Source organism: Streptococcus cristatus, from assembly GCF_001588905.1.
GTDB classification, from domain to species: Bacteria; Bacillota; Bacilli; order Lactobacillales; family Streptococcaceae; genus Streptococcus; species Streptococcus cristatus_N.
In genome coordinates this window covers 115343-173013 of sequence record NZ_LAWH01000036.1, presented here as the reverse complement: position 1 = coordinate 173013, position 57671 = coordinate 115343, and the positions used below count along the sequence as shown (strand labels likewise).

General features: G+C 42.7%; 60 protein-coding genes, 1 tRNA gene, 1 other RNA gene, 1 riboswitch and 1 other annotated feature (2 of these 64 running past the window's edge). Of the genes, 10 read left to right on the top strand and 52 right to left on the bottom strand.

The genetic code is table 11. The features are described 5' to 3' along the window. The 4 genes from A0765_RS10325 to A0765_RS08245 form a co-directional block, all read right to left on the bottom strand. A protein-coding gene (locus A0765_RS10325; RefSeq protein WP_062005933.1) for a sensor histidine kinase crosses the window boundary here: on the bottom strand, positions 1–298 show its beginning. It extends 1049 nt beyond the left edge of the window; 298 of the gene's 1347 nt are visible here — the first part of the coding sequence; the start codon lies at positions 296–298; its stop codon lies off the left edge, out of view. 31 nt (positions 299–329) lie between these two features. After that, on the bottom strand, positions 330–1061 hold the full coding sequence (locus A0765_RS08255) for a response regulator transcription factor (RefSeq protein WP_061422713.1): 732 nt from the start codon (positions 1059–1061) through the stop codon (positions 330–332). A 1-nt stretch (position 1062) separates the two neighbouring features. Further along, positions 1063–1404 carry a LytTR family DNA-binding domain-containing protein gene (locus tag A0765_RS08250; protein ID WP_062005931.1) on the bottom strand — a complete coding sequence of 114 codons (342 nt, stop codon included), beginning with the start codon at positions 1402–1404 and terminating at the stop codon, positions 1063–1065. A gap of 183 nt (positions 1405–1587) precedes the next feature. Further along, positions 1588–2160: a TetR/AcrR family transcriptional regulator gene (locus tag A0765_RS08245; protein ID WP_015605159.1), complete on the bottom strand. Its 573-nt coding sequence runs from the start codon at positions 2158–2160 to the stop codon at positions 1588–1590. Positions 2161–2286: 126 nt separating this feature from the next. Between A0765_RS08245 and A0765_RS08240 the strand changes: the two genes are divergently transcribed. After that, entirely contained in the window at positions 2287–3129 is an 843-nt protein-coding gene (locus A0765_RS08240) for a DegV family protein (protein WP_062005929.1), read from the top strand. 90 nt (positions 3130–3219) lie between these two features. Continuing rightward, complete coding sequence (locus A0765_RS08235) at positions 3220–3996, top strand: XRE family transcriptional regulator (protein ID WP_062005927.1); 777 nt, start codon at positions 3220–3222, stop codon at positions 3994–3996. A gap of 17 nt (positions 3997–4013) precedes the next feature. Here A0765_RS08235 and A0765_RS08230 read toward each other — a convergent pair whose 3' ends face one another. From A0765_RS08230 to A0765_RS08205, 7 genes are all read right to left on the bottom strand, one after another. After that, positions 4014–4493 (bottom strand): hypothetical protein, encoded by a 480-nt coding sequence (locus A0765_RS08230; RefSeq protein WP_062005925.1) that lies wholly within the window; start codon positions 4491–4493, stop codon positions 4014–4016. 64 nt (positions 4494–4557) lie between these two features. Beyond that, positions 4558–5040 (bottom strand): hypothetical protein, encoded by a 483-nt coding sequence (locus tag A0765_RS08225; RefSeq protein WP_062005923.1) that lies wholly within the window; start codon positions 5038–5040, stop codon positions 4558–4560. Continuing rightward, on the bottom strand, positions 5033–5578 hold the full coding sequence (locus A0765_RS08220) for a DUF1697 domain-containing protein (protein WP_062005921.1): 546 nt from the start codon (positions 5576–5578) through the stop codon (positions 5033–5035). The genes A0765_RS08225 and A0765_RS08220 overlap by 8 nt, the downstream gene beginning before the upstream one ends. 41 nt (positions 5579–5619) lie before the next feature. After that, the gene (locus A0765_RS10685; protein ID WP_257000840.1) at positions 5620–6198 is read right to left on the bottom strand and encodes a hypothetical protein; all 579 of its coding nucleotides are present in this window, start codon (positions 6196–6198) and stop codon (positions 5620–5622) included. Next, entirely contained in the window at positions 6168–7436 is a 1269-nt protein-coding gene (locus tag A0765_RS10680) for a hypothetical protein (protein WP_257000839.1), read from the bottom strand. The genes A0765_RS10685 and A0765_RS10680 overlap by 31 nt, the downstream gene beginning before the upstream one ends. 18 nt (positions 7437–7454) lie before the next feature. Beyond that, positions 7455–9443: an excinuclease ABC subunit UvrB gene (gene uvrB, locus A0765_RS08210; protein WP_062005918.1), complete on the bottom strand. Its 1989-nt coding sequence runs from the start codon at positions 9441–9443 to the stop codon at positions 7455–7457. A 159-nt stretch (positions 9444–9602) separates the two neighbouring features. After that, on the bottom strand, positions 9603–10529 hold the full coding sequence (locus tag A0765_RS08205) for a CPBP family intramembrane glutamic endopeptidase (RefSeq protein ID WP_048765097.1): 927 nt from the start codon (positions 10527–10529) through the stop codon (positions 9603–9605). Between the two features lie 166 nt (positions 10530–10695). Between A0765_RS08205 and A0765_RS08200 the strand changes: the two genes are divergently transcribed. The 3 genes from A0765_RS08200 to A0765_RS08190 all read left to right on the top strand — a co-directional run bounded on the left by A0765_RS08200 (position 10696) and on the right by A0765_RS08190 (position 15508). After that, positions 10696–12870, top strand: coding sequence for an ABC transporter substrate-binding protein/permease (locus A0765_RS08200; protein ID WP_062005917.1), 2175 nt, complete (start codon positions 10696–10698; stop codon positions 12868–12870). Then, the gene (locus A0765_RS08195; protein WP_005590533.1) at positions 12870–13610 is read left to right on the top strand and encodes an amino acid ABC transporter ATP-binding protein; all 741 of its coding nucleotides are present in this window, start codon (positions 12870–12872) and stop codon (positions 13608–13610) included. Before A0765_RS08200 ends, A0765_RS08195 begins: the two co-directional genes overlap by 1 nt. 371 nt (positions 13611–13981) lie before the next feature. Further along, the gene (locus A0765_RS08190; protein WP_062005915.1) at positions 13982–15508 is read left to right on the top strand and encodes an ATP-binding cassette domain-containing protein; all 1527 of its coding nucleotides are present in this window, start codon (positions 13982–13984) and stop codon (positions 15506–15508) included. A 75-nt stretch (positions 15509–15583) separates the two neighbouring features. Here the strand turns inward: A0765_RS08190 and A0765_RS08185 are convergent, their stop codons facing one another. From A0765_RS08185 to A0765_RS08155, 7 genes are all read right to left on the bottom strand, one after another. Then, a complete protein-coding gene (locus tag A0765_RS08185; RefSeq protein WP_062005913.1) occupies positions 15584–17320 on the bottom strand; it encodes an ABC transporter ATP-binding protein in 1737 nt (578 codons plus the stop codon). Beyond that, positions 17310–19052 (bottom strand): ABC transporter ATP-binding protein, encoded by a 1743-nt coding sequence (locus A0765_RS08180; RefSeq protein WP_062005910.1) that lies wholly within the window; start codon positions 19050–19052, stop codon positions 17310–17312. Before A0765_RS08180 ends, A0765_RS08185 begins: the two co-directional genes overlap by 11 nt. Before the next feature lie 96 nt (positions 19053–19148). Next, complete coding sequence (locus tag A0765_RS08175) at positions 19149–20336, bottom strand: MFS transporter (RefSeq protein WP_062005908.1); 1188 nt, start codon at positions 20334–20336, stop codon at positions 19149–19151. A 157-nt stretch (positions 20337–20493) separates the two neighbouring features. After that, entirely contained in the window at positions 20494–21840 is a 1347-nt protein-coding gene (gene asnS / locus A0765_RS08170) for an asparagine--tRNA ligase (protein WP_062005906.1), read from the bottom strand. 20 nt (positions 21841–21860) lie between these two features. Beyond that, on the bottom strand, positions 21861–22226 hold the full coding sequence (locus tag A0765_RS08165; RefSeq protein WP_061909366.1) for a VOC family protein: 366 nt from the start codon (positions 22224–22226) through the stop codon (positions 21861–21863). A gap of 2 nt (positions 22227–22228) precedes the next feature. Beyond that, complete coding sequence (locus tag A0765_RS08160; RefSeq protein WP_062005905.1) at positions 22229–23407, bottom strand: pyridoxal phosphate-dependent aminotransferase; 1179 nt, start codon at positions 23405–23407, stop codon at positions 22229–22231. Beyond that, positions 23404–23892: a cell wall elongation regulator TseB-like domain-containing protein gene (locus A0765_RS08155; RefSeq protein WP_062005903.1), complete on the bottom strand. Its 489-nt coding sequence runs from the start codon at positions 23890–23892 to the stop codon at positions 23404–23406. Before A0765_RS08155 ends, A0765_RS08160 begins: the two co-directional genes overlap by 4 nt. Before the next feature lie 85 nt (positions 23893–23977). On the opposite strand from A0765_RS08155, the gene A0765_RS08150 reads away from it, so the two are divergent. Together A0765_RS08150 and A0765_RS08145 are read left to right on the top strand one after the other, a co-directional pair. Next, positions 23978–24424, top strand: coding sequence for a MarR family winged helix-turn-helix transcriptional regulator (locus A0765_RS08150; protein WP_062005900.1), 447 nt, complete (start codon positions 23978–23980; stop codon positions 24422–24424). An 87-nt stretch (positions 24425–24511) separates the two neighbouring features. Beyond that, positions 24512–25060 carry an NADPH-dependent FMN reductase gene (locus A0765_RS08145; protein WP_062005898.1) on the top strand — a complete coding sequence of 183 codons (549 nt, stop codon included), beginning with the start codon at positions 24512–24514 and terminating at the stop codon, positions 25058–25060. Between the two features lie 53 nt (positions 25061–25113). On the opposite strand, the gene A0765_RS08140 is transcribed toward A0765_RS08145, so the two are convergent. The 13 genes from A0765_RS08140 to A0765_RS08080 form a co-directional block, all read right to left on the bottom strand. Further along, positions 25114–25809: an LrgB family protein gene (locus A0765_RS08140; protein ID WP_061422692.1), complete on the bottom strand. Its 696-nt coding sequence runs from the start codon at positions 25807–25809 to the stop codon at positions 25114–25116. After that, positions 25802–26182, bottom strand: coding sequence for a CidA/LrgA family protein (locus A0765_RS08135; RefSeq protein ID WP_045499562.1), 381 nt, complete (start codon positions 26180–26182; stop codon positions 25802–25804). Before A0765_RS08135 ends, A0765_RS08140 begins: the two co-directional genes overlap by 8 nt. Before the next feature lie 210 nt (positions 26183–26392). Then, positions 26393–26480 (bottom strand) — tRNA-Ser (locus A0765_RS08130). Positions 26481–26518: 38 nt separating this feature from the next. Then, positions 26519–27343 carry a DUF695 domain-containing protein gene (locus A0765_RS08125; protein ID WP_062005896.1) on the bottom strand — a complete coding sequence of 275 codons (825 nt, stop codon included), beginning with the start codon at positions 27341–27343 and terminating at the stop codon, positions 26519–26521. A 27-nt stretch (positions 27344–27370) separates the two neighbouring features. Beyond that, positions 27371–27719: a transfer-messenger RNA gene (gene ssrA / locus A0765_RS08120) on the bottom strand. A gap of 108 nt (positions 27720–27827) precedes the next feature. Continuing rightward, complete coding sequence (locus A0765_RS08115) at positions 27828–28313, bottom strand: acyl-CoA thioesterase (RefSeq protein WP_062005894.1); 486 nt, start codon at positions 28311–28313, stop codon at positions 27828–27830. Between the two features lie 270 nt (positions 28314–28583). Further along, positions 28584–28919 (bottom strand): YlbF/YmcA family competence regulator, encoded by a 336-nt coding sequence (locus tag A0765_RS08110; RefSeq protein WP_048765128.1) that lies wholly within the window; start codon positions 28917–28919, stop codon positions 28584–28586. An 18-nt stretch (positions 28920–28937) separates the two neighbouring features. Continuing rightward, positions 28938–30044: a prephenate dehydrogenase gene (locus A0765_RS08105; RefSeq protein ID WP_062005892.1), complete on the bottom strand. Its 1107-nt coding sequence runs from the start codon at positions 30042–30044 to the stop codon at positions 28938–28940. Between the two features lie 15 nt (positions 30045–30059). Further along, positions 30060–31226, bottom strand: a complete 1167-nt coding sequence (aroC, locus tag A0765_RS08100) for a chorismate synthase (RefSeq protein ID WP_062005890.1) — start codon at positions 31224–31226, stop codon at positions 30060–30062. A gap of 90 nt (positions 31227–31316) precedes the next feature. Beyond that, positions 31317–32384 (bottom strand): 3-dehydroquinate synthase, encoded by a 1068-nt coding sequence (aroB, locus tag A0765_RS08095; protein WP_062005888.1) that lies wholly within the window; start codon positions 32382–32384, stop codon positions 31317–31319. Positions 32385–32437: 53 nt separating this feature from the next. After that, positions 32438–33292, bottom strand: coding sequence for a shikimate dehydrogenase (locus A0765_RS08090; protein WP_062005886.1), 855 nt, complete (start codon positions 33290–33292; stop codon positions 32438–32440). Then, positions 33282–33959, bottom strand: a complete 678-nt coding sequence (gene aroD, locus A0765_RS08085; protein WP_062005885.1) for a type I 3-dehydroquinate dehydratase — start codon at positions 33957–33959, stop codon at positions 33282–33284. The genes A0765_RS08090 and aroD overlap by 11 nt, the downstream gene beginning before the upstream one ends. Beyond that, positions 33956–35119, bottom strand: a complete 1164-nt coding sequence (locus A0765_RS08080; RefSeq protein WP_062005953.1) for a class I SAM-dependent rRNA methyltransferase — start codon at positions 35117–35119, stop codon at positions 33956–33958. Before A0765_RS08080 ends, aroD begins: the two co-directional genes overlap by 4 nt. A 361-nt stretch (positions 35120–35480) precedes the next feature. Here A0765_RS08080 and A0765_RS08075 point away from each other — a divergent pair, with 361 nt between their 5' ends. Then, complete coding sequence (locus A0765_RS08075) at positions 35481–37682, top strand: LTA synthase family protein (protein ID WP_062005883.1); 2202 nt, start codon at positions 35481–35483, stop codon at positions 37680–37682. Positions 37683–37815: 133 nt separating this feature from the next. Here the strand turns inward: A0765_RS08075 and pulA are convergent, their stop codons facing one another. The 4 genes from pulA to A0765_RS08055 all read right to left on the bottom strand — a co-directional run bounded on the left by pulA (position 37816) and on the right by A0765_RS08055 (position 43672). After that, positions 37816–40113 carry a type I pullulanase gene (gene pulA / locus A0765_RS08070; protein WP_062005951.1) on the bottom strand — a complete coding sequence of 766 codons (2298 nt, stop codon included), beginning with the start codon at positions 40111–40113 and terminating at the stop codon, positions 37816–37818. Positions 40114–40127: 14 nt separating this feature from the next. After that, positions 40128–41087 carry a diacylglycerol kinase family lipid kinase gene (locus A0765_RS08065; RefSeq protein WP_048765144.1) on the bottom strand — a complete coding sequence of 320 codons (960 nt, stop codon included), beginning with the start codon at positions 41085–41087 and terminating at the stop codon, positions 40128–40130. Between the two features lie 8 nt (positions 41088–41095). Beyond that, on the bottom strand, positions 41096–43054 hold the full coding sequence (gene ligA / locus A0765_RS08060; RefSeq protein ID WP_062005881.1) for an NAD-dependent DNA ligase LigA: 1959 nt from the start codon (positions 43052–43054) through the stop codon (positions 41096–41098). Positions 43055–43156: 102 nt separating this feature from the next. Then, complete coding sequence (locus tag A0765_RS08055) at positions 43157–43672, bottom strand: QueT transporter family protein (RefSeq protein ID WP_062005880.1); 516 nt, start codon at positions 43670–43672, stop codon at positions 43157–43159. Continuing rightward, positions 43670–43792: riboswitch (PreQ1 riboswitch) on the bottom strand. Its footprint overlaps the gene before it by 3 nt. A gap of 28 nt (positions 43793–43820) precedes the next feature. On the opposite strand from A0765_RS08055, the gene A0765_RS08050 reads away from it, so the two are divergent. Continuing rightward, positions 43821–44261: a GtrA family protein gene (locus A0765_RS08050; RefSeq protein ID WP_062005949.1), complete on the top strand. Its 441-nt coding sequence runs from the start codon at positions 43821–43823 to the stop codon at positions 44259–44261. A gap of 70 nt (positions 44262–44331) precedes the next feature. On the opposite strand, the gene A0765_RS08045 is transcribed toward A0765_RS08050, so the two are convergent. The 15 genes from A0765_RS08045 to A0765_RS07975 all read right to left on the bottom strand — a co-directional run bounded on the left by A0765_RS08045 (position 44332) and on the right by A0765_RS07975 (position 56133). Then, entirely contained in the window at positions 44332–45039 is a 708-nt protein-coding gene (locus A0765_RS08045) for a B3/B4 domain-containing protein (RefSeq protein WP_062005878.1), read from the bottom strand. A gap of 8 nt (positions 45040–45047) precedes the next feature. Next, entirely contained in the window at positions 45048–45497 is a 450-nt protein-coding gene (locus A0765_RS08040; RefSeq protein WP_062005876.1) for a MarR family winged helix-turn-helix transcriptional regulator, read from the bottom strand. A gap of 83 nt (positions 45498–45580) precedes the next feature. Continuing rightward, positions 45581–46429, bottom strand: coding sequence for a hypothetical protein (locus tag A0765_RS08035; protein WP_062005874.1), 849 nt, complete (start codon positions 46427–46429; stop codon positions 45581–45583). A 10-nt stretch (positions 46430–46439) separates the two neighbouring features. Further along, positions 46440–47360 (bottom strand): YihY/virulence factor BrkB family protein, encoded by a 921-nt coding sequence (locus tag A0765_RS08030; RefSeq protein WP_062005872.1) that lies wholly within the window; start codon positions 47358–47360, stop codon positions 46440–46442. A 47-nt stretch (positions 47361–47407) separates the two neighbouring features. Further along, positions 47408–48265, bottom strand: a complete 858-nt coding sequence (locus A0765_RS08025) for a methionyl aminopeptidase (RefSeq protein WP_045499515.1) — start codon at positions 48263–48265, stop codon at positions 47408–47410. 14 nt (positions 48266–48279) lie between these two features. After that, a complete protein-coding gene (spxR, locus tag A0765_RS08020) occupies positions 48280–49557 on the bottom strand; it encodes a CBS-HotDog domain-containing transcription factor SpxR (protein ID WP_062005870.1) in 1278 nt (425 codons plus the stop codon). Further along, entirely contained in the window at positions 49550–50101 is a 552-nt protein-coding gene (locus tag A0765_RS08015; RefSeq protein ID WP_062005868.1) for a GNAT family N-acetyltransferase, read from the bottom strand. Before A0765_RS08015 ends, spxR begins: the two co-directional genes overlap by 8 nt. Positions 50102–50134: 33 nt before the next feature. Then, positions 50135–51394 carry a UDP-N-acetylglucosamine 1-carboxyvinyltransferase gene (gene murA / locus A0765_RS08010; RefSeq protein ID WP_062005866.1) on the bottom strand — a complete coding sequence of 420 codons (1260 nt, stop codon included), beginning with the start codon at positions 51392–51394 and terminating at the stop codon, positions 50135–50137. 103 nt (positions 51395–51497) lie between these two features. Beyond that, positions 51498–52688, bottom strand: a complete 1191-nt coding sequence (gene metK / locus A0765_RS08005) for a methionine adenosyltransferase (protein WP_062005864.1) — start codon at positions 52686–52688, stop codon at positions 51498–51500. A gap of 385 nt (positions 52689–53073) precedes the next feature. Next, complete coding sequence (locus A0765_RS08000) at positions 53074–53541, bottom strand: deoxycytidylate deaminase (RefSeq protein WP_062005947.1); 468 nt, start codon at positions 53539–53541, stop codon at positions 53074–53076. Positions 53542–53643: 102 nt separating this feature from the next. Then, positions 53644–54003, bottom strand: coding sequence for a 50S ribosomal protein L20 (gene rplT, locus A0765_RS07995; protein WP_005590588.1), 360 nt, complete (start codon positions 54001–54003; stop codon positions 53644–53646). A gap of 46 nt (positions 54004–54049) precedes the next feature. Next, the gene (rpmI, locus tag A0765_RS07990; protein WP_015604488.1) at positions 54050–54250 is read right to left on the bottom strand and encodes a 50S ribosomal protein L35; all 201 of its coding nucleotides are present in this window, start codon (positions 54248–54250) and stop codon (positions 54050–54052) included. A 33-nt stretch (positions 54251–54283) separates the two neighbouring features. Next, entirely contained in the window at positions 54284–54814 is a 531-nt protein-coding gene (infC, locus tag A0765_RS07985) for a translation initiation factor IF-3 (RefSeq protein ID WP_015604487.1), read from the bottom strand. A 16-nt stretch (positions 54815–54830) separates the two neighbouring features. Continuing rightward, positions 54831–54961, bottom strand: a sequence feature (ribosomal protein L20 leader region). Between the two features lie 26 nt (positions 54962–54987). Further along, the gene (gene cmk, locus A0765_RS07980) at positions 54988–55665 is read right to left on the bottom strand and encodes a (d)CMP kinase (RefSeq protein ID WP_062005862.1); all 678 of its coding nucleotides are present in this window, start codon (positions 55663–55665) and stop codon (positions 54988–54990) included. A gap of 9 nt (positions 55666–55674) precedes the next feature. After that, the gene (locus A0765_RS07975) at positions 55675–56133 is read right to left on the bottom strand and encodes an SAG1386/EF1546 family surface-associated protein (RefSeq protein ID WP_048765175.1); all 459 of its coding nucleotides are present in this window, start codon (positions 56131–56133) and stop codon (positions 55675–55677) included. Positions 56134–56178: 45 nt separating this feature from the next. Between A0765_RS07975 and A0765_RS07970 the strand changes: the two genes are divergently transcribed. Next, a complete protein-coding gene (locus A0765_RS07970; RefSeq protein WP_306452468.1) occupies positions 56179–56376 on the top strand; it encodes a ferredoxin in 198 nt (65 codons plus the stop codon). Here the strand turns inward: A0765_RS07970 and A0765_RS07965 are convergent. Both A0765_RS07965 and A0765_RS07960 read right to left on the bottom strand, forming a co-directional pair. After that, positions 56373–56861 (bottom strand): EbsA family protein, encoded by a 489-nt coding sequence (locus tag A0765_RS07965; protein ID WP_045499491.1) that lies wholly within the window; start codon positions 56859–56861, stop codon positions 56373–56375. The two genes, A0765_RS07970 and A0765_RS07965, sit on opposite strands and share 4 nt — an antisense overlap. A 71-nt stretch (positions 56862–56932) precedes the next feature. Then, a protein-coding gene (locus tag A0765_RS07960; protein WP_062005861.1) for an LTA synthase family protein crosses the window boundary here: on the bottom strand, positions 56933–57671 show its final stretch. Its footprint extends 1730 nt past the window's final position; 739 of the gene's 2469 nt are visible here — the last part of the coding sequence; its start codon lies off the right edge, out of view; its stop codon occupies positions 56933–56935.

The window sequence follows — 57671 nt, the reverse complement described above, 5'->3', positions numbered from 1 at the left end:
TCCAAAAGATAACTGGAAAAAGACCATAGAATATAGAAAGAACCTTTGGTATATTTTTGTTTATCAATAAGGAAAAAATTGAAAAATATATAGGAAGCGTTAAGAAATTAACATATGAAAAAAATTTATTCTCAATCACTAAGTCTATGATCTCAAACGAAATCCCTATAAAATTCAATCCTAGAGTTGCTAATAGATACTTTTTCCAATTCATTTTTTCGCCACTGATATTTGAAAAAAGAATAAATAAAACTAAAACCTGAAATATTAATGCTACAATTTTCAATCCTATGAACATAAACTCCTCCTACTTCTATCATATTACTTCCCTACTGCCTTAAAGCTGTCCGTAATCCTTTCATCTTGAGGCGTGATACATAGCAACTAGCGCCATTAGGAAAATAGGCTATGTTTTCTATCTTATCCAGCTGAGAGATATTCGCTGGATTGACCACATAAGAGCGATGGCAGCGATAGAGTCGCTTGTCCTGCTTTGTAATCTCAGAAAGCTGTCCGTAAAATTCGATGCGCTCTTTCTTGGTATAGAGAACTAGTCTATGAGGCACTTCTGATGTCTCAAAATAATAGATTTCATTAAATGGCACCTGAAAATCTGATTTGGAATTTTCAAAGAGAAAAGTTTCCTCTGCTTGAAAACTGTCCTTTCTCTCGTAAAGATAGGCCAGATCCTGCTCAATCTGCTTGATAAAATCCTCCTCAGGCAAGCCTTTGTCAATAAAGTCAAAAGCTGATACCTGATAACGAAAAGTCAGGGGCATAAATTCTGAGTGAGTCGTCACGAATACAATCAGAGCATAGGGGTCCAACTTGCGAATCTTTCCTGCCACCTCTAGTCCTTTCTGCGTCTCTTGCTTAATCTCAATATCTAAAAAGAAAATCTGATGACTCCCCCGTTCCCTTACTGCATCAATCAGCATGTCCGGCTTGCCATAGATTTCTAAAAACTGGCATTCCCAGCCGTTCTTTTCCAGAATCCCCTGAATGGTTGACTCCATATAAGCTTGTTGCTTAAGATCGTCTTCTAATACAAAAATTTTCATCTTATTTTCTTCCTTCCTGAGACCAGCGCTTGATGAGACTGGTTAAATGACGCCTTGAGCAGACAATATCTCCTAAATCAGACTGCTCAAAGAACAAGCTTTTACGCTCCCTGTCAAATCCTTGAACCTTGGCTAAATTGACCAGTGTTTGACGATTACAGTGAACCAGCGCATCAGGATAGAGCTTAGCCAGCGCAGTCAGAGAAGCCCTAAGGCTGTAGTTGCCTTGTCCAGTGACGATAAGAACGATGTGCGGCTTTTGAGGATGAGACTGGATATAGTAAATTGTCGAAAGTTCCAGCTTTCGAAGAGTACTGCCATCTTTGATTATAATAGTAGCCATTTGTCTACCTCCTTTGCTCTAGTATAGCACAGGTCGCATCGCAAATGACTCCCAAATCCTAAATGGTAGCTGAGAAGTCTTAAATGGTCTCAGAAGCACTAAGTAAAAACTTACTTGTTAGGTAAGTTTTTACGATCTATTATTTCAGTCTGATGTATTGGTGCCAAACATTTGTACAAACTCTTATTTTTTCTTTTTCTGTGGGAAAAGGGGCATGCCCAACGCAGCAATCTTTTCAGCTGGCACCTTCATGCCTTCTTTGATCCATTTTGAAAGTACGGAGACAACCGCAGAACTCCAGAATGAATTCATATAGGAATTGGCTGTCTTCTTCCCACCTTTGCTACGCTTTTCAAGGAAATCAAAGACCGCCTGCGTCAGCAACTTTTCAAAATTATAGTCAATAGCCAGACTAATGACACGCGCTTCCTTCTTGGCTTCCTTAAAAAGAAAAAGCCAAATCTGGTACATTTCTGTCTTGAAATTAAACTGCTCCAGCTTGTCGACAATTCCCTGAACCGTATTTTTGAAAATCCCCTCTAGAATTTCTTCTTTGGAGCTATAGTTACGATAAAAAGCTGCGCGCGAAACTCCAGCCCGTTCGACTAACTCAGAAATGGTAATCTTTTTCAAATCTTTCTTTTCTAGCAGTTGCATTAGAGAAATTTCCAAGGACTCCTTTGTAATTCGATTAGATTCTTGATTATAAGTTTTTAAATTTGCAAGGGATTTTTCTGATATTTTCTTTTCCGCCATAACAATTTCTTTCTTCCTGTATCAGCTGAGAATTAAGGCTTTATATCAAAGCATCTTCATGTTATAATTGTAAGAAAAGACATGTTTTTTGTCAATGTAGAGAACTGATAGAGCAGGAGAAAATGAATGACTTGGAAAATTGTTGCCGATTCTGGCTGTGACTACCGCGAGATTGCTGATTTGGCTAACCAGACAAGGTTTGAGAGTGTGCCACTGACCATTCAGATTGATAATGAGATTTTTGTAGATAACGCTCATCTCAATATTGATGACATGATGGAAAAAATGTATGCTACTTCAACCGCTTCAAAATCAGCCTGCCCAAGCCCTGATGACTACCTCAGAAGCTTTGAAGGAGCTGAAAATATTTTTGTCGTGACAATTACGGGCTCTCTTTCTGGTAGCCACAATAGCGCCCAGCTAGCTAAAAAACTTTTCTTAGAAGAAAACACAACAGCAAATATCCATGTTATTGACAGTCTTTCGGCTGGTGGCGAAGTTGATTTGATTGTCAGAAAATTGAACGACCTCATCAAAGAAGGGCTTTCTTTCGAGCAAGTCGTGGAAGCCATCACCCACTACCAAAAAAACACAAAGCTTCTCTTTGTGCTGGCTAAGGTAGATAATCTGGTCAAAAATGGGCGTCTCAGTAAGCTAATCGGTGCAGTTGTCGGCCTCCTCAATATTCGTATGGTCGGCGAAGCCAGCGATACTGGTACTCTGGAGCTTCTTCAAAAAGCTAGAGGGGCTAAAAAGGCTCTGACTGCTGCTGTCGATGAAGTTCTGAAAGCTGGATATAAGGGCGGCCGGATTATCATTGCGCATCGCAATAACGAGAAATTTTGCCAGCAATTTTCGGAAGTTATCAAGGAAAAATTCCCAGCTGCCGACATTTCATTCCTACCAACTTCTGGACTTTGCAGCTTTTACGCAGAAGAAGGCGGCCTCTTGATGGGCTACGAAATTTAATCCTCTCCTTTTGAGCTGAATATCTGTATTCAGCTCTTTACTTTTTCGATTTAATTCGTTAAAATAGAAGAAAGAAAAGGAGTGAATATCATGGCCAGAGGACGCGGTGTCGCTAGCCCCCAGGATAAGGAGGCAATGCGGCTCATTTCTAAAAAAATCAAAACTTTATTGAAGCAAAAGCAAATCAAACAAATTGAACTTTCCCGAGGAACAGGAATCCCAGCCAGCACTCTTACTGGCTATATCAAAGGAAATTCCCTGCCTGTCCTCGAGAATATGCAAAAAATTGCGGACTTCTTTGATATGGATGTTCAAGAGCTGGATCCTCGCTATTTATCAGTTCATAGCCCTACACCATTTTCGCTAGAGTTCGCAGATATTTTCCAATCCCTAGACCAGACCCACAAGCATGCTGTAATAGACTTTGCTAAAAAAGAGCTGGAAAATCAAACGACTGAGGAAAGATTAAAAGATGATTATTTTCCTTACAAGGTCTATGAAAGCTTCCAGACTTTCTTGAACAAGCCCGAACAAGCTGACATCGTCTGGTTAGACAAAGAGCTTGACTATGATATTGCCCTCTGGATTCGGACAGATTCACTGGAACCCAAGTATCCGCAAGGTTCTGTGGCACTCATCAAGAATACACACTTTGAATTTGCAGGTGCTATCTATGCCATTGATTACGACGGTCAAACCATTTTGAAAAGAGTTTTCAACGATCCAACTGGCATCCGCCTCATTTCTCTCAATAAAAAATACAGCGATAAATTTATCCCGCATCAAGAAGAACCCAAGGTCATCGGCCGTGTCATGGCCGCCTTTATGCCCTTAGATTTATCAGAACAAGCACAAAAGCCACTTTAGTACATAAAGCGGCTTTTCTATTTTTTCTTACTCCCTTTGCTTGCAATCGTGATGACTGCTGCTGTCAGAAAGAAAATAATATAAGTGGCAATTGGGAACCAGACATAGCGATGGTCCAAAGTAGGCAGTGGTAGCAAAGGTCTATGACGGCGGCTCCTCACTCCAAAGTAATGTAGCAAAAGAACCATAGGATTTATATAAAGGAGAGTATTGACTAAGTCTTTCAAAGAAGTGACCCTCTTTGCACTATTTTCACGTAGAATAGAACCATAGGCATAGTACAGTAAAACAAGAATATTTATAAACAAAGGAAAAACATAGTTACTCTTTAAATATGTGGGGAGGAAGGGGATTTGAAAAACTAGGATGCCCGTAATCATTGCAAAAAGCATAAGGACGGAGAAATCCAATAACCAAGCTAGAAAACCATGGCGCTTGAGCCATGTATTCACTTTATCTAGCCAAGTCCACTCATTCCTATTTTTATTCACATCCATATACCTCCCTCTACTAGCTTGTTTGAACGGGCTTTGGAGCTAGATTCCATTGACAAGACCTGCATCAATCAATATAGCGAACACGATTGACCTTGGTTTTCATGATATAGGGATTGACTAAATCATGGTATTCATCATATTCCCCAAATAAAAAGCCTTTTCGTAAAATAACTTCTCTCCCATCTATCCCATAGTCCATATTGATCGGGACAGAATTTTCTGATTTGGCTATAGAGAAATGAAAGAAAATTGTAAACCATATAAACAATGCAAGAGGTATACTCAGGATCCCCCAGATGAGATGGAACCAGCGAAACTCTCTCTTTTTCAAAAAGAGAAACCATAAGTGACAAAATACGACCACTAACAGAAGAAAAAGCCATGTGTTCCACAGGAGCGGAGTAAAGGCCAAGCCAAACGGACTCAAGCTAGAATGCAGCAAGACAAAGATAAACAACAAGATATAGAGCACTAGCCAAATAACTTTAGAAAACTTCCAGCGCTTCGCTTTTTCTCCCCTTGTATCTTCCACATTTAACTCACTCATCTCCAACCAACTCCACAATCTTCTGGAAAGTCTTACCGTTTCGGATAGTCAGTTGCTTGTAAAAACTAGATTTGAGCAGTTTCTTATGGTAATTGGACTTGAGATAGTCCGCTTGGTCAGCATTACTATAAAAGAAAGCTGTCTGCCCAAAATGTAACTTTTCCTTGTCATTCGCCCAGTCGCCTGCTAGCTCTTGAACGCTTTCCCTGTCTACCTCTGGCAGATAAAAGAGAACATCTCTCCTAAAGGCTGTCTCATCCTGCCACCAAGTAGGCAGATTTGCTGTTTCTTTTTCAAGCATGCCAGAGCTGACAAGGACAAAAGGCAAAGGAAAATCGTAAGACCGACTAAAATAAGCAGTCAAGCTCTCCCGAATCCTCTCCTCCTGCTCCTCGCTATCAAAGAAAAGATTGCCACTGTTGATGTAGGAAACTGGATTTTCAAAGCCCAACCCAGCCAAATCCTTCTTCAAATCGGCCATGACGACCTTGTTTTTCCCGCCGACATTAATGCCGCGGAGTAAAAGTGCATAACGCATGTGTGCTCCTTATTTGTATGTTTTAAAAATACTCATTTTCCTTAACGATAGGGAATTTTTGAACTTTCTATCTCTATATCAGGATTGGCAAGTTTTAGATAAGGAGCAATATAGTCTGCATCTGTAACCTTTGGACCTAGAATGACTTTTGAGTATTTCAAAGGAGCCAGATTGATGTATACAAATAAAGCATATCGCCCATCCTCCCTTGATTCTAAGTGAATATATTTCCTAAAATCTTTATAACCAGATTCCTCATTTTCACTGAGTCCAATACTACCTGATAAAACTTTTAATTCTTCAAGTTCGATTTTATCTTCAGTTTTGAGTTTTGGATTTAGTCGTCCTTCAATTTCTGAATCATCAAAGTTGATTAGAATACGATACTCACTCTCATATTCATAATCAGATACCTTAAAAAGATAGGATATTTTCGCTAAATTTTTAAAAATATTTGACTGTACCTTCCTACTTTCTTCAGTATGTCTAGTCTTTAATTCTTGAATTAACTCTTTTAAGTCATTAAGTTTTTTTATAATATCAGAATCATCTTCCCTTGTACTGTTTAAATAGAATATTCTCACAAACTCTAAGGAGTCATGCTCAATAATTTGTTGCAAATACTTTTTATCGTACTGTAGAAATGCTCCTTTAGATTCTCTGCATATTCTTTCCACATGGGAAGACTATCTGATATAGTTGTCATCGAAGATAGGAAGACATTGGAACTCTGATAGCAGTCCGAGGAATTTTCTATTTCCAAATAGTCATAGATGGCTCTTCCTTCCATAGGATCATTTAATTGTTTAGAATTTGTTAATCTTAAATACGCTGGTTCACTTGGATCACCTGATTTTATCGTTTTAATTAAATGATTCGTTAAAGTTTCAATTTTAGTATAATGACCATATTCTTCACTATTCTCAAGATCTTGAGCATTAATTGTTAAAAGAGAGCGAATTTTATCAATAATTGTATTTGCAAATTCTTCCAATACATCTTCATGAACATCTTGTATGGTTACTACATCTTCATCCTTTATTTCATCTGCTTTCTCCAATAAGTTATAAATTGTACTTTTCCTAATATCTGAGTCAGTATATTTTAGTATAGTTTTAAGTGTTTCTATAGATTCTTTGATAATATCAGAATCTTTTGTCTCTAACCACGATAAATAATATCTTACACTATAATTATCAGGATTATTTTTATAAAACTGATTAATTACATCTAAATGTTCTGATTTAAGAAGCTTTACGATGGTATCAAGACGAAAATATTGAAAAGCTAAATCAGCAAATGAAACATTTAAAAGAATTATCTCAAAAACAGATGCTAAATCTTGTTTTATTTTTTCTTTTACTCTTTCAAAATCTTTACCTTTTTCAAAAATTGTCAGCATTATATTGAGTATGTGATAAGAAATAAATTCATCAATACCATTTAAATTAAGGTTTTTGATACGATTAATAATTACAAAGAAAATGCTATTATCATATAAAAAATCTTGGCAATCTTCAATTCCGGCATTTTTTTCCAAATATTTGTTTAAAGAGCGAAAGTAATTATATAAAATATTCTCATTAAAAATAAACGCTTCATTATTTTCTTTAAATAATGATTCTGCCTCTAATAAAACTTTCTTAAAAATCGTTATATCGACTAGATTACTAAATTCATATAATATATATAAAGTTGTTTCTAATTTTTCCCATTTTCCTTTTGGAGAAAATTGGAAAAAAGCCTCCATTATGTTCTTGATATTCTCTACTTTACTATCTAAATCCTCTAAAGACTGTATAGTATTTTCCAACTCAAGATAGAAAACACCATTTTTATAATCATCCAATATACCCATTTCATTTTTCTCCTTTTATTATCCCATCGCCTTTATTTCCAGAATCATATCGCGAATTTGTGCGGCCAGTTCGAAGTCCAGAAGTCCAGCAGCTTCTTGCATTTGACCTTCTAGTTTCTTGATCATGTCCTTGCGCTCTTGCTTGTTGAGGCTTTCGATTTCGACGGTTTCTTCCTTCTCTGGCAGGGCAGCCTTGGTCACACTGATCAAGTCGCGGATTTCTTTCTTGATGGTCTGCGGTACAATGCCATGTTTTTCATTATAAGCCATCTGGATTGCCCGACGGCGAGCAGTTTCATCAATAGCGCGCTGCATGGACTGGGTCATGGTGTCCGCATACATAATCACATGCCCTTCACTATTACGAGCGGCACGACCAATAGTCTGAATCAGGCCACGTTCGTTGCGAAGGAAACCTTCCTTGTCCGCATCAAGAATGGCTACCAGACTAACCTCAGGTACATCAATTCCCTCGCGTAGCAGGTTAATCCCAACCAAAACATCAAAGACGCCCAAGCGCAAATCACGGATAATCTCAGTCCGCTCCAAGGTCTTGATATCTGAGTGCATGTATTTGACCTTGACACCCATTTCCTTGAAGTAGTCCGTCAAATCTTCCGCCATCTTCTTGGTTAGGGTTGTGATAAAGGTCCGCTCATTCTTTTCGACACGAGCATTGATTTCACCCAAAAGGTCATCAATCTGCCCCATGGTTGGACGAACTTCCACCTCTGGATCCAAAAGTCCTGTCGGACGAATAATCTGCTCAATAACCGTATCCGTCTGCTCTTTCTCATAGTCACCCGGCGTAGCCGATACATAGACAATCTGGTGAACATGGCTTTCAAATTCTTCTCGGCGCAGCGGACGGTTGTCCAAAGCAGACGGCAAGCGGAAACCATAATTAACCAGCATCTCCTTACGCGAGCGGTCGCCATTGTACATACCCCGAATCTGTCCCATGGTCATGTGACTCTCGTCAATCATAATCAAGAAATCATCAGGGAAAAAGTCCAGAAGGGTATAAGGCGGCTCTCCTTCGCTCCGACCATCCATATGACGGGAATAGTTCTCAACGCCATTTGTATAGCCCATTTCGCGCAACATTTCGATATCGTACTCCGTGCGCTGCTTCAAGCGCTGGGCTTCCAAGAGCTTGCCTTCCTTCTCAAAGATAGCAAGCTGCTCCTCCAGCTCGGCCTGAATTTTGGCAATGGCTACTTCCATGTGGTCTTCATTGGTCACGAAGTGAGTGGCTGGGAAGATGGCCAAATGGTCCACCTCACCCAAGACTCGACCTGTCAAGGCTTCAACCTCACGAATCCGGTCAATCTCATCTCCGAAAAATTCCACCCGAAAGGCATGCTCATCCCGAGAAGCTGGGAAAATCTCCACCACATCACCGCGAACTCGGAATTTCCCCCGCTGAAAGTCAATGTCATTGCGCTCAAACTGGATATCTACCAAATCATTGAGCAACTTGTCACGGGAAATCTCTAGTCCAGGACGCAGGCTTAACACGCTGTCAGAGTATTCCTTAGGCGATCCCAGACCATAGATACAAGAGACCGAAGCCACGACAATCACGTCATTGCGCTCCAAGAGAGCTGATGTCGCTGAGTGACGGAGCTTATCAATCTCGTCATTGACCGAGCTATCCTTTTCAATATAAGTATCGCTGGAAGGCACATAGGCCTCAGGCTGGTAGTAGTCATAGTAGGAAACAAAGTATTCCACCGCGTTATTGGGGAAAAACTCCTTGAACTCACCATAAAGCTGGCCTGCCAGGGTTTTATTATGGGCAATAACCAGAGTCGGTTTGTTGACCCGAGCGATAACCTGACTCATGGTATAGGTCTTACCAGTACCCGTCGCCCCCATGAGAATTTGAGCTTTCTCGCCCCCCTCGATATTGTCCACCAGCTGCTCAATGGCTTGAGGCTGATCTCCTGAAGGCTCGTACTTGGAAACCAATTCAAATTTATTATCTGTTATTCTGTTTATCATCTTTTATTCCTCAACTTGTGCTTCTATCATTTTACCACATTTGCCCTATTTTCTCTGGGTTTGGCTCTGGTTTAGTAGCTACATCTCTAAGAACGGCTAGTCTTGCATTCTGATCATTCATTAACATCAAAAATCGCCCAGCTAAACTGAGCGATGTCTTTATTTCTTAAACATCAATGCCTGAGGTAGGCGATTTTCCTTCTTGAGCGACCAGTAAAGATAGACAATACAGCCAATCAGGACGATAGTGGCAAAGATAGATCCTTCAGCACCGAAAGCTCCACCGGACAGCAAATCCACAGAAGATTGCGAGCTATAGTTCAAGATTGAGGTAGATGCTCCTTGGCCACTGACCTGAATACCATAGATATTTCCTTGCACAAAATTCCAAGCGCCGTGCATACCAGCCAGTACCCACATATTGTCATACTTGAGCATAAAGAAACAAGCAAAGATACCGTCTAGTATGATATTGACAATAGAAAGAACGGTCACACCAGGGTTAAAGAGGTGCAGAGCCCCGAATAGAGCACTAGAAATCAAGATACCAATGAAGATATTTGACTTAGCGCTAACTGCTGGAAAGAGCCAACCACGCGTCACTAGCTCTTCTGTCCCACCTTGGAGAATCCAGAAAGGAATGATAGCTAGGACAAAAATCAAAGACTGCAAATTCACCTGACCAAATTTCAGACTGCCTGTCCCCGTTACCAAGAGCAAGACAACAACCAGTGAAAACTGAACGGCTCCAATAAGGAAGCCTCTGCCCAGTTCTTTCAGCCATCCTTCCTTAAAGAAACCTAGGCTGGAGAAAGCTCTCTTTTCTCGAAACTTGACCCACAGAAAAACAAGTAAGGCCATAAAGAAAAAACTACCCAGCTGAAAAAAGATATAATAATGCCCGAACACTTCCATAAGTGTAGCCCTGTCAGCTATCGGATTTACCATGGCAAGCACAGTTCCAATGATGATCCCTGCGAAGATTTCTCCTACGTGGATAAAGACAATGGAGATCAGAATTGCTAACCAAATAGGAGGAATGTAGCGCGACAGCTTCACATTATCTAACATGCGTGATTTAAACATAGAAATCTCCTTTCATCATTTATTTATTATAACATATTTTATCATAATAGTATAATAGGTAATATTCATCGTTATGTCAGAAAATATAACATCAAAACAGAAAATATTTGCCTTTCTTAAATTTTTCTGATATAATCAAAAAATATTCAACTAAAGGAGAGAAAATATGAAGAAAAAAATCATAGCTTTTCTGCTAGCGTTATTCCCTATCCTTGCACTAGGGACAACAACTCACGCAGATACCATCAAAATCGTATCTGACACGGCTTATGCCCCATTTGAATTTAAAGATTCCGATCAAACCTATAAAGGGATTGATGTAGATATTATCAATAAAGTTGCTGAAATCAAAGGCTGGGTATATGAAATGTCCTTCCCTGGCTTTGACGCTGCTGTCAATGCCGTTCAAGCAGGACAGGCCGATGCCATTATGGCAGGTATGACCAAGACTGCTGAACGCGAAAAAGTCTTTACCATGTCTGATACATATTATGACACAAAAGTTGTCATCGCAACGACCAAGGCTAATACAGTAAAATCTTACGATCAGCTCAAAGGAAAGACTGTCGGAGTCAAAAATGGTACAGCCGCACAACGCTTCCTTGAAAAAATCAAAGACAAATACGGCTTTACTATCAAAACATTTGATACAGGCGACCTTATGTATAACAGCCTAGCAGCTGGAGCGGTTGACGCAGCTATGGATGACCAACCTGTTATCGAGTACGCAATCAGTCAAGGACAAGATTTGAAAATCTCAATGAAGGGTGAGGCCGTTGGTAGCTTCGCATTTGGTGTCAAAAAAGGCAGCAAATACGAATATCTAGTGACTGAGTTTAACGAAGCTCTGGCGCAGATGAAAAAAGATGGCACCTTGAAGGACATCATCACCAAGTGGACTGCCGCTTCTGGCACTTCAACCAACTCAGCCGTACCAGAGACGACAACCAAGTCTGGACAAAAAGCCACTCCAGTCAAAGCTAAATATACGATTGCCAGTGACTCGTCCTTTGCTCCTTTCGTTTTCCAAAATGATAGCAACCAATATACTGGTATTGACATGGACTTGATCAAAGCCATTGCCGAAGACCAAGGTTTTACACTGGAAATCTCTAACCCTGGCTTTGACGCTGCCATCAATGCCGTTCAATCTGGACAGGCTGACGGGATGATTGCTGGGATGTCTGTGACAGAGGCCCGCAAAGAAACCTTTAATTTCTCTGAACCATACTACACTGCTAACTCTATCCTTGCGGTGACAGAATCAAGCACTATTAGCTCCTATGAAGACTTGAAAGGAAAGACCGTCGGAGTCAAGAACGGTACAGCCTCTCAAACCTTCCTCGTCGAAAATCAAAGCAAATACGGCTACAAAATCAAAACTTTTTCAGACGGTTCTTCTATGTATGATAGTCTGAATTCTGGCTCAGTCGCTGCTATTATGGACGATGAGCCCGTTGTCAAATATGCCATCAATCAAGGCAAGAAAATGAAAACGCCAATCGAAGGAACCCCTAGTGGTGAAGTTGCTTTTGCAGTAAAAGCAGGCACCAACCCTGAACTCATCGAGATGTTCAATAATGGTTTGGCTAATCTAAAAGCGAATGGTAAATATCAAGAAATTCTTGATAAATATCTCTCAGCTGAGAAGGATAATTCCACAACCGTTGATGAAACAACTATCTGGGGACTTCTCCAAAACAACTACAAACAACTGTTAAGCGGACTTGGAATTACCATTGCTTTAGCATTGATTTCCTTTGCGATTGCCATGGTGATCGGGATTATCTTTGGGATGTTCAGCGTCAGCCCTATCAAAGCGCTTCGCATCATTTCAGAAATTTTTGTTGACGTTATTCGTGGTATTCCACTTATGATTCTGGCTGCCTTCATCTTCTGGGGAATTCCAAACTTCATTGAATCTATGACTGGTCAGCAAAGTCCAATTAACGACTTCGTTGCAGGAACAATTGCTCTGTCACTCAATGCTGGTGCTTATATCGCTGAGATTGTTCGCGGAGGGATTCAAGCCGTTCCAGTCGGACAGATGGAAGCTAGCCGAAGTCTGGGGATCTCGTATGGAAAGACCATGCGCAAGATTATCCTGCCTCAAGCAACCAAGATCATGCTACCAAACTTTGTCAACCAGTTCGTCATCGCTCTCAAGGATACAACTATCGTATCAGCTATCGGACTTGTTGAGCTCTTCCAAACAGGTAAAATCATCATTGCCCGTAACTATCAGAGCTTCAAGATGTATGCTATCCTAGCAGTGCTTTACTTGGTCATCATCACACTCTTAACAAGATTGGCTAAACGCTTAGAAAAGAGGATTCACTAATGGCTAAATTAAAAATTGATGTTAATGATTTACACAAATACTATGGAGAGAATGAAGTCCTGAAAGGGATTAGTGCTAAGTTCTACGAGGGAGATGTTGTCTGTATCATCGGTCCTTCTGGATCAGGTAAATCAACTTTCCTACGCAGCCTGAACCTACTTGAAGAAGTAACTAGTGGGACCATTACTGTCAACGGTTATGACTTGACAGATAAGGCTACCAACGTAGACCATGTTCGTGAAGATATCGGAATGGTCTTCCAGCACTTCAACCTCTTCCCACACATGACCGTCCTGCAAAATATCACCTTCGCTCCTGTCGAGCATAAGCGAATGAGCCAAGCTGATGCAGACAAACTTGGTATGGAGCTCTTGGAAAAGGTTGGGCTGGCAGACAAGGCTGATGCCAAACCAGACAGCCTGTCAGGAGGTCAAAAACAACGGGTGGCCATCGCTCGAGGATTGGCTATGAACCCAGATATCATGCTCTTTGACGAGCCAACTTCTGCTCTCGACCCTGAAATGGTTGGTGACGTTCTCAACGTTATGAAGGATCTGGCTCAGCAGGGCATGACCATGCTGATCGTGACTCACGAAATGGGCTTTGCTCGTCAGGTTGCTAATCGCGTCATCTTCACTGCTGACGGTGAATTCCTAGAAGACGGTAAACCAGACCAAATCTTCGATAACCCTCAGCATCCACGTCTCAAGGACTTCTTGGACAAGGTGCTCAATGTATAAACATGACGAATCCTGAAAGAAATCTTTCAGGATTTTTGTTGACTTATATTGCCCTTTTTGCTAGACTAAGGGTAGAATGATTTCGGAGGTACACGGAGACATGAAAAATTAAGTCTATTTTTTAAAGGAAACTTTATTTAGTAGATTTTGTCATGTTTCTGCATATCCGCGGGACTTTCGTTTTTTTGTGCTTTCAAGCTTCTATGTCTTATCTTTAGATTAATCCTGTCACTCCTATGGCAGTTCCATCTGGAAGCCTACAGACGAATAATCCCACTTTGACACTCCTGTGTCTGCTTTGTGCAACTAAAAAACAGCTCTGCTAAATAAAGCAGGGCTGTATTTTGTGTTATAAAACGAAGGAGACATCTATGCTTCAAATAAGAAATCTAACAATCACCCACCTAAAAGACCTGAAAGAGTTAGTCAAAGATTTATCACTGACTGTCAATCAAGGAGACAAGGTCGCTATTATCGGTGAGGAGGGCAATGGCAAGTCCACCCTGCTCAAGCTCCTGCTAGACGAGCGACTGGTCAGCTCCTATGTCAGCTACAGTGGACAGATTGATAAGTCCTATACTGCTGCTGTCTACTTACCCCAGCAGCTACCTTCAGAGGATGCCCAACTGACGCTCAATGACTATTTCTTTGCTGATTTTGAGACAGAGCTGGACTATGCTAAGCTCTACCGCTATGCTGGGGAGCTCAACTTTGACAGCCAGCGCTTTGCCAGTCAGCAGCAGCTCTCTAGCCTATCTGGAGGAGAAAAACTCAAGGTCCAGCTCATCAAGAAACTAGCCAGTGATTGGGACATTCTCTTTCTTGACGAGCCCTCTAATGACCTTGATCTCGAAACTCTTACTTGGCTGGAGAACTTTATCAGCCACAGCCAGAGAACGGTCCTTTTCGTCTCTCACGACGAGCACTTTCTCGCTCAAGCCGCGACCAAGATTATTCATCTGGAGCGAATCAAAAAGAAGCAGGTAGCTAGAACCAGCGTCAAGAGTCTGGACTATGAAAATTACCGGCAGCAGCGTCAGGAGGCTTTTGAAAAACAGGGGCAACTAGCACGAAAAGAGCGGGAAGAACACGCGAAGACCATGGAAAAACACCAACGGGTTAAGCAGAGTGTGGAGCATACTTTACGAAACACCCATGACGCTACTGCAGGTCGACTGGTAGCTAAGAAGATGAAAAACGTCCTCTCACAGGGCAAACGATTTGAAAAGGCAGGTGCTGAAATGACCGAAATCCCGACACAGGAAGATGCTATCAGCCTTTATTTCTCAGACATAGAAGCTCTGCCATTGACCAAAAGAATCCTAAAATTAGAAGGCATGAAACTGGAAGCAGACGGACGACAGTTAGCGGAAAACCTGACTCTAGAGGTCTGCGGTCAGGAAAAAATCGGACTGATTGGTGCTAATGGTGCTGGCAAGTCTACTCTACTTAAGGAAATATGGAAGATCCTGCGTGAGCGGACAGACATGCGGGTCGGTTATATGCCCCAGCATTATGGCGACTTGCTGGCTGATGAGAGCAGTCCCTTGGACTTTCTGGCTCCCTCTGGTGACAAGACTAAGGAAGAGAAAATCCTGACGCATCTGGCCAGTCTCCAGTTCACACGCGACGAGGCCCGCCACCCGATTGGGCAGCTTTCCGGTGGTCAAAAAGCCAAGCTACTCCTGCTCAAACTAGTCCTAGACCGTCCCAATGTCCTCCTTCTGGACGAGCCAACTCGCAACTTCTCTCCCACCTCTCAGCCCCAGGTTCGCCAGCTTTTGGCGACCTATCCTGGCGCCATTATCGCTGTCTCCCACGACCGCGTCTTTCTCAAAGAAGTCTGCCAGAAGATTTACCGACTGACGGAGGCTGGGTTGGAAGAAGTTGAATTATAAGCAAAAAGAGTTGGAAATTCCAACTCTTTTAGTTTTGTTTAGCATCAATCTGTGAACTTTAATAAAGCTCCCTTTCTACTCCTGCGCCGTCTGCATTTGGTAATAAACACCTCTGGCTGCCATGAGCTCCTGATGATTACCATGTTCGACGATATCACCATCTACCATGACGAGAATGATGTCAGCATTTTGAATAGTGGACAGGCGGTGGGCGATGATAAAGCTAGTCCGTCCCACCATGAGCTTGCTGAAAGCCTCCTGAATCAAGACTTCTGTCCGAGTATCGATGGAGGAAGTCGCCTCATCCAAGATTAGGATTTTAGGAACAGCCAGGAATACGCGCGCGATAGTTAATAGCTGCCGCTGACCTTGAGAAAGGGAATCCCCAGCATCCGCCAGATAGGTGTCATAGCCCTGAGGCAGCTGCTGGATAAAGAAATGCGCATTGGCCGCCTTGGCAGCTGCAATGACCTCTTCTCGGCTGGCGTCTGGCCGGCCAAAAGCTATGTTGTCATGAATGGTCGCCGTCTTGAGCCAAGTCTCTTGCAGTACCATACCAAACTGCTGACGATAAGAGGCTCTGGTGTAATGCGTGATGGGAACATCGTCTAGCGAAATAAGACCACTATCAACATTGTAAAAGCGCATGAGGAGATTGATTAAAGTAGACTTGCCAGCACCAGTCGGCCCGACAATAGCAACCTTACTAGCTGCTGGAATCCTTATATTCAAATCCTGAATCAGCTCTTTTCCAGGCTCATAGCCAAAAGCCACATGCTCAAAGCTAATCTGTCCTTTGACATCTTCAGACTGGAGGATTTCCTGACCAGACTCTGCTATTTCTTCTTGGTCCAAAACGCTGTAAATCCGCTCCGCACAAGCTAAAGCACTCTGCAATTCCGACATGACAGACGATATATCATTGAAAGGCTTGGTGTACTGGTTGACGTAGTTGAGAAAAGTTACCAGCTGCCCAACCGTAAAACCTGTTCCCTGAATGATTCGGACAGCCCCAAAGCCTACAATCAAAGCATAGATCAGGGCATTGATAAAACGAGTCGAAGGATTGACCGTCGAAGAATAGAAAATAGCCGCCTGAGAATAGTCTGCATAGGTTTGATTACTGCGAGTAAAAGCTGAATCAAACTGCTCCTGAGCATTAAAAGCCTGGATCAGACTTTCTTGAGTCAAACTTTCCTCAATCAGCTGGGTCTGCGCTCCCCTCGCCTGCGTCTGCCGTTGGAAAAAGCTAAAACTCTTTTTGGCTATAAAGCGAGCTAAAAAAAGAGAAAGGGGCGTCAAAAGCAGAACCAAAAGCAGGAGGAAAAAGTCCAATCTGGCCATGCTAATGATAGTGACTAAGATAGTTAGCAAACCCACAAAAAACTGATTAAAAACCATCAGTAGGCCATTGCTGAGCTGCTCCAAGTCCGTCGTCACCCGACTAACCAAGTCGCCAGTTCCCTGCCGATCCAGATAAGCCAAAGGTAGATAATGAACTTTCTTGATAACACCTTGTCGGAGCTGCTGGCTATAGCGATAGACCAGTTGATTATAGAGCAAAGGATTGAGCCATTGAATCAGCGTATTGGCTAAGATAACCAGCAGCATCTGGCCCAAAATCGGCATCAAATGCTGCTCCGCTTGAGGGAGAAGAACATTATCAATCGCATTTCCAATTAAAACTGGGAGAAGAACAGTCAAAGCCACTTGAGCCACCGTTCCCAGACTAGCTAGGAGAAAGAGCCGGCGCGCCTGCAGCAAATCTCGAGTCAAACGCCTCAAGCTGCTAGGTGATGTCTTATGCTTCATGCTTGTCCTCCTCTCCTTGACTATGCTGCGAGTTATGGATTTCTCGGTAAATGGCAGAGCTGATTAAGAGTTCCTCATGGCACCCAAGGGCCACCTGTTCTCCCTTATCCAGCACTAAGATTTGATCCGCTGAGCGCAAGCTATTGGTTCGCTGAGAGATCAAGACCAGACTGGTCTCAGTCAATTCATTCTTAATAGCTTGCAGGAGTCTGGCCTCTGTCAGATAGTCCAGAGCCGAGGTTGCATCATCTAAAATCAAGAAAGGCGCCCTCCGCAAGACAGCTCTGGCGATGGTTAAACGCTGACGCTGACCACCAGAAAAATTCCGACCAAAGGCCTCTACAGTCGCATCCAAACCACCTTCTTTCTGAGAGACAAAGTCCGCTGCCTGAGCAATCTCTAAAGCCTGCCACAAATCTTCGTCTGTTGGCTTGGTTGACAATCCTAAAGTCAGATTGGAGCGAACAGTTCCCTGAAAAAGTTCCGCTTTCTGAGGCACCAGACTGATCCAGGACCTCCATTCGCTCAGATTTTTGGGACTGCGTCCTTGGGAAAAGATGGTCAACTGACCAGCAGCCACTGGATAGAGATGAGCTAGCAGCTGAACCAGAGTAGACTTCCCTGAACCTGTCCCGCCAATAACACCTAAAGTCTGACCGCTTTTCAAATCAAAAGTCAGACCAGTCAAGGCTGGACTAGCTGCATTGGGATAGGAAAAGCTGACCTGCTGGACTTTAATGGCTTGATCCGGCAGAGCTGTTTCCTGCACTAATTCCTGCAGGACATCTTCTTCTGCTTGCTCGAAGACCTGACTGATGCGACCTGCACTGATATAGCTTTGATTGAGAGAATTGACCAGCATAGCCAGCTTGAGCAATTCCACCAAAATCTGCAATAAATAATTGACCAAGGCCACTAGCATCCCCTGAGTCAGTAAGCCCTTGCCGATAAAGGTATTCCCCTGCCAAATCACAGCAATTAGGGTAGCATTGACCGTAAGAAAGGTCAGAGGACTAATCAGACTAGCCAGAGCTCCAGTCCTAATTTGCCAGGTTTTATAGAGCTCGTTACGATTTCGAAAGGTCTGAACCTCGCGCTGGGTCTGACCGAAAGCTCGTATGACCCGCATGCCCTGCAGCTGCTCACGCGTCAGATTGACCAGTTGGTCTGTCAGTTGACGAATCTTGGCATAGAGGGGATTCATCAGACGAGACATAAGTACGATAATAGCCGTTAAAATTGCCACCATGAGCAAGAACCACAAGGTAATGACCGGACTGATAGTAAAGGCCATGATGATGGAGCCAAAAACGATGATAGGCGCCCGCAGAAAGAGACGAAGAAATTGATTGATCCCTGTCTGGATCTGATAGGTGTCGCTCGTCAGCCGGGTCACCAAGCTAGAAGTCGTCAGCTCATCCCGACTAGCCTTGGGCAAGCGCAGAATTTTTTGATAGAGGTCACTTGTCATCTGGCGGGTAAAGCCCACTGCTGCCTTTGACGAATAATACTGGGCCACCACTGCTACCACCACGCCCAACGCAGCCAAGCCCATCAATAGAAAAACCATCCAGTAGAGATGGGAGCTGTCCTTTCGAGGAATAGTTTTGTCCACAATCCCAGCAATCAAAATCGGAACCAAGAGTTCAAAGCTGGCTTCCAAAAGCTTGAACAAGGGGCCCAACAAAGACTCCCTGATATAGCCCTTGAAATATTTCAATAAATCTTTCATACTGCCTTCTTCTCCATTAAACTGTTTCTATTTTACCATAATTTTCAAAGGGTAAAAAATATTCTCCTTCTGACCAGCAGAAAGAGAACATTGATATTAGATTTCTTGTAAGTTCTGGCTTATTTTCTTTAGACCCATATGCAAAAACGGTGTCGCTGCTAATAAGAATCCGCCCAAAGCTATAAAAGTCGAGTCGAAGCCAAGATTATCAATCAACCAGCCCGTCAGAGGGAAAATGACAATCATACTCAGGCTGAACATCATAGAATAGACACTGAGCATAGTCGCCCGCACTTCACTTGGCAGCTGCTTTTGCAAATCATTGTCAAAAATCGGCTGGAAAAGAGCGTACAAGGCGTTGCTGATTAGATAAACCATAATATAGATGATCGGCGTTCCAAAGTAGGACAATAGGTAGGTCACTCCAGTTAGAAAAACCACTGAAGGAAAGAGTTTCAAGGCTGAATGCTTCTTTCCAATCACACTCGCCAGATAGACCGCTAAGATATTCAAAGCACTGCCAAACAACATGACCGTCGAAATTTGCCAAGCTTTTAAGTCAGGCAATTGATTTTGATAATAAAAATAAAACATACACATCAGTGTTCCGATGATTTGGGACAGAATCATCCAGATAAAAAGGCTGGGATTTCTCTGCAACTCCTCTTTGACAGCCCAGATAATCTTTTTCATGGTCAGGCGTTCCGCTTTCTCTGCTTTGACACTCGGCTCCTTCAGCATCCAAGTCAAGAACAGAACGATAATAGAGGTACCAATCATGATATAGTAGGTCAGATGCAATTGTCCATGGACAAAAAATCCAGCCCAGACCGTTCCCAAAGACCGAGTTGCCTCAGCCACTCCAGACATGAAGCTGGAGATGGATAGGTAACGTTCCTTTAGTCCCGCCTCTACGGACGAATCATAGACCATGGCTGCACTTGTCCCCGAATCAAAATTATAGGACCAAGCACTAATCATCATGGCCAGTGCATAGACCCAAAAGTTCCCCTGCCCAGCTAACATAAGAACTGAAGATACTATTCCTGTTATCCTGCTCAGATAAAGATTGGTCTTGTAGGAAAAGCGATCCGCCAACATCCCAGACGGAATCTCACAGATGACACTAGTGGCATGAAAGATACTTTCCAAAAGCCCAATCTGCCAGAGGGACATGCCGTTTTGACTTAGAAATAAAATCCAAAAACTAGTAATGCCTAGAAAGGCAAAGAATTCTACTCCGGCCATAAGACCGATATTTTTCCGACAACTTCTTTTAAACACATTTTCTCCTTTAACAAGTGTTTTTTCATTTCTATCCTTTATCACTTGTTAATCCGCGCTTTACATGACTCCTACCTCTTCTTTCTCTAAAATTCTATATTTTGGATTATTTCATAGTTCGATTTTGAAAAAACGCCACATGGGCGTTTTCATTGATTTACGGTTTAATACGGTGTAACATACGAGGGAATGGAATGGCTTCACGGATATGCTTGGTACCTGCTACAAAGGTTACCATACGCTCGATACCGATACCGAAGCCACCGTGTGGAACAGATCCATACTTACGAAGATCTAGATAGAATTCATATTCTGATGTATCCATACCAAGCTCTTCCATTTTAGCGACCAGTGCGTTGTAATCTTCTTCACGCATAGAGCCACCAATGATTTCACCGTAGCCTTCTGGAGCAAGCAAGTCTGCACAGAGGACGCGGTCTGGATTTCCAGGAACTGGCTTCATGTAGAAAGCTTTGATAGCTGCTGGGTAGTTCACGACAAAGGTTGGTACACCAAAGTGGTTTGAAATCCATGTTTCATGCGGTGAACCGAAGTCATCACCATGTTCCAGATGCTCATAGTCAGCATCTTCATCGTTTTCATGGGCTTGCAAAAGATCAATCGCTTCATCGTAGGTAACGCGCTTGAATGGCTCTGCAATATAGCGTTTCAAGAGTTCTACATCACGTTCCAATGTTTCCAAAGCTTGAGGAGCACGGTCAAGAACGCCTTGGATCAAGGCTTTGACATAAGCTTCCTGCAAGTCGAGTGACTCATCGTGAGTAACAAAATTATACTCCGCATCCATCATCCAGAACTCTGTCAAGTGACGGCGAGTTTTTGATTTTTCTGCACGGAATACAGGTCCAAAGTCAAAGACGCGACCAAGAGCCATAGCACCTGCTTCCAGATAAAGCTGACCAGATTGACTCAAGTATGCTGGAGTTCCGAAGTAGTCGGTTTCAAAGAGCTCAGTCGAATCCTCTGCCGCATTTCCTGACAAGATTGGGCTATCAAACTTCATAAAGCCATTCTTATCAAAGAATTCATAGGTAGCATAGATAATAGCATTACGGATTTGCATCATGGCTACTTGCTTACGAGAACGCAGCCACAAGTGACGGTTGTCCATGAGGAAGTCAGTTCCGTGTTCTTTTGGCGTGATTGGATAGTCATTTGACTCGCCGATGACTTCGATATCTGTAATGTCCAGCTCGTAACCAAATTTTGAACGCTCGTCTTCTTTGACGATCCCTGTCACATAGACAGATGTTTCTTGGCTCAAGCGTTTGATAGTATCAAACTTCTCAAGTCCTACTTCTTCGCCAAATTTCTCAATAAAGTTAGGTTTGAAGGCTACACCTTGGAAAAAGGCAGAACCATCACGCAACTGCAAGAAAGCGATTTTCCCTTTTCCTGACTTGTTGGCCACCCAAGCACCAATCGTTACTTCTTCACCAACATGATTTTTTACATCAATAATTGTTACATTTTTCTTCGACACGTTTTTTCTCTTTTCTATTTTTATTCTTTGTGGCAGACTACTTCGACATTATTTCCATCTGGGTCCAAGACAAAGGCTGCATAGTAAGGTAGATGATCACTCCGATAATCAGGTGCACCATTATCTTTTCCACCTGCCTTCAAACCCGCCTCGTAGCAAGCTCGAACCTGTTCGTGGTTTTCTGCAAAAAAAGCAAAGTGAATAGGAGACTGCTCTCCCTTTCCTAACCAAAAATCTCCACCAGGATGAGGACTATTGGGGGCAACAAAACTGAGTAGAGAGTCAGTTCTAAAATCCAATTCGTAGCCAAGAGGAGCAAGAAAGCTTGTATAAAAGTCTTTTGAAATTTGTAAATCCTTTACTTTAATCTCAAAATGATCAATCATTCTTACTTCTCCATAAAATCCTTGAGGCGTTGAACCGCTTCTTTTAGTGTATCCATATCAGTCGCATAGCTGAGGCGGACATTTTCTGGCGCACCAAATCCATCCCCTGTCACCAAAGCAACTCCTACTTCTTCTAAAATCGCTGTGGTAAAGGCTGTCACATCGGTATAGCCTTTTATTTCCATCGCTTTTTTAACATTTGGGAAGAGGTAGAAGGCTCCCTGAGGCTTGACGACTTCAAAGCCAGGTACTTGAGCTAGCAAGGGATAAATAGTATTTAGTCGTTCCTCAAAGGCCAATCTCATATTTTCGACCGTATCCTGACTGCCCGTCAAGGCTTCAATGGCCGCATATTGCGCCACCGCTGTCGGATTAGAAGTCGTTTGCCCTGCAACCTTGCTCATGGCTGAGATAATTTCAGGCTCACCTACAGCATAGCCAATCCGCCAGCCCGTCATAGAGTAGCTCTTGGAAACACCATTGATGACGACTGTTTGCTTGCGAATTTCTTCTGACAGACTAGAAATCGGCGTGAATTTATTGCCATTATAGACCAAGCGGCCATAAATATCGTCGGCCAAGATCAAGATATCATGCTCAACAGCCCAATTTCCAATAGCCAGCAGCTCTTCTGCTGTATAAATCATACCAGTCGGATTGGATGGCGAGTTCAGAACCAAGACCTTGGTCTTCTCAGTACGGGCAGCTTCCAGCTGGGCCAACGTCACCTTAAAGTTATTTTCCTCTGTCGCTTGAACAAAAACAGGCTTTCCTTCGGCCATCAAGATCTGGTCGGCATAGCTAACCCAATAAGGCGTCGGAATAATGACTTCATCCTCTGGATCAATCACGCTCATAAAGAAGGTGTAAAGAGAGAACTTAGCCCCCGTTGCCACTGTCACTTGATTAGGCTGAATCTCATAGCCATAATACTTGGCAAAATAGTCTACAACCGCTGCTTTCAGCTCAGGCAGACCACTTGTTACCGTATAAAAACTAGCTCTGCCATCTTCAATCGCTGCCATCGCTGCTTGCTGGATATTCTTAGGCGTCGGAAAATCTGGCTCTCCCAAGGTCAAAGAAAGGATATCCCTGCCTTCAGCCTTTAAAGCTTTGGCTCTAGCTGCCGCCGCCAAAGTCACACTTTCTTCCATATTTAAAACACGATTGGATAATTTCATAGCCCCTCCTTGCTGAGCAATGTCTTGCTTTCAAATCCGATATTGTAATAAGTGCTTCCAGACTTAATTTCCCAAACAGGCTGACCGTCTAAATAACCAAAAGTAGTCTTATCAATAGAGGTCGCTCCATTTTCCTTGGCCAGCTGCTCTGCCTCTGCCTGACTCATCCCATCTTGCAAGCGATAGACATGGATCTTGTTTGAATTTTTGGAAATCAGAACAGCTTCTTCCTCTTTTTTACTAGTTTCCCCAATCAAGCTATAATAGGACTCTTTGCCATTGTAAATCGCAAAGCTCGTCAGACTTTCCAAATCTGCATATTTCTTAGCGATTTTTTGAGAACCCTCCTTGGCTGACTGCCAAGGCTCGATAGCAAGGTGCAATATCGTAAAAAATGAAAAAACAAGCGCCGTGAGGACTAGGAAAAGCCCGATGGCATAGTGCCTTATAGGAAATTCAGCCTTTTCTTTAATTTTATGTTTCACTGAATCATTATACTACAAATAGCCTGATTTTTCTAGGACTTTTATTATATTTGCATTTATTACTACTTATTGATAAAATGTTGCTATGAAAATAACTGAAAACCTAGACAAGGATACTCTACTTGACCTCAAGACAATAATCGTTCTCCATAAGGCGGAGCGCACCATTCGTAATCTCGAAGCTCAAATTTTTAAAAAGCATAATTTGACGCCAACCCAATTTTCCGTTTTGGAAACCTTATATAGTAAAGGAGAACTGCGGATTCAAGATTTGATTGATAGCATGCTGGCTACATCGGGAAACATGACGGTTGTTATCAAAAATATGGAAAGAGATGGCTGGATAAGTCGCAGCTGCGATCCCAATGACCGCCGCTCCTTCCTCATCCAACTAACCGACCAAGGCCAGAAAAAGATCGAGGCTGTCTTGCCAGAGCACATCGCCAATATCCGCCATATGACTGCTCTACTCTCCCAAAAAGACAAGGAAGAATTAGTGCGGATTTTAAAAACTTTCAAAGAGCTGAGCTAAATTATTGCTAATTAGTGACAATTGTTGTAACATAGATAGTAACAAGAGGGACACCTCTTAAATAAAGATAAAATGGAGGACATATTTATGTCTAAAGTACTATTTATTGTTGGCTCACTTCGTCAAGGTTCATTCAATCATCAATTGGCAGCTCAAGCGGAAAAAGCTCTAGCTGGTAAAGCTGAAGTTTCTTATCTGGACTACAAAGATGTACCATTCTTCAACCAAGATCTCGAAAGTCCAGCTCCAGCTGCTGTTGCCAAGGTTCGTGAAGAAATCCTTGCAGCTGATGCTATCTGGATCTTCTCACCTGTCTACAACTGGGCGATCCCAGGTGTGGTGAAAAACTTGCTCGACTGGACTTCACGCGCACTTGATTTGTCAGACCCTAGCGGCCCTTCTGCCCTCAATGCCAAAGTGGTAACTGTTTCATCTGTTGCTAACGGCACTTCACCTGATGAGGTCTTCAAGCACTACCGTAGCCTCCTTCCATTCATTCGTATGAATGTGGTTGATCAATTTACTGGTGTCGGTATCAATCCAGAAGCTTGGGGAACTGGCCAATTAGTCCTTGCAGAAGACAAGCTTGCTGAGCTTTCTGCCCAAGCAGATGCCCTCCTAGCAGCTATCAACTAAGATAAAATAAAAACATGAAGCAAGATTTCCGAGAAATACTGCTTCATGTTTTTTTATTTTAAGATAATGGCTGCGACGATTGGACTGACAATCACATACATGATTCCTGTCACACCGATTGCAAGGCCGGCCATAGCTCCAGCAACATGTCCATATTTGAAAGCTGTTCCTGTACCAACCGCATGGCCAGTCCCTCCTAAAGCCAGACCAACCGCTACTGGATCCTTAATTTTTAGCAGTTTAAGAATAGTCGGTCCCATGACACTTGTCAAAATACCTGTCGCCACAACGACCACCAAGGTAACAGTGGTCAAGCCCTGCATTTTATCAGTAATTCCTACTGCCATCGCTGTTGTGACAGATTTTGGAAATAGGGAAATTGCTAAAAAGAAGTCCATCCCAAAGAATTTTGCAAGCAGAGCCGTGAAAGTCGTATTGACCACTACAGCTACAAAGGTTCCTAGCAGGATACTGCGAGCGTGGTGTTTCATCAGGTGAAATGTCTTATAAAGCGGAATCCCCAAAGCAACCGTAGACGGTACGATTAAATTGTTCAAGTAAGCCCCACCGACATAGTAGTCCTTATAAGAAATTCCCGTTAATTTCAAAAAAGCAATGACCAAAATCGCTGCTAAAAGGAGAGGCGTTGTCAAAGGATGTGGAAATCTACGGAAAATCAGCATCCCAATGAGGTAGGCCAAAATGGACAAGGCGAGTCCAAATAGCGGGTTACTCCATAGATTAGACATGATCCATCCCTCCTTCCTCATAATCACCTTCAAAATGCTGCTTGATGAATTGTACGACAAGGGCAATGACGATCACATTTAAAACAATGGCACCAAGAATAATCAAAACAATCGGTAGCAGATAAGGAGCAATCACATGGAATTTATCCATAATACCAACCGCCGGCGGCAGAAAAAGAATGGTCATATTGGCTAACAGGAAGTTGCCGACCATACTGACGTGGCGGAGCCGCAATAATTTAAACTGCAAAGCAAGAAATAGCAAGATTAAGCCGATAATACTACCTGGAATGGGAAGATGGAAGACACTTGATATCCCCTCTCCAATGATGGAAATCGAGAAAATAATCATCAACTGGACATATAACTTCATGCAGAACCTCCAAAACTTTCTATGTACAGTTTACTCTTTTTCAGAAAAATTTCAAGGTTTTTCTCAAATAAAAAAGATGGAAACGAATCCATCTGATTTCTTACATACTATCCTTACTTCTACATTCTGCGGGTCTAGCATTAAACAAAGTGATTGTCGTTCTTCGTCCCGCCATCAAAAAAGCGCCCTAAGGCGCTTCTTGAAATACAACGGAAGACATGGGATTCGAACCCACGCACGCTTTTACACGCCTACTGCGTTTCCAACACAGCCTCTTAAGCCTCTTGAGTAATCTTCCATACAAGAGAAAGACTTGCTTTCTCAAAACTTTATCTATTATACCACATTGCAGCTCCAGCCGCTATACTTTCCGTTATATTTTTTCGAAATTTCTATTAATTCCCAAACATGTTGGTTGATGCTAGGGAGCTCTGTGGTATCAAATCGGGATATTTCTAGTTTGTAAGGTTGAGGATCGCCTTCTTCTTTTTTCCTAGAAGAAATATCATAATCAAGAGCAGAGGCATCCCCCATAAAGGAAACACGATCATCGTAAGTCTCAAAACTAAACTTATGAGTGATTTCCCGTAGTTGACTATGGTCATCCCCTTCTTTATCTAAGCGATACCAGATACGCTGGTTTAAGATAGATTGGTACTCATATTCATTTGGATACAAGAAGTCAAAGTATTGTTTCCATTCAGGATCCACCAGAGTAGCTGAACTATATTGATATTTCGAAAATTGCTCCATTACCTGAGCAATAATCGGCATGTGTCGCTCTCTATCTTTCAAATAGTAATAAAATTCTATATGACCATCTGTGATGACTACTCCGACATAGATAGCCGCAATGCGCTTCATCGCTTCTGAAAGACGATCTTCGATAAGATTCAAATTAGAAAATTCGTCATAATCTGGAAACCCTGTCTCTGGATCAACCTTCAAAATAGCGATTCTCAAACGTAGTGCATAAGTATAGGATGGATAGGGAGCGATAGAATTCAACGCTAAATTTAGGCGGATACTAGCCATTCGGTCATCAATAAGGGTCGAAAAAGAGCCCCATTCATTCGGAAGATTCTCTAAATCAACAGAAACTTCCTCAATGGGTAGATGACTATCTTGACTCTTCCCTAAGATTTTTCCAAAAAAACTCATATCATCAAAAACCTCATTTACATATCCCTATGGAGCCGGTGGGAGTCGAACCCACGTCCAAACACCTGCCAACACATTTGTCTACGACCATAGGCCATGTCTTCATTTAACTCAGCTTTGACACATGGCTCAAGCCCAAGCTAAGCGAGTCTATCAATCTCTTGTAAAATCCCTAGACTTGATTTTACCGTAGCTTGCTCATAATAAGACCTGTCATCAGACACAAGCAATCCGAATCAGGTCACGCTGGCTGGTTTTTAGGCAGCTAAAGCGTAAGAATTGTTATTTTTTGCAGTTATATTTAACTGGCGTTTTACATCCGCTAGATGAGTCGCAAAATATGCCGCATAATGCCTGTCGAATCCGTAACGACCCCAAGACAAGTAACTATTATACCAAAATAATGTCCTAATTGCAAAAATCAAGATAAAATTACTCAAAACATGCTAAAATTCCCTTGATATAATGCACCAAGGGAATTTGTCTACATATGATCTTTCACTGCAACTGCTACCATTCTAGCCTTAGCTCTTGGCTGTCCTGCTACCGACATCTCCATCACTATAATAGCTTTCCTTGCTCCCAACTCCTCAAGCCACGAAGTGACGATGATTTCCTGGTCAATGGGCGTCGGGCTCTGGTAATCAACTTCTAAGCGGGCTGTGATAAAGCGTCCAATGACTGTATCTTGGGTCAAGTCCAAGCCTTTTTCTTGATGGGCAAACCAAGCTGCTGAAGCCGTTCCATGGCAATCAAAAATCATAGCAATCATACCACCAAAAAGATTGGCCGGCACACCACCAGTGTAGTGAGATTCTGGTCGTATTCTAGTAATACATTCCTTCCCATCCAAGCTAGGATAAGTCTTTAAATGCAGGCCTAGCTCATTCTTAGGGCCGCAGCCCCAGCAATGTTGAAAACGGTCGCCATATGTATCTTGAATAGCAAACTTTCTTGTTTCTAAAGTCATACCAGTTCCTTTCAAAAATGATTTTGTAAGCGTTTTTTGATTAGTATATCAGCCTTTGGGACAATAGTAAATAGAAAGCAGAGTCAATATATTTTAATTATTGCTATAATCTGATTTTATAGAGAGCCAAAAATGCAGACTCTGAATGTTACACTCGTTTCTCTCATTAAGAATACTTATTTTCAGCCTGAATAGCCTTTCTAAAGCATAGAAAAACCAAGAAAGCCCAATCTGGCTTCTTGGTTTCATAAAATCTTATAACTTTCTCTATTAGAACAATTCCTGAATCGGTTCAAAAATAATCCGTTCAATATCAGACAAGTAGATAGAGAGTTGTTGTTGCTTATTAAAGAAGGCTGATAATAAATCATTGCCTTGGATTTTATCTCCAAAACTCTGCATCTTTTCTTGAATGTCTGGAGTCGGCATTTGACCTGTTTGAGCCAGTTGCTGCAGCTCTTTCTGGAAAGCTAGATAGTCATCAAAAATAGCCTTGGCTTCACTATCCGCATTGATAGCCTGCTTGCTTTCTACCACAGCTTTGTACTCTGGCATTTCGCGAAGTCCTCGACTGAGTTCATTGGCTAAATCATAAATATTTGACATAGGGTTCTCCATTCTATATTAGTCTACAGACACTAGGTAATCCGTATTTTCTCTTACTATTTTAGCAGATTTTTCCAAATCTTGGTGATTTTTAAAGGTGATTTGCAGAATACCATTGATATCTTCTCGGTTTTCCTCGTTGATACGAATGTTGACGACTGAAATTCCCCGCAGGAGCTCCAAAATACCCAAAATCGCATCTTCTTCGTCGGGCACCTCAATAAAGAGGTCGTAAAAGCTGTCCACACCGGCACGCTTATGAATTTCCATTTGTTTGCGGCTTTGCCGTCCTCGGTCGAAAAATTCCCAAATAGCTGTCTCGTCCTTAGCCTCAATCGCTGCAGCCACCTTATCTAACTGGGCTTTAAAATCTTCCAGCCGCTCCAAGATAGCTTGAGGATTGGTCAAGAGGATAGAGGTCCACATACCCGGCTCACTCTCCGCAATCCGCGTCATATCTCGAAAACCACCGGCTGCAAAAGACTGGGTTAGCTCATGCTCCTGGCTATAAGCTGCCGCTTGCTCCATCAGGCTGGAAGCTAGGATATGCGGAAAATGACTGATTTGACTGGTCACTCGATCGTGCTCAGCAGCATCTACCTGAATAAAGCGGGCATGAAGACCACTCAGCAAATCCTCCATTTCCTCAAGAGTACCTGATTTAGTCAGATTAGAGGGTGTGAAGATATAATAGGCATTTTCAAATAGGTTGACATGGGCTGCCTTGGCTCCGGTCTTATGACTTCCGGCCATAGGATGAGCTCCGACAAAGCGGACAGGCTTATTCTGCAGATACTTTTCTGCTGCTGCCACAATCTCAGCCTTGGTTGAGCCAGCATCTGAGATGATAACATTTTCCTTCAGGTCCAGCTCCGCTAGATTCTTGATAAATGCTATGGTCTGCTTGATGGGCACAGCCAGAATAATCACATCAGCCAGAGGTGCAAAGGCAGCAAAATCATCCGTCACTCGATCTACCATTCCACGTTCCAAGGCGACTCTGCGCGATTCTTCACTGCGATTGTAGCCAAGAATCTCTATCTCAGGATGAGCTCTCCTGATACCCAGAGCCAAAGAAGCTCCAATCAGTCCCAGACCAGCGATATAGACTGTTTTCCTCTCCATGCCCACTCCTTACTTCTAAAAGTTCTTGACAAATTCCCGATGGCGGGCTACCGCATCCTTCAGTTCTTCCAGATTGTCCGAAGAGAACTTCTCCAGAACTTCAGTGGCTAAAATTGTTGCCACCACGCTTTCCATGACAACACCCGCCGCTGACAGAGCCGTTGGATCGCTCCGCTCCACTGTCGCCTTATAAGGCTCATGGGTCTCAATATCCACGCTCATCAGTGGCTTGTAAAGGGTTGGAATGGGTTTCATAACACCGCGCACCACGATTGGCTGACCATTGGTCATACCGCCCTCAAAGCCGCCTAGATTATTAGTCCTGCGAGTGAAGCCATCTTCCTCAGACCAGAGGATTTCATCCATGACTTGACTGCCCTTGAGACGACCGGCTTCAAAGCCCACGCCAAACTCAACTCCCTTGAAAGCATTGATAGACACGACTCCCTGAGCAATCTTAGCATCCAACTTCTTGTCCCATTGGACATAGGAGCCCAGACCAACCGGCACACCGTCAACGACAGTCTCAATGACACCACCGATGGTATCCCCGTCTTTCTTAATCTGATCAATGTAGGCCTTGATCTCTTCTTCGCGCTCGGGATTGACAATGGAAACCTCCGACTGGGCAGCTCTTTCCTTGATTTCTGCTACAGTCAGGTCATCCGGCACATCAATATCAATGCCACCAAAGGTCACGATATGGCTGGCTACCTCTACACCGATTTCTTCCAGCAAGCGCTTGGCTACCGCTCCGACTGCTACACGCATGGTCGTTTCGCGGGCTGAAGAGCGCTCTAGGGAATTTCGCAAATCGTCAAAGCGGTATTTCATACCACCAACCAAGTCCGCATGGCCAGGGCGTGGTTTGGTAATCTTGCGCAGCCCTTTTTTCTTTTCATCCACATCTGCCGCGCTCATAATCTCCAGCCACTTCTGATGATCCAGATTTGTAACATTGAGGGTAATCGGACCGCCCATGGTCAAGCCATGACGAACCCCAGACGTAATCTCGACTTGATCGCTTTCAATCTTCATGCGGGCACCGCGGCCATACCCACCCTGGCGTCGCTTGAGCTCAGCATTGATATAGTCAGCGGTAAAAGGAAGACCAGCCGGCACTCCCTCAATAATAGCTGTCAGACGTGGTCCGTGGGATTCTCCTGCTGTTAAGTATCTCATACATTTTCTCCTATTTCTGGGATGGAAAGATATGGACAACCTGTCTATTTTTATCCAAACTGTCCAATCGTCTTAAACTCCATCTGGCACTTATTTCTTTAGAAATTCTTTCATCTCTTCCAGCGGAATCTGGTGAATGCTAGCCGAACCCAGCTCAGGCACCAGTACTAGTTTGATAGAATTCCCTCGAGCCTTCTTATCATGGGTCAGGGCCTGATAAAGAGCATTCTCATTCCAAGGCTGATAATCCACCGGCAAGCCAAACTTCTGACACATACGGATGATGTCTTCTGTAATCCCAGCTGGCATGAGACCTTTCTTTTCAGCGACTCGAGAAATTTGTACCATGCCAATCGCCACCGCTTCACCATGCATGACTTTTCCATAGCCCGCTGTCGCTTCAATAGCGTGCCCAATAGTATGGCCGAAATTCAGATAGAGGCGGACGCCATTATCCAGCTCGTCCTCGACCACAATCTTACGCTTGACATCGCAGGAATGGTAGATGATGCTCTCCGCATGCTCCAAAATCGACTCTGGACTGCCATCCATTTCTGACAGCTCATCCCAGAGTTCCTTATCCTCAATCAAGCCGTACTTGACGACCTCGCCCATGCCTTCGATCAGTTCCCGCTGGCCCAAGGTCTGCAAGACTTCTGGGTCAATCAGAACTCCGTCAGGCTGGGTAAAAGTCCCGACCATATTCTTGGCCCAAGGCGTATTGACACCTGTCTTACCACCGATAGAGGAGTCCACTTGGGCTGTCAGACTGGTCGGAATCTGAACGAAATGAATACCCCGCATATAGGTCGAAGCAACAAATCCTGCCAAATCACCGACAACACCACCACCCAAGGCTACAATGCCATCACTACGGGTCAAACCAACTTTGACCAAGAATTCATAGGCCTTGTTGACAGTCTTTAAGTTCTTGCTGGCTTCGCCCTCCAAAAAGTCAAAGACAAAAGTCTCAAACCCAGCCGCTGCCAAGCTCAGCTTGACCTTTTCCGCATAGAGTCGAGCCACTCGATTGTCCGTGATGATGACCACTTTCTGAGGCTGCCAAAGCTGACTCAGCCAGTTTCCAGCCTGAGATAAGGCTCCTTTTTCGATGGTAATATCATAGGGATGATGGGGGAGATTTACATTCAATTTCATAAGTGCCTCCTTGTTTTTCCTGCTCCAACCATAAATGAGCTGAATAAGATTGACTATTTATACAGAGCTTCTAGCTGCTGCCAAATTTCCTGACAAGGCATGGGTTGTCCTGTCCAAAGCTCAAAAGCTTCTGCGGCCTGATAAAGCAACATACCCAGACCATTCACTGCCACTACCTTCCGACTTCGAGCCCACTTTAAAAAAGGTGTTTCAAAAGGTTTATAAATCACATCCGCGACTAAAATCTGGCTAGGTAACTGAATACCTTCTGCTAATGGTAAAGTCTCGCCATCCATACCCACACTTGTTCCATTGACCAGAAGGTCTGATTGGTTAATTTTCTCCTGCAAGGTAGCTAAGTCTTCTAAGTTAAAAACATGAATCCTACTCTTAGTCTGGCGGCTGATAACTGCCATCTTGCTGACGGTCTTATCATAGGATGCCTGCCGAGTAAAGACAAAGATTTCTTCTGCCTGATCCAAAGCAGCTTGAGCGATAATAGCTGTCGCAGCTCCTCCAGCACCTAAAATGGTCATTTTTTTGCCCTGAATAGCAAAAGACGGCAAGCTCTTAAAAAATCCCTTGCCATCCGTATTATATCCTATCAATGTACCATTTTTATTCACCACTGTATTCACAGCCCCGATAAGACGAGCACTGGGAGTCAATTCATCAAGATATTGGATGACTTCCTGCTTGTAGGGCATTGACAAATTTATCCCAAACATATTATACCTTCGGATATTAGCAACGGTCGCTTCTAAATCCTCTGCTTCAATTTCCAAAGCAAGGTAGACACCATTGACAGCAGTCTTCTCAAAGGCAGTATTATGAATAAATGGTGAAATGCTGTGCTTAATCGGCTTAGCAACCACTGCAGCTAGACGAGTATGGCCATCAATTTTCATTTAAAATCTCCCGAACAACCTTCATGTTTGCGAGGGAAACCTGACCTGGTGCACTCGGCTGTTCAACGCTGGCAAAAGACCAGCTCGAACCTGTCAAATCTGCAGCTAAGCGAGAAATCTTTCCGACTTTCCCCATAGAAATCGTCACATACTCTTGTTCAGGATTCAAAATCTTAAATCCACGAGTGTAGTTCATCAGATCCAAGACATCCTGCTCATTGTGCGCCATGACAGAAATTTTGACCACTTTTGGTGCCAAACTTGTCAATTCTGACAAAATTTCCATCATGTTTTCAGGCGTTTCCTCAAAATTATGATAACTGAGAACTAAATTAGGAAACTCGAGCATTTCTTCAAATTTATCTTTATGCGAATAGTATTCAAAATCAACATAGTCTGGCGAATAAAAATTGGCTACTTCTTTGATAAGAGCAACATATTCATCATCTGACAGATCAATTTCGCCACCTTCTTCGCGACTTCGCAGCGTGAAGAGCAATTCACGGCCAGCAAATTTCTCGAAAATAGCAGGAGCAACGTTGAGAATGCTCTCTTTCGGCAAAAAGTCCGCGCGCCATTCGATAATGTCAGCATCATCATAACGACTCACATCAATTGCTTTAGCCTCTTCTAAACTTCTGGGCATGATTGAAACGACTAATTTCATTTGTCCACCTTAATTGTAAATACCTTGAGGTAGTTACTATTCTCATCTTTCTTATTGTATACAAAGTCTGCTGGTAGGCCATATTCCGCTAGATAGCGGTGAGGGACTCCTGCAAATCCTTTTTCAATTTCTTTTTTAAACTTACTTTTAGAAACATTAGCTGCGTTGGTCGAAAGAATCAATGTTCCTTTTGGACTCAAGATTTCCAAGGCCTGAGCCACCAAACGATGGTAATCTTTCGCAACAGAGAAAGTCTGTTTCTTATTGCGAGCAAAGCTCGGCGGATCTAGGACAATCACATCATACTTTAATTCATGACGCTTGGCGTATTTGAAATAATCAAAAACATCCATGACCACAAAACTATGCGGCTCTAAATCCAAACTATTGGCTTCAAAATGCGCTTGGGAAAGCTCGCGGCTACGTTTAGCCAAATCCACCGAAGTTGTTTGACTGGCACCGCCCATGGCAGCTGCCACCGAGAAAGCCGCTGTATAAGAAAACATATTGAGCAGACTTTTTCCGCTAGCTAAGCCGTCAACCAGACTGCCCCGCACCTCATGCTGGTCCAGAAAAATCCCAGTCATCAGGCCATCATTCATGAAGACTTGATAGCGCACGCCATTTTCCAAAACCGTAAAATAGGCTGGTGCTTCTGCTCCGTAGAGATGGGCAGACTCATAGTCCAAGCCCTTGAAGCGAATCTTCTCGTAAGCTCCAGTGACCTCAGGAAAGACCTGCTGGAAAGCAGCCACTATCTGGTCCTTGATTGAAAAAACAAAGGAATTGTACCAAGAGAAAACGGCATAGTTCTCGTAGATGTCAACCGTAAAACCGCCAAAACCGTCACCTTCTTGGTTAAATAGACGATAGGCTGTCGTATCCTCCGCATGACGGTAATAGAAACGCTTGTCTTTAGCTTTTTCAAACAAATGCTGAAAGAAAGCTGAGTTCAGCTCTACCTTAGCATAGGAAATCAGCCAGCCAAGTCCCTTATTTTGTAAGGAGAGATAAGCCGTTCCCAAGAACTTCCCCTGCTGACTATGCAATTCCACACATTGGTCGGTGAATGAAAGAGTTGGAAAATCATTCTTATCTAGAACTAAAATTCCCTTTCTCAACTTTTCCTCTGTCTGCTTATTAACAGTAAGTTTCTTCATAAGCATTATTATACCAAATATTGTGAAAATTCTCAAAGCATATTTATTATTTTCACATAATACTTGTTTTAGTAGAAGAAATTTTCAACATTTTATATATTAAATATTTATTTTATCAGGCGGACTTTCAAGCAAGCTTCCATACTCTTACTTTCCACTATCTATCATGAAGCAAAGCCTGTTTAATTTTAGATATTCTTGCGAACAATCCTGAAGCTAGGAAATGATTGCCCTTATTAAATTACTTTACAAATAAAATAAACTAAGCACTAAATCACCTCAATTTTTCCTCAACTTGAAAAATTGTGATATACTTAGAAGAAGAGAATTTTTAGGAAATAAGACAAGGAAGTATCTTTCTGTGAAAAAAATAACCAAGAATTTACTCAATTTTATGAGTACAAGGCTCGGTTTCGTCTTGAGCTTGCTCACGATTTATTGGTTAAAAACCATGTGGGCTTATACCGTTGATTTTAATTTAGATATTCAAGGAGCCTATCAAATTTTTCTGGCTCTGATTAACCCTTTCCCAATTGGACTTTTACTGATTGGACTCGCTCTTTATATCAAGCCGACCAAGCTTTTTTATTGTGTCAGCACGGCTATCTACATCATGCTCTTTGTCTGGTTGATCTCAAACTCCATCTACTACCGTGAGTTTACCGACTTTGTGACAGTCAATACCATGTTGGCCTCCAGTAAGGTGTCTGCAGGCCTCGGGGCAGCAGCCATGGAGCTCTTCCGCCCTTGGGATGCTATCTATATCATTGATTTTCCAATTCTGGGCTGGCTTTTTTATAAAAAGTATATCCGCTTGGATCATCGTAGGTTTAATTTCCGCGCCAGCTTTGCCGTGACATCTCTGTCAGCGATGCTCTTTTCGGCCAATCTTTTCCTAGCAGAAATTGATCGTCCTGAGCTCCTGACACGCGGATTTTCAAATTACTATGTCGTTCGTGCCCTTGGTCTTCCTGCCTTCCTCGGCTACAGCGCTAATCAAACCTATGCTGCTAATAAAGAGCGTTCCAAAGCCTCTGCCAAGGATCTAGAACCCGTTCAACAATATATCCAATCCCACTATGCTGAGCCAAACTCTGAATACTACGGCATTGCCAAAGGCCGTAATGTTATCTATGTCCATCTAGAGAGCTTCCAGCAGTTTCTGATTGATTATAAACTGCAGATGGAGGGCAAGGAATACGAGGTTACGCCTTTCCTCAACTCCCTTTACCACTCCAACTCAACTTTGGCTTTTTCAAATATCTTTAATCAGGTCAAGGCTGGAAAGACTTCTGATGCTGAGACCATGATTGAAACAGGTCTCTTTGGTCTCAATCAAGGCTCCTTCATGGTAAACTATGGCGGTACTAATACCCAACAAGCAGCACCTTTTATCCTATCAAAAAATGGAGACTACACATCTGCTGTTTTCCATGGAAATACAGGTAGCTTCTGGAACCGCAACACAGCCTACAAGCAATGGGGTTATAATTATTTCTTCGATGCGTCTTACTTTACCAAGCAAGATGAGACCAACTCCTTCCAGTATGGCTTGAACGATAAAATTATGTTCAAAGATTCCATCAAGTATCTGGAACATTTGCAGCAGCCTTTCTATGCCAAATACATCACCGTCTCTAATCACTATCCTTATACGACCAGCCTGATTGGCGATGAGATTGGTTTCCCACTGGCAGATACCAAAGACGAAACCATCAATGGCTACTTTGCAACAGCGAACTACCTCGACTCAGCTGTCAAAGCCTTCTTTGACTACCTAAAAGAAGCTGGACTCTATGAAAATTCAATCATCGTCCTTTACGGTGACCACTATGGAATTTCCAATTCCCGTAATCCAGCTTTGGCACCTTTGATCAATAAAAATTCTGAGACATGGTCTAGTTACGACAACGCCATGTTGCAGAGAGTGCCATACATGGTCGTGATACCTGGAATGGAAAAGGGAAAAATCATCGATACCTTTGGCGGACAAATCGATATGCTGCCAACCTTGGAGCATTTATTGGGGATTGACTCCAAAAATTACCTTCAAGTCGGGCAAGACCTCCTCTCACCTCAGCACCAGCAAATCGTGGCTTTCCGATCAACCAATAACTTTGTAACACCAAAATACACAAGTTATAGCGGCCGCATTTACAACACACAAACTGGTGAGGAGATCACTCTGCCAGACGAGTCAACAACAGCTGAACTAGAAGCTATCCGAACAGCCGCAAATACACAGCTGAAAATGAGCGATGCTATTCAGACAGGGGACCTATTCCGCTTTTATACGGGCAATAATCTAGGAAAAGTCAATCCTGATGATTACAACTATATCAACTCTTTGAAAGCCCTCAAGGCCATTGAGAAAGAAAAGGGTGATCAATCGACTAGCCTTTATTCCAAACGTGGCGGTGTATCTTCTGTGGATCTCTTTAATTCACCAAGTTATCGAGCACTTCACCCAGAACAATTTCACTCTAGTACTAGCAGCGAAGAGGGAACTAGCGGAGAGTCCTCCAGCTCTTCTAGCTCCTCCAGTTCAAGTGCCAGTCCCTAATCTATAAGGCTACTCAACTCTTCCTAAAACATTGAAAAATGTTTTGGGGAGAGTTTTTATTTTTGAAGCACAAAAAAAGATTGAAAACGTGAGCCACAAAGCCGTCTTCAATCTTTTCTTATTTTTATTCATATTATGCAATCACTTCAAAAACGGAAGCGGTCAGATTCTCCACATAGAAGGGTCTCTTATGACGACTATTTCCGACCAACAAACGTAGGTGATCCGCATTCTCAAGGTAATAGGGCAAGCCACTTGCATTAAAAATGATTTCATAATGTTTTTCATCTTTAATCTCAAAAATGACGATACCACTGCCAGCAAAGGCTTCTCTTACAAAGACATGTTTGTAAATCTCTTCATAGGTTTGATAAGAAAATTCCTTCTGACTTGTCTTTAAGCGAATGATTTGCTTGATATAGTCAATACTCTCCTGATGTTGGCTAATCAATTCCCAATTCACTTGGTTGACAGCATCGGGAGCATTGTAGCTATTCATTGCTCTGTCACGGTCGCTAGGAAGGACTTGGCCCTCTTCGCCTGTTCCTATTAGTTTCGTGCGAGAAAATTCTTGGCCCAATTCCATAAATGCCATACCCTGCATAAGCAAGTTCATAGCTGTCGCCAGCTCAATTCTTTTGGTCCGAGTGACCTCATCATCATCTGGGTGCAAGTCAACCAGCAAGTCATGCAGATTGAAATTATCATGCGCCTCCACATAATTAAGAACTTGGCTTGGTGTCAAATAGGAGCCTAACTCACTGCTACCCAAAATAGCCTTTGCTATAATATCCTCAGTCGCTTGTCCGCTCACATAACCAGCTTTCAGACCACCGTAGACTTCAGCACCCTTTATCGCATCGCGCTGGGTATCATTGAAAAAGCCAATTCGCGGCAGTTGATAAGCATTGTCTTTCTTAGCCTTGTTCTCTGGCATCAGGCCTGTCCCCATATCCCAACCTTCACCATAAAGCAAAATCCGTGGATCAATTTTATCCATTTCTTCTCGGATGATATTCATGGTGGTGACATCATGGATTCCCATCAAATCAAAACGGAAGCCATCCACATTGAATTCTTCTACCCAATAGCGAAGTGAATCAATCATGAATTTGCGGAACATTTCATGCTCACTGGCCGTCTCGCTGCCAACTCCGGTACCGTTTTGGAAAGAACCGTTGGGATTCATCCGGTAGTAATAATCGGGAACCGTTGACTGAAAGGCTGAATCAAAGGTGGAATAAATATGATTGTAAACCACATCTAAGGTCACAGAAATCCCTGCATCATGATAAGCCTGAATCATAGTTTTCAAATCTCGGATGGCCTGACCCGGATCATCTGGATTAGAAGAAAAACTGGTTTCTGGTGCATTGTAGTTCTGCGGATCATAGCCCCAGTTATAAGTAACTTGGCCATTTTCGTCATAGTCCTTGTGTCGGTCAGAAACCGGCTGGAGCTGCACGACATTGATACCTAGATTGCGAATATAATCAAAAGTAGTCTGGTCTCCCTGACTATTTCTAGTGCCGCTTTGACAAGCCCCTAAAAAAGTCCCTCGCAAATGCTCTGCGACCCCTGAACTAGGCGATTTGCTAATATCTCGGATATGCATCTCATAGATGACCGCCTGATTTGGGTTATCTAAACGCCAAGTTGCCTCCTTGCCTTGACATACCTTAAAACCAGCAACAGTCTTGTCCTGTTCGGAAACAATAGCTGAACGCTTGCCATCTGGACTGGTAGCGATTGTATAAGGATCGCGCGTCAAAAAATGCTGGTTCTCAAAATGAACATGATACTGGTAGGCCTTACCAGCTAAATCTTCTGGCACTTCCACCGACCAAACTCCGATTGTATTTTTAGCATGATCGTGCGAGTAAATCTCTCCCTTTTCCATAGGGAATTCTTTATAAACAGCTGCTTGATTATCCGAAGTTTCATAGACTAGCAATTCAACTTTTTTGGCTGTCGGAGCCCAAACTTTAAACTCATTCACTTGCCCCCGCAGACGATGCCCAAGCCAACCTTGGTAGCCCCAGCATTCATCAAAATAATCCGACCGCATGGCCACATCGAAATTATGAGGACGTCGCCGCGAATATTGGTGGCTCGTCGTCGCCGCTTGCAAGGAATAGTAGACCTGATGATCTCCTTCAATCAACCAAACCTCTGTGGGCAAATGAACTGGCAATAAGTCAATGTGATAATCGCAAGATTGGCTGGACCAGTCTGAACGCTTGACAATCACATGAGCCTGACTAAGAGGCTCCCAACTTTCAAAAGATAGTTCTCCCTGAATACCAAAATAATCTAGTTTAGAAAAAGGTGCTTCTTTTCCCCACTGATCCGTCTGCCACTGCCACAAATCATAAGAAAAGTAATCTCCCTTAGGATTGTGGTAATGGACAATGACCTTATAGTCTAGCATTTTCATTTATCTCTTCATTCTAATTTTTCTAAGGAAAGAGCGCTCTCATCGATTTCATCTATATTGGCGAAAAACTCCAGATGATTGTGCAAAACTTCTAATTCTACTGGTGTATCTCCTCCGTACTCACCGTCCAGATTCAACATAAAGGGTGCTTTTTTATCCAATACTTCTAGCTTCAATTTGCTGGTTTTCAGATATTCAACATTAGCATCCGTCACATGTTGGCCACCATTAATTGCCTGTATGATGAGACTAAGCATATCAAACAACTTAGCCGTTTTTACAAGGATCAAGGTGAAATTTCCATCGTCCAGTTTGGTATCTGGCGCTAGTTTTTCAAAGCCTCCGATAGAATTAGTCAAGGCTGCAAAGATAAGCGAAATCTTGCCCTCAAAAACACCATGGTCATGCTCAATCCGTACCTTACGGGATTTGGAGCGCGGCAGCATTTTGGCTCCTTCGGCTACATAAGCCAGATAGCCTAGACGGGTCTTGACTTCACTAGGGACACTGTAAGTCAGCTCTGTCAGAGTGCCCGCCGCCGCAATGTTGATAAAGTATTTGCTGCCGTAAGCCCGACCGATATCCATCTGAATCGTCTGATTTTTCTCGATAATCCGAGCTGCAGCTACTGGATCTCCCATGGGAATTTTCAGAGCACGCGCATAATCATTTGTTGTACCAGTTGGGATGAAAGCCAGCTTGGGGCGCACATCTAAGCCTGCAACCCCGTTCACTACTTCATTGATAGTCCCATCTCCACCAGCTGCTATAACTAAATCAAAACCTGCTCTTGCTGCTCTTTCAGCTTCTCGCTGAGCAGAGAAAGGCTCTGGAGTCGTCTGGTAGGCACTAGTCTCATAGCCAACATCTTCCAAGACATCCAAGACTTCGGCAATATTTTTTTTGATAATTTCCTGCCCAGAAGTTGGGTTATAAATCAATCTTGCTTTTTTTATTTTGTTTTCCATACTCAGCCTCACAAGCTATCTAGCCAGTCCTCGTCTCGAATCTCGATCCCAAGTTCTTGAGCTTTGGTTAATTTGCTGCCGGCATCGGTACCTGCCACTACCAAATCTGTCTTTTTAGACACACTTCCAGCGACATTTGCACCCAAGCTCAGCAACTTTTCTTTAGCTTGATTCCGTGTTAATTTTTGTAATTTTCCGGTCAATACGACTGTTTTGCCAGCGAGAGCAGCATCCGCTGCCACTTTCTCCCCTAGATAGTCTAGGTTGACGCCAGCTTCTTGCAATTCCTGCAGGAGAAGCTGACTGCCTTCCTGCTCAAAGTAAGAATGCAGACTCTGAGCGATAACTGTCCCCAAACTGTCAATAGAAGAAATTTCCTCTTGACTAGCCTGAGACAGCTTAGGAATATCGTGGAATTTCTCCATCAAAATCCGACTAGCCTTGCTTCCCACGTGACGGATTCCCAGACCAAAGAGCAATTTCTCCGCTGAGTTTTCCTTAGAAGCTTGAATGGCATTATACAATTTATTCGCTGATTTTTCCTTAAAGCCGTCCAAGGTCAGCAAATCTTCTACAGAAAGTCGGTAAATTCCAGCCACATCCTTGACCAAGGCCTTATCAAAGACCTTTTCGACTACTGCTGGACCAAGGCCAGTAATATTCATGGCATCTCGGCTGGCAAAGTGAATCAAGCCTTCCTTGATCTGGGCTGGGCAGAGGGGATTGATGCAGCGCAGAGCCACTTCGTCCTCAAAATGCACCAGCTCACTCTCACAGCTCGGACAGTGACTTGGTATTTCCAAAGGCTCTTCTGAAATGCGCTTGGACTCCACCACGCGCAAGACAGCAGGAATAATATCCCCCGCCTTATAGACGATAACGGTGTCTTTCTGACGAATATCCTTCTCTGCAATATAGTCCACATTGTGCAAAGTTGCTCGGCTGACAGTCGTTCCCGCTAGCTGAACTGGTGTCAAGTTCGCCGTTGGAGTCACAACTCCCGTCCGACCGACTGTCCAGTCAACAGACAGAAGCTGGGCTTCCTTTTCCTCAGCTGGAAACTTATAAGCGATGGCCCACTTAGGTGCCTTGACCGTAAAGCCAAGTTCTTCTTGCACCGCCAGGTCATTGACCTTGATGACAATACCGTCGATCTCATAAGGCAGACTGTCCCGCTCTTTGGCAATCTTTTCGATAAACTCCCAAACGGCATCAATCGAATCCGCTAGAAAATGAATCGGATTAACTGAGAAGTCCAAAGAAGCTAGCTTGTTCAAAACTGCTTCTTGGCTGCCGGCCTCAGTCGGACTGGCTTCTTGGTAAAGGAAGGTTGCTAGGTTGCGCTTGGCCACAACTGCTGTGTCCAACTGCCGCAAGGTTCCTGCTGCCGCATTGCGGGGATTGGCAAACTCAGGCTCGCCATTCTCCTGCCGCAGCTGATTAACCGCATCAAAGGAAGCCTTGGGCATGTAGCACTCTCCGCGTACCGTAATGTCCAGCGGCTCTTTCAAAGTCAGTGGAATATCCTTGACTCGCTTGAGATTCTCAGTGATGTTTTCTCCAACAGAGCCATCTCCCCGAGTCGCCCCTGCTACCAAGATTCCCTTTTCATAGGTCAGGGAAATAGAAAGTCCATCAATCTTGAGCTCACAAATATAGGAAACCTGAGGAAATTCCTTGCGAATCCGCTGGTCAAAGGCTAGTAATTCTTCACGTGAAAAAGCATCCTGCAAACTAAAGAGAGGATACTGGTGTGGATATTTTTCAAATCCTTCTAAAATCTTCCCACCCACCCGATGCGTTGGGCTATCAGGTAGGATATCAGTTGGGTACTTTTCTTCTAACTCCACTAACTCACGATAGAGTCTGTCATACTCGCTGTCTGATACACTTGGCCTATCTGCCGTATAATACTCATGAGCGTATCGATTGAGCAATTTGACTAATTCTGACATTCTTTCTTTCATACTTCTATTTTATCACAAATACACAAAATCTTCCTCTATTTGTCCCGAATTCTTCCTAAAAAAGAGGACAGAAAAAGAGCGGAAATACCGCTCTCTGCTGTCTTATTTTGTCAAATCAATCCTTTTAGCAATCTGGTTAATAAGGATAGCTCCAACAATCAAGGAAGCAAATTCTCCAATAGCCGTTGTGAACCAAGTCAGGAAGAATGGCAAGCCCTGTAAGAAATACAACTCTGCCGCAATCGTCACCATCGAAATAGAAAAGAAAATGGCAAAATAGAAGTGATCCAAACGAAGTAAATCTTTAATCAGGTATTGATTCTTATAGCGGCTGAAGAGGTAGACACCTAATGATAGGAAGACTAAAGTTGACCAACCGCCGACAAAGACGTCAATGATTCCAAAGCTATATAGATTGGCAATCATACAGCCGATGGTCACTCCCAGGATGTATTTACGATTGTAAAAGGCCATAAAGTTCATCATTTCAGAAATTCTGAACTGGTAAGCACCATAGCTTATAGCATTTAAAGGGGGCGTAATCGTAAGGGCCACATAAATAGCAGCAACAATGGCAATCTGAACCAAATCACGGACTGATAAGTTTTCTTGTTTCATGTTTTCTCCTTTAGCGCATGAGCGCGTGTAATATGCTTGGCGAAAGAAGTTAAGCGCCAAGGGTTGCGTCAGACGGGAAAATCATCTCCCAAAAATCGACAACTTCACTAGTATAGCATAAATCCTAGAAATGTGATAGACTATGCTTATGAAAACTTTGATTAAAAAATTCTTTGACAATGAGGTTCTGTCCTATCTTTTCTTTGGTGTGGCAACCACTCTTGTATCCGTTGTCAGTCGGATGCTCTGCTATGAACTGACAGGAAACGAACTACTGGCTACGATAATCGGTGATATTCTGGGCATTCTCTTTGCCTTTGTGACCAACGATACTATCGTTTTCAAGCAGAAAAGACAGGGCTGGCCAGTTCGATTGGTCAAATTTTTCACTGCCCGACTGGCTACTATGGCCTTGAACTTGCTGCTAACCTTTATCTTTGTCACTAGCTTCCCGCAGATTATTGGTCAATTCGTCCACAACGATATTAAGATGGTCAACACCATTGAAACCTTGATAGCTCAAGTGCTGATTATCGTTCTCAACTATGTCTTCAGCAAAATTTTTGTCTTTAAAAACAAGGCAAAATAAGATGGCTCGGCTTATTTCTCCTATAAAAACAAATCTGGACCAGATATTTCTGATCCAGATGTTTTTATTTTTAGACTTCCAAGCTTGGATTATCAAGAGTCAGATGGGTGATTTCACCCTTAACACCAAAATAATCCTCAATCAGAGTCTGGAGTTCAGTCATAGCTGCTTGAGCACGCGCCGCCTGCTCTCCATTGATGGCTTCGATAACCAAGATGGCATCCTTGGTCTCTTCTGTCAACATGGTTCGCTGCGCTTCTCTCCAGTTAAGGCAACGGCAGACCGCTCCCTCATCATCATAGTAGATGATTTCTTCCGGTAAAGCTGGTGCATCAGTCTCAGCTCCTAATGGAAAGAATGCTTCACCACCCTTGGCCTTTCCCAGATAAAGGCCGCCGACAATCTTGTCCAAATCCTCACCGCCACAAGGAACAGCATAAGAAAGGGAAACACTATTATAAATATCTACCAAAGGATTGATGGGGTTGAATTCCCGTCCTTGACTGACCCGCTTGAGCAGGGCTTCGATAGAGGAACGCGCTCCTTTTTTAGTCTTGAATTGGCTGAAAGCCTGTCGCCACTCCTGAATGACATTATTCTGAGTGAAGTTCTCATCTGGAATAAAGTCTGCTGCTCGCTTTGCGCCCTTATCCAGCAGGGATTTGAAATAAGGATCCTTACTTTCATCCACTCTATTATCCAGTCCCTTGACCACTAAAACACTAATCTGAGCTTCTGGAAACAAAGTCCAAAATTCATTTTCAACTGTAATTTTCATGCTTCACCTCAATAATTTCTTTTCTGGCCTTTTTTGACTAGCTCCCAGTCCTTGGTAATGTTCTCTCGGACGCGAACTAGCAACTTTTCTAACTCTTTTCGCTCGTTTTCTGAAAATTTTTCCAACGAAACCTGCTCCGAATATTCGTTTTCCGCTAAGATAAGAGGATAGAGGGCCGCCCCCTTTTCGGTAACAAACCATTCCTTGTTCTTGCGGTTATTGGCAGCTGGCCGCTGTTCCAGTAAACCCTTGCTTTCTAGCTTTTTGACTGAACGAGCCACCGTCGAGCGATCTACCTTGAGCAAATCCGACAGCTCCTCCTGAATGATTCCAGGATTCTCCGCAATCCGCACTAGATAGAGATATTGCCCCCGCGCCAAATCTATGTCACGAAACTCAATATTAGCGATAGAGTCCAAAGCCCGAGCAATGATTCCAATCTCACGTAAAATTGACATACTTCCTCCTTCTGAAGATAGTATAACAGATTTTTATTGCAAATGCAATAAAAATATTTATCTTTGAAAATTTCCATGAAGAACTAAACTTCCTGATCCAACGACTCTTTGTATCTTTTCGATTCTTTCCCATACCAGTCTTCTATGGAGTAGTCAGATAACTGGCGGTAATCTTCCAAATATTTTTTGAGATAGTAGCCTTGAAAATTGTTCACACTTAAAACATACAGAAAGTAAAGGAAGGGGACAAATATTATTGGATTAATGGCTACAAAAATTGAACGAAAGGTACCATTTTGCTGAATAAGATCCGAGTTTGGGAAAAAGATACGGAAAATAACTATTAGAAATAGGATAAGCCCTCCGTACCTTTTTGCAAATACAACAAAACGATCGAGAAAATCCGCTCCTCTATTTGAGTAAGTAGACTCTTGATACAAAATTTCGAGCGTGTTCTTCTGAAAATTTTGAAATAGTCTAATAAAGTACAGAATAAAAGCAACCGTATATAATGCGCCAGATAAAATCATTCCTATTATCGTTCCTGCTCCAGCTATACCTATTACTAGACATTGCAAAAGAAGAAGAAAAGTCATAAAACCAGCCCATTTATTAAAGTAATAATAGGATAGTATTGACTGATTTTTTATTTTGGTTAGATCAATTAAATAGCCAGCAAACCCCACAAATCCCAATCCAAAAAAAGCACCATTTATGAGGCTTACTTTCATAAATAAAAACTGCAAATTTTGAGAATCAACCCAAATACTAAAAAGAAAGATTAGAAATAGGATAAATTGTATTGTAACAAATCCTAAAAGCTTTCCCTCATAACCTTTTTCATTGAAATCCTCAAATGAAGTTTTGATATACTGATCTGTCACTAAATTCATACTTTCCTCTAACGAGGCATTAAAAATTGTTTGTTTCATATTTCACCTATTATACATCTGTATCCTTACCCGCTTTTCCTTCTTCATCAAATCTCAGAATAAGCTCACCACTACGGCTTTCAAAGTGCGATACGAAACGACTTTGGATGCTTGCATTGAGGACAGCACCGACGATTAGCACCTTGGCAATCAAGATAAACCAAAACATGATAATCACAACCACCACTGAGCCGACAAAACGCACATCTAAAAAGCGATCCAGGTAAGCTTCAATATAAACAGTAAAAAGGTTCATGAGGCTATAAATGATAGCAAGAACCAAGGTCGCACCTGGTAGGACATAGCGGATTTTGGGAATCTTCACATTAGGTAAAGAAAAATAAAGCAGAATCAGCGAGAGAAAGAGCATCAGATAAATCGTAGGCTCTGTCATTGTCAGCAACTGCTGGTAGAGGCCACGGTCAAACTGCCAGAAATTATAAAGAATCCCAACCAGCATTCGACCAAATAGGGTCAAAACGAGCGACAAGCCTAGTAGGACTTGCAAACCTAGACTCATGATAAAAGCAAAGATCCGCTCCCAGATAAGCCCCCGCCCTTGCTTCGTACCATAGCATTTATTAAAAGCCTTTTGCAAAAAAGTCATGCTCTGGGAAAAAGTCCACAGGGCAGACAGGATAGAAATACTCAGCAAACCTGTCGAAGGCTTGGTCAGCACATCTCGGACAACCTTGGCGATCGTCATATACAATGACTCTGGCAGTATGTCTTTCAGCGCAACCAAGAGCTCATCTGGACGAATTTGAAAATAGGGCAGAATATTTGCCGCAATCAATAGCAAGGGAAAAATCGAAATCAGAAAATAATAGGCCACAGCAATGCTGGTAATATCTGCCTCCGACGCCTGATAAAAATGGAAAAAAGCTCTGAGAAATTCATTTTCTCTTATCTTTTTGATGAATCCTGTCACATCTCTCTCCTATTCAAAAAGACTGGGACAAGCCCAGCCCTCTATACTTAATAAGTCCCTTCTTCGCCCTGGCTGGTTAGAATCACAGGACCATCTTTGGTAATGACAAATTGATGCTCATATTGGCAAGAAAGACCGCCATCTAGGGTTTTATGCGCCCAACCGGTCTCAAAGTCCGTGTCAATTTCCCATGTACCTGTATTGATCATTGGCTCGACAGTCAGAACCATTCCCTCCCGTAGGCGCAGGCCACGTCCCGCACGGCCATAATGCGGCACCATTGGCTCCTCATGCATGGTTGGGCCAACCCCGTGACCAACCAAATCACGAACCACTCCATAGCCATGACTTTCAGCATATTCTTGAATGGCTGCACCTATGTCTCCAATGCGATTGCCAACTTGTGCGGCTGCAATTCCTCGGTATAGACATTCCTTAGTCACATCCATGAGCTGCTGCGCTTCTGGACTAATCTGTCCAACAGCATAAGCCCAGCAAGAGTCTGCGACACCACCACGGAAGCTTTCTGTATATTGCTTCATCTGCTCTACGTTGTTAAAGTCCAGCTTAGATACATCCAGCTCAGCCTTGTCGACTAAGCCAACAACCATGTCCACACAGATGATATCGCCTTCTACCAATTTTTGATGGCGAGGAAAGGCATGGGCTACCTCATCATTGAGAGAACAACAAGTCGCATAAGGATAATCCATGATACTGCCCTCTACGCCAATCTGAAGGGGCAAGGCATTAGCTTCTTTACAGCGCTTGCGGACATATTCTTCAATGTCCCACATGTCAATACCTGGCTTGATCAAATCTCTCAAGCCGATATGAACAGAAGCTAAGAAATCTCCGCTCTTGTCCATTAAATCAATCTCACGTTGTGATTTTATAGTAATCATTATTAACCTCTTTATTAAGTAATTTTTACAGTAATCGTTGCTTTGGCAACGATGAGCGAATCTAAGTAGATATCATAGTCAATCACTGCTGTCCGCCGCGTCTGATGAATAATACGTGGCCGAATCTGCAGGACATCATCAATCTGAACAGCCTGAAAGAAATGAATCATCATCTGATCAACGATTAAGCTCTGGCTATTCGTCGTCATCAACTGCTGCGTAATCCGAGTGATAATTTCCGTCAGGACGCCATTAGCCAAGACTCTATTTTGCTCCAGCATGAAAGGCTCGACAGTAAATGAAAAAATATCCTCTTGGCGATGAAGCTTCTGGCCCACCTGCTCACTGAAGGTCGGCAAACTAGAAATCTGAGAGCGACTCATTTTCTCCATAATATCCCGACGAGTAATCACCCCAAGGAGAGTCTGATTGGCACGCACTACCGGAATCATCTCAAAATCCTCTGCAATCATGCGCTGACTGATATTGGCAATATTTGCTGAAAGACCAGTCATGAAGATTTTCCGGGTCATAACCTTATCCAAGGTAGTCAAAGGAGATTTATCTCCCGCATCCCGCATCGTCACGACACCAACCAGCATTTGATGCTGATTAACGACTGGAAAACGACTAGTGCGGTTACGACGAACCAAGTCTAGATAGTTACGAACGGTATCTGTATCATGCAAGAAACCATATTCGTGACTAGCCCTATAAACCTGTTCTACTGTCAAAATATCAGTTTTAATCTGGATATTGGACAGGGCGCGGTTAATCATGGTCGCCACGGTATAGGTATCGTGCTTGGTTCTTAGGACGGGAATTTCAATACGATTGGCCAATTTTAAAACCTCTGGGTCAACTTCAAATCCTCCCGTTACTAGCACGGCATTCTCATTCTCAAGAGCCAAGATCTGAATCTGCGTCCGATCCCCGACAATAAGTAGGCCGCCTTCGTTTAAGTAACGTAGGATATTTTGCTCGGTCATAGCTCCGATGGAGAACTTGTTAAATTCTTTTTCCAGTCCCTTTTCGCCGGCAAGCACCTCTGATCCAGTAATATCAGCAATTTCCTTGTAAGTCAGGTGCTCTAAAACAACCTTTTTAGACTTCACTCGGATAGTCCCACTTCTGGGTCTGGTTTCGACAATTCCTCTATTTTCAGCTTCCTTGATCGCTCGGTAGGCAGTTCCGTCGCTGACCCCCAAGTAATTTGAAATACTCCGAACACTGACTCGCTTGCCAATTGGAAGATTTTCAAGATAAGCCAAAATTTCCTGGTGTTTACTCATTGAAATCTCCTTTTTCGTAACGATATTCGGTGTAATCTCTCATCTTTCTCGTATAGCGGTCGCTCCCCTTAAACTGACGGAAGAGCTTAAAACCAGCTTTCAGTGCAACTCTCTGACTAGCAATATTCTCTTCATGCGTGATGATTGTTAGACGCTTAAAGTCGAATTTCGTAAAGGAAAGAAAAACCAATTCACGGACAACTTCAGTCATCAAGCCCTGTCCCCAGTAGTCTTTTCTCAAAAAATATCCTAGTTCAGCTTCTTTTTTTATTTCGTCCATTTTTTCAAATTTAATGGAACCAATCATTTCATTCGTTTCTTTATCACAAATTGCCCAGATTCCCAAAGGATCTTTCATAAAATAATTGGCGATGACATATTCACTTTCCTGCAAGCTACTTTCAGTCGGAAAAATAAACTCGGTATTATCCGGATTGGAAGCAATTTTATAAAGGGATTCTGCATCTCCAAAAAGAATCGGGCGTAAAAACGAATGCTCCGTTTCAATAAAAGAAAAAGCTGCTAACTGTGTCCACAAATTCATAGGCTTCCCCTATAAAAAATAAGCGATGAACGCTTATTCTTCGATGAGCTGGATGTCCGCACCCAGACTTCTTAATTTTTCAATAATATTGGAATAACCGCGTAAAATAAATTCAATATTGGTAATCTCTGTTCGGCCTTGAGCCATCAGACCAGCAATCACCAAGGCTGCACCCGCACGCAAATCCGTTGCTTTCACAGAAGCACCTTGCAGCTGATTTGGTCCTTCATAGACGATCTGATTGCTAGCAGTCGAAATTTTACCAGTCATCTTTGCTAACTCAGCGACATGATTAACCCGTTTCTCATAGATGGTATCAACGATTTTTCCATGGCCATGAGCTGTCAGCAAAAGCGGAGTGATTGGCTGCTGCAAATCCGTAGCAAAGCCAGGATAAGGCGAAGTCTTGATGTTAATAGCTTTTAATTCCTTCTGCCCTTCTACAAAGATGCTGTCTTCTGAAATGGTCATGCGCACACCCATTTCCTCTAGCTTAGCAATGAAACTTTCCAAATGTTCATAAAGAACATTATTGATCTGGACACCTTGTCCAATTGCTGCCGCCAAAGAAATATAGGTCCCAGCCTCAATCCGATCCGGAATCACTTGATGGCGCGTTCCATGAAGGCTGTCTACACCTTCAATTATGATAATGTCAGTCCCAGCCCCACGAATATGAGCTCCCATATTGTTAAGTAGCGTAGCTACATCGATGATTTCTGGCTCACGCGCCGCATTTTCAATCACCGTACGCCCCTCAGCCTTGACTGCTGCCAACATCGTATTAATCGTAGCACCGACACTAACGGTATCCATGTAAATACTAGCTCCAGCCAAGCGTTTGCCACCCGTTGACAATTTCATATAATTGCCTTCCATGGTCATGTGAGCGCCCATCGCTTCAAAAGCCTTGAGATGGAGATCAATCGGACGAGGACCAAGGTCACAGCCTCCAGGAAGCCCAACTGTCGCTTCTCCAAAGCGGCCTAGCAAACTTCCATAAAAATAATAAGAAGCCCGTAGACTATTGATTTTACCAGATGGCATCGGCATATTCTTGATGTTTCTAGGATCAACCTCCAAGCAATCGCCAGACCGCTTGACAGTCGCTCCCATGATTTCCATGATTTCGATGAGGCTATCAACATCCGAAATCGCCGGTACACCATCTAAAGTAACAACATTATCAGCTAAAATAATAGCTGGGATAAGGGCCACAACACTATTTTTGGCACCATTAATAGTCACCTCTCCTTTTAAAGGGCGACCACCATTAATTACAATTTTTTTCATGTTTTAAAATTTAGCTCTTTCACGGTATTGCTCTTTATTATATCATAGTTCTGTCTATTTTCCTAGACAAAAAAGCCCTCAGTTTAAACTGAGAGCTACTATTTTATTGCAAAGCTGCTTGGAGCGCAGCTACCTTGTCTGTGCGTTCCCAAGGAAGATCGATGTCTGTCCGACCCATATGGCCATAAGCAGCTGTTTGGCGATAGATTGGGCGTTTCAAATCCAACATTTGGATAATACCTGCCGGACGCAAATCAAAGATTTGGCGGACAGCATTCTGAAGTCTGCTTTCAGAAACTACGCCTGTTCCAAAAGTATCAATGCGGACTGAAACGGGCTGAGCAACCCCAATGGCATAGGCCAACTGCACTTCTACTTTTTTAGCCAAACCAGCAGCTACGATATTTTTAGCGATATAACGAGCCGCGTAAGACGCAGAGCGATCGACCTTAGTTGCATCCTTACCAGAGAAGGCACCACCGCCGTGGCGAGAATAGCCACCATAGGTATCCACAATAATCTTACGTCCTGTCAAGCCAGAGTCCCCTTGCGGGCCACCGATAACAAAGCGGCCAGTAGGATTGATAAAGACCTTGGTCTGACCATCCAAATATTCGCTTGGAATCACTTGAGCAATGACCTTTTGGATAACATCCTGATGAATCTGTTCATTGCTGACTTCAGGATCATGCTGGGTAGAAATAACTACCGTATCTACACGAATTGGGCGATCATTTTCATCGTATTCGACCGTAACCTGAGACTTGGCATCTGGTCGCAGATAAGATAATTCACCTGATTTGCGCAGTTCTGCCAAACGACGCACCAGTTTGTGACTGAGAGAAATAGGCAATGGCATGAGCTCTGGTGTTTCATCCACAGCAAAGCCAAACATGAGACCTTGGTCACCAGCCCCAATCAAATCCAGCGGATCCTTTTGAGCATTTCCACGAACCTCAAATGCTTCATTGACCCCTTGAGCAATATCTGGCGACTGCTCCACCAAAGATGGATGGACGCCTACTGTTTCTGCAGAAAAGCCATACTCTGTATTGGTGTAGCCAATCTCTGCAATGGTATCACGAACCACCCGATTGATATCTACATAGGCAGTAGTCGAAATTTCTCCAAAAACATGGACGGAGCCTGTATAAACAGCAGTTTCAGCTGCAACATGAGCCTCTGGATCCTGAGCTAAAATAGCATCCAAAATAGCATCGGAAATTTGGTCTGCAATCTTATCGGGATGTCCCTCCGATACAGATTCAGACGTGAAAAGTTTACGTTCTGACATAGAAATGTCCCCCCTTAAAAAATATTAAACAAGTAAACAAACTCCAAAATGATTGCAAATCATCTCGCCCACGAGTTACGACGCGAAAGAAATAAAAACGATATTTTTTTATTCCTGTAGCTAGTAAGGCGCATAGGGTGACCGCAATATAGCGGCAACCGTTGAATGACGAGTGACTTTGGAGCCGTCATTGTTTGCGAGTTACAAAGTACTGATAGAAGTTTCCTACCATCTTATCGGGACTATATAACCTATCCATTATATCATGATTTTTAGAATTATGCTGAACCATTTTCAAAAGAAAAGTTATAGTTCAAAACTATAACTTTATCATTTAGATTTATTCTACTCAAGTGGATTATTAGTGCTAAACATTTCAAACAAACTATACCAACTCTGTCTGAGCAATGGCTTCTTTCACATCTTCCAGTGGCAAATGCACCAGTTCCACTTCTTTCTCCCTGTAAAGATACTGAGCATAGTCATCTATCCGATATTGGTTGATGTAAACCACCCGCTTGCAGCCGACTTGAAGCAGTTGCTTGGTACAGTTGAGACAAGGGAAATGAGTCACATAAGCCGTAAATCCCTTAGGAACGCCCCGCTCCGCTCCCTGCAAGATAGCATTGACCTCTGCATGCAAGGTCCGAACGCAGTGACCATCAATAACCAAACACTCATGATCAATACAGTGTTCCGTTCCTGAAACAGAGCCATTGTAGCCGGTCGATATGACTTTATTATCCTTGACTAAGACCGCTCCGACCTTGGCGCGCTTACAGGTCGAACGATTGGCAATCAAAAGTGCCTGTGCTGCAAAGTATTCATCCCAAGCTAGCCGATTTGACATCATCATTCAGTCCTCCATCCATTCTCACTATATTATACTAAAACACTTAGCGATTGTCATCCTGAAAAGAAAAAAGTTGAAACGATGTTTCAACTTTTTGTATTCTTATTTAGCAAGTTTAGCCTTAGCTGCATCTGCAAGAGCTGTGAAAGCTGCTGCATCATTAACAGCCAAATCAGCAAGCATTTTACGGTTCACTTCGATCTCAGCCAATTTCAAACCATGCATCAATTGTGAGTATGAAAGTCCGTTCAAACGAGCTGCCGCATTGATACGAGTGATCCACAATTTGCGGAAGTCACGTTTTTTCTGACGACGGTCACGGTATGCATAGTAGTAAGAGTTCATTACTTGCTCTTTTGCAGTACGGAACAAGATGTGTTTTGCTCCATAGTAACCTTTAGCTAATTTTAAAATACGTTTACGACGTTTGCGTGATACAACGCCACCTTTAACACGTGCCATGTTTTATTTCCTCCAAATATTTCCTAGATAATTGTTACAAAATCTCTTATTTAAGACCTGTAAGCATTGCTTTGATACGTTTGAAATCTCCTGCAGAAACCATTGATGCTTTACGAAGATGACGACGTTGTTTCTTAGTTTTTCCGTGGAAACGGTGAGAAGTGTAAGCACGGAAACGCTTCAAGCCACCAGAACCTGTACGTTTGAAACGTTTAGCTGATGCGCGGTGTGTTTTTTGTTTTGGCATGATAAAATCTCCTTTTTCTAACTTTTTGACAGTTTATTTTTTGTCACTAATCGGTGCCATTTGCATGAACATTTGACGTCCATCCATCTTAGGCTTTTGCTCAATGATTGCAACATCTTGAGTCGCTTCAGCAAAGTCTGCCAAGACCTTAGCCCCGATTTCTTTGTGGGTAATCATCCGGCCTTTAAAGCGAATGGATACCTTAACTTTATTTCCTTTTTCAAGGAACTTGCGTGCGTTACGAAGTTTTGTATCAAAGTCCCCTTTATCAATGGTAGGACTGAGACGTACTTCTTTCACAGTGACAACGCTTTGTTTTTTACGTTGTTCTTTCTGCTTTTTCTGGTACTCAAACTTGAACTTGCCATAGTCCATAATTTTCGCAACAGGTGGTTTAGCTTGTGGCTGAATCAGGACTAAATCAACATTCGCTTCATCCGCAAGAGATTGCGCTTCGCTAAGCGGTTTAATACCTAATTGTTCGCCGTCAAGACCGATCAACCGAACTTCACGCACACGAATTTCATCATTGATGAATAAGTCTTGTTTTGCTATGGTTTTCACCTCTTTTTTTATTTTTCGAGAAAAACAAGTGCGGACCTGCTAACGCAAACCCGCACTACATGATAGTATTTCATTACTGAAACTGAATCCTGTAGAGCCAGACAACGTTAGTCGCAAGGCGAGAAGTTCTCACTTCTGCTTTTCTCAACTCCACTATCATATCAAGTTTCTTTTTATTTGTCAATAATTTTTTTTGCTTTTTCTTCAATAAATTTGACAACTTCTGCAATTCCAATACCTGTCGTATCAAAATGAATGGAGTCAGCCGCTGGTTTCAAAGGTGATACTTCACGATGACTATCCTTGTAGTCCCGCTCCGCTATTTCCTTTTTGAGAGTTTCCAAATCAGCTGGAATCCCCTTTTCGAGATTCTCTTTGTAGCGGCGTTCTGCTCTTTCGTCAACTGAAGCAACTAGAAAAATTTTCAATTCTGCATCTGGTAAGACGACTGTTCCAATATCTCGTCCATCCATAACGATACCGCCTTGTGCGGCAATCAACTGCTGGAGGGTCACTAATTTTTCCCGAACCTGTGGAACAGCAGCAACCCAAGAAACATTGTTGGTCACTTCATTTTCTCGAATCGGATGAGTGACATCAACATCTCCTACAAACACTAGCTGCTCACCATTTTCAGAACGACCAAAACTAATCGAATAAGTCTCGAGCAAGGCTACAATCTCATCTACATCATTTTCAGTCAAATGATTTTGTAAAGCTAGGTAAGTGGCTGCACGGTACATGGCACCCGTATCCAAATAGGTATAATTAAAATCTTTGGCAATAATCTTTGCAACGGTGGATTTTCCACTGGAAGCAGGTCCATCAATCGCAATCTGAATCTGTTTCATAACCCGCTCCTACTGAATCTTAACAATATCACCTGGATTGGCATACCAAGAACCAGTGGACATGTGCGATGGATTTAGCTGCTCTAATTTTGCAATAGAGATACCTGCACGCGCTGCAATCGCAGCTTCTCCTTCACCAGGCTGAACAGTCAAAGTACCTTCTGAAGACTGAGTTGGCTTTTCTTCTGATTCACTTGGTTGCTCTGATGGAGCTGGTTGTTCCGCACTGCTACTTGAAGATGCAGCTGCATTAGAAGTACCATAAAATCCATCCATAACGGTCTTTTTATTACTTCCACCAGTAGAGAGGTAGGCGAAAAATAGTGCCATAGCAATGACCATCACTAGAAAAATAGCTGCTAATATGGTCAGCCAGCGATCAACTTTACTCGCCTGACTTTTCTTTCTGCGATTCAATTTCTCTGCTCCATTATCATATACATCTGCTTCCCATGGTTCTTTTTCCATGACTTCCTCCTTGAGTTTTTCTAAAAATCTTATTACAATATGAGTATGAAAGTTACACTCATTCCCGAACGTTGCATTGCTTGCGGACTCTGCCAGACCTACTCAGATCTCTTTGATTATCACGATAATGGCATTGTCAAATTTTATCAAGACGACCAGCTCTTAGAAAAAGAGGTTGAGAGTCAGCCTGAAATTCTCGAGGCTATTAAAAACTGTCCAACCCGAGCTTTACTAAAAGACTAATTTTTCTTAGATTGGTCACCATAGTAGACCTCAAAATAATCTAGAAGAGTCAGATTGTCTACCAATTCCACTTCGCCTTTAAAATGTTCATTTAAAGCTAGGGCGTTGACAAAATATTTTTTTGGCCACTTCCGCATACAGAAGGTCCTGCTACGACTCTTCCCTGTAAAATGAAGGGTGATAGACGTTTTTGTTACTTCTAGCTTCTCAATCGTTGAAATATCAATCTTGATTGGCGTGAAAGGATTTGCCGTAATAATGCGCAAAATACCGTCATCATAAATCGTGAAATATCTATGCACACCGATAGCCAGTAAGACCATAAACAAAAAGAATGAAAAGAGAACAAGAGTCGGAACACTGGAGCTTTCGTACATCAAGGCCAGTCCTATAAAAATCGGAATGACTGACAAAGACCAATAAATCACCAACACCGACATTTCTGGTTGCCAATGATAGCGTACTTTCCCAAAAATCTTTATCATATCTTCACCCCCCTTACTACTAGTTTAGCATAAAATAATAAAAAATAGAATTGGTAAACCTATTCTATTTTTTATTTTGCTGGTATAGCAAAGAAATCCTTCGAAAGATACCCTTTGCCACCAACCATATCATATTCGATCAATTTCAAATCATCTGCAATTTCCTGAGCTGATGAATCCAGTGCCTTCTTGTCCACACTAGCCTTATGGAGAACCTCTGTCAATAAAGCGTAGTAAGGAGATACTTTCGAATTGGTCTGCTCAAGTAGCAAGGCTGAAAAATCACTAGAATTGACCAAAGGATAGTTCAACTTAGGTGTCTCATAATTGCTCCAGATAAAATAATCTGTCAAATATTGATTTTCAGGATGATCCTTAAAAGCTGATTGAGGATATAGACCTGGCAAGTGATCACCATAAAAGACTACTGTTATCTTTTTATCAATTTTAGAAAGCTTATCTAGAAACTCCTTAGTCGCATTGTCTGTGTGGTAGAGCATCCTTACATAGCTGGATAAGGATTTATTTCCTGCCTCCGTGAAACCTGAGTAACTAGCAGACATGTAAATCGGATTAACTTCCGTCCAAGGCATGTGGTTTTGCATCGTCATAACTGAGAAAAATTGACTTTGGTCTGTTTTTAGACGGTCTAGAACTTGATTATAGGTCGTTTTATCACTATAGTTTCCACCAATATGATCTCCCTGTAACCCTTGAGTTCCATAATGAATAAAGGTATCATATCCCAGATCTTTGTATATGATATTTCTGGAATAATTACTTGGTGAAGCTAAATGAATCACTGTACGA

What these genes read in the sequence shown, in the direction of transcription:
- A0765_RS08255 (WP_061422713.1), bottom strand. Translation starts at nt 1,061, where the DNA reads ATGAAAATTTTTGTATTAGAAGACGATCTTAAGCAACAAGCTTATATG.
- A0765_RS08250 (WP_062005931.1), bottom strand. Translation starts at nt 1,404, where the DNA reads ATGGCTACTATTATAATCAAAGATGGCAGTACTCTTCGAAAGCTGGAA.
- A0765_RS08245 (WP_015605159.1), bottom strand. Translation starts at nt 2,160, where the DNA reads ATGGCGGAAAAGAAAATATCAGAAAAATCCCTTGCAAATTTAAAAACT.
- A0765_RS08240 (WP_062005929.1), top strand. Translation starts at nt 2,287, where the DNA reads ATGACTTGGAAAATTGTTGCCGATTCTGGCTGTGACTACCGCGAGATT.
- A0765_RS08235 (WP_062005927.1), top strand. Translation starts at nt 3,220, where the DNA reads ATGGCCAGAGGACGCGGTGTCGCTAGCCCCCAGGATAAGGAGGCAATG.
- A0765_RS08230 (WP_062005925.1), bottom strand. Translation starts at nt 4,493, where the DNA reads ATGGATGTGAATAAAAATAGGAATGAGTGGACTTGGCTAGATAAAGTG.
- A0765_RS08225 (WP_062005923.1), bottom strand. Translation starts at nt 5,040, where the DNA reads ATGAGTGAGTTAAATGTGGAAGATACAAGGGGAGAAAAAGCGAAGCGC.
- A0765_RS08220 (WP_062005921.1), bottom strand. Translation starts at nt 5,578, where the DNA reads ATGCGTTATGCACTTTTACTCCGCGGCATTAATGTCGGCGGGAAAAAC.
- A0765_RS10680 (WP_257000839.1), bottom strand. Translation starts at nt 7,436, where the DNA reads ATGGGTATATTGGATGATTATAAAAATGGTGTTTTCTATCTTGAGTTG.
- uvrB (WP_062005918.1), bottom strand. Translation starts at nt 9,443, where the DNA reads ATGATAAACAGAATAACAGATAATAAATTTGAATTGGTTTCCAAGTAC.
- A0765_RS08205 (WP_048765097.1), bottom strand. Translation starts at nt 10,529, where the DNA reads ATGTTTAAATCACGCATGTTAGATAATGTGAAGCTGTCGCGCTACATT.
- A0765_RS08200 (WP_062005917.1), top strand. Translation starts at nt 10,696, where the DNA reads ATGAAGAAAAAAATCATAGCTTTTCTGCTAGCGTTATTCCCTATCCTT.
- A0765_RS08195 (WP_005590533.1), top strand. Translation starts at nt 12,870, where the DNA reads ATGGCTAAATTAAAAATTGATGTTAATGATTTACACAAATACTATGGA.
- A0765_RS08190 (WP_062005915.1), top strand. Translation starts at nt 13,982, where the DNA reads ATGCTTCAAATAAGAAATCTAACAATCACCCACCTAAAAGACCTGAAA.
- A0765_RS08185 (WP_062005913.1), bottom strand. Translation starts at nt 17,320, where the DNA reads ATGAAGCATAAGACATCACCTAGCAGCTTGAGGCGTTTGACTCGAGAT.
- A0765_RS08180 (WP_062005910.1), bottom strand. Translation starts at nt 19,052, where the DNA reads ATGAAAGATTTATTGAAATATTTCAAGGGCTATATCAGGGAGTCTTTG.
- A0765_RS08165 (WP_061909366.1), bottom strand. Translation starts at nt 22,226, where the DNA reads ATGATTGATCATTTTGAGATTAAAGTAAAGGATTTACAAATTTCAAAA.
- A0765_RS08160 (WP_062005905.1), bottom strand. Translation starts at nt 23,407, where the DNA reads ATGAAATTATCCAATCGTGTTTTAAATATGGAAGAAAGTGTGACTTTG.
- A0765_RS08150 (WP_062005900.1), top strand. Translation starts at nt 23,978, where the DNA reads ATGAAAATAACTGAAAACCTAGACAAGGATACTCTACTTGACCTCAAG.
- A0765_RS08145 (WP_062005898.1), top strand. Translation starts at nt 24,512, where the DNA reads ATGTCTAAAGTACTATTTATTGTTGGCTCACTTCGTCAAGGTTCATTC.
- A0765_RS08140 (WP_061422692.1), bottom strand. Translation starts at nt 25,809, where the DNA reads ATGTCTAATCTATGGAGTAACCCGCTATTTGGACTCGCCTTGTCCATT.
- A0765_RS08135 (WP_045499562.1), bottom strand. Translation starts at nt 26,182, where the DNA reads ATGAAGTTATATGTCCAGTTGATGATTATTTTCTCGATTTCCATCATT.
- A0765_RS08125 (WP_062005896.1), bottom strand. Translation starts at nt 27,343, where the DNA reads ATGAGTTTTTTTGGAAAAATCTTAGGGAAGAGTCAAGATAGTCATCTA.
- A0765_RS08115 (WP_062005894.1), bottom strand. Translation starts at nt 28,313, where the DNA reads ATGACTTTAGAAACAAGAAAGTTTGCTATTCAAGATACATATGGCGAC.
- A0765_RS08110 (WP_048765128.1), bottom strand. Translation starts at nt 28,919, where the DNA reads ATGTCAAATATTTATGATTTAGCCAATGAACTCAGTCGAGGACTTCGC.
- A0765_RS08105 (WP_062005892.1), bottom strand. Translation starts at nt 30,044, where the DNA reads ATGGAGAGGAAAACAGTCTATATCGCTGGTCTGGGACTGATTGGAGCT.
- aroC (WP_062005890.1), bottom strand. Translation starts at nt 31,226, where the DNA reads ATGAGATACTTAACAGCAGGAGAATCCCACGGACCACGTCTGACAGCT.
- aroB (WP_062005888.1), bottom strand. Translation starts at nt 32,384, where the DNA reads ATGAAATTGAATGTAAATCTCCCCCATCATCCCTATGATATTACCATC.
- A0765_RS08090 (WP_062005886.1), bottom strand. Translation starts at nt 33,292, where the DNA reads ATGAAAATTGATGGCCATACTCGTCTAGCTGCAGTGGTTGCTAAGCCG.
- aroD (WP_062005885.1), bottom strand. Translation starts at nt 33,959, where the DNA reads ATGAAATTAGTCGTTTCAATCATGCCCAGAAGTTTAGAAGAGGCTAAA.
- A0765_RS08080 (WP_062005953.1), bottom strand. Translation starts at nt 35,119, where the DNA reads ATGAAGAAACTTACTGTTAATAAGCAGACAGAGGAAAAGTTGAGAAAG.
- pulA (WP_062005951.1), bottom strand. Translation starts at nt 40,113, where the DNA reads ATGCTAGACTATAAGGTCATTGTCCATTACCACAATCCTAAGGGAGAT.
- A0765_RS08065 (WP_048765144.1), bottom strand. Translation starts at nt 41,087, where the DNA reads ATGGAAAACAAAATAAAAAAAGCAAGATTGATTTATAACCCAACTTCT.
- ligA (WP_062005881.1), bottom strand. Translation starts at nt 43,054, where the DNA reads ATGAAAGAAAGAATGTCAGAATTAGTCAAATTGCTCAATCGATACGCT.
- A0765_RS08055 (WP_062005880.1), bottom strand. Translation starts at nt 43,672, where the DNA reads ATGAAACAAGAAAACTTATCAGTCCGTGATTTGGTTCAGATTGCCATT.
- A0765_RS08050 (WP_062005949.1), top strand. Translation starts at nt 43,821, where the DNA reads ATGAAAACTTTGATTAAAAAATTCTTTGACAATGAGGTTCTGTCCTAT.
- A0765_RS08045 (WP_062005878.1), bottom strand. Translation starts at nt 45,039, where the DNA reads ATGAAAATTACAGTTGAAAATGAATTTTGGACTTTGTTTCCAGAAGCT.
- A0765_RS08040 (WP_062005876.1), bottom strand. Translation starts at nt 45,497, where the DNA reads ATGTCAATTTTACGTGAGATTGGAATCATTGCTCGGGCTTTGGACTCT.
- A0765_RS08035 (WP_062005874.1), bottom strand. Translation starts at nt 46,429, where the DNA reads ATGAAACAAACAATTTTTAATGCCTCGTTAGAGGAAAGTATGAATTTA.
- A0765_RS08025 (WP_045499515.1), bottom strand. Translation starts at nt 48,265, where the DNA reads ATGATTACTATAAAATCACAACGTGAGATTGATTTAATGGACAAGAGC.
- spxR (WP_062005870.1), bottom strand. Translation starts at nt 49,557, where the DNA reads ATGAGTAAACACCAGGAAATTTTGGCTTATCTTGAAAATCTTCCAATT.
- A0765_RS08015 (WP_062005868.1), bottom strand. Translation starts at nt 50,101, where the DNA reads ATGAATTTGTGGACACAGTTAGCAGCTTTTTCTTTTATTGAAACGGAG.
- murA (WP_062005866.1), bottom strand. Translation starts at nt 51,394, where the DNA reads ATGAAAAAAATTGTAATTAATGGTGGTCGCCCTTTAAAAGGAGAGGTG.
- metK (WP_062005864.1), bottom strand. Translation starts at nt 52,688, where the DNA reads ATGTCAGAACGTAAACTTTTCACGTCTGAATCTGTATCGGAGGGACAT.
- A0765_RS08000 (WP_062005947.1), bottom strand. Translation starts at nt 53,541, where the DNA reads ATGATGTCAAATCGGCTAGCTTGGGATGAATACTTTGCAGCACAGGCA.
- rplT (WP_005590588.1), bottom strand. Translation starts at nt 54,003, where the DNA reads ATGGCACGTGTTAAAGGTGGCGTTGTATCACGCAAACGTCGTAAACGT.
- rpmI (WP_015604488.1), bottom strand. Translation starts at nt 54,250, where the DNA reads ATGCCAAAACAAAAAACACACCGCGCATCAGCTAAACGTTTCAAACGT.
- cmk (WP_062005862.1), bottom strand. Translation starts at nt 55,665, where the DNA reads ATGAAACAGATTCAGATTGCGATTGATGGACCTGCTTCCAGTGGAAAA.
- A0765_RS07975 (WP_048765175.1), bottom strand. Translation starts at nt 56,133, where the DNA reads ATGGAAAAAGAACCATGGGAAGCAGATGTATATGATAATGGAGCAGAG.
- A0765_RS07970 (WP_306452468.1), top strand. Translation starts at nt 56,179, where the DNA reads ATGAAAGTTACACTCATTCCCGAACGTTGCATTGCTTGCGGACTCTGC.
- A0765_RS07965 (WP_045499491.1), bottom strand. Translation starts at nt 56,861, where the DNA reads ATGATAAAGATTTTTGGGAAAGTACGCTATCATTGGCAACCAGAAATG.